This window comes from Chelatococcus composti (genome assembly GCF_014201415.1).
Lineage (GTDB): Bacteria > Pseudomonadota > Alphaproteobacteria > Rhizobiales > Beijerinckiaceae > Chelatococcus_A > Chelatococcus_A composti.
This window is the reverse complement of sequence record NZ_JACHEH010000003.1, coordinates 503,276-544,972: the sequence shown is the minus strand read 5'-3', so window position 1 is coordinate 544,972 and position 41,697 is coordinate 503,276. Positions and strand designations below refer to the sequence as shown.

Below are 41,697 nucleotides of genomic sequence, written 5' to 3'. Positions count from 1 at the left end.
GACTTTCCATCAGGTTGAGCTTGAACAACCCGACCCTACCGGAAAAACACTGGTGACCGACGCTATCCTGCTACACCACGCCCCGGGACATCATCCGAGGTGGCCGCCACGACAACGCTCCGGCCCGCATGTAAACACAAGGTTATCATTATTTTAATATACACACGGAAAACCGGACGGAACCCAGATAATCCTTCATGTACACTACATGTCAATATGCACTAACGCACATAAGCATATTTTATCTATAAATATACACGCTGATACATATATTTAACGTCCGCATCTTGGTATCCTTCAGACGCATTCCTGCTCCGGCGGGCGCAGAAAAATGGCCGCTGCAGCGGCGCATCGCCCGCCCCTTCGGTGCCTGTCGGCAACTGCGCGAGAATGGCGGACGAGGCCTTCCATCGGGCGGAGAAGGCCCCTATATTCTGGGTGCCGCCGCAAGGCGGCTATGGCGATAAATGGCCATCGCAATAAACCCATCGGACCCGGGGGCGGTACCCGGCGCCTCCACCAAAACGCGGGCGGGCCTCGCGTTTCGGCGGGGGCGAAATAGGATCGACGAGGGTGTAAAGGATGCGCTTTCGCCCGGCATGGTTCCGCCGTTATCGGGCCGAACTTATAGTTGCCAACGACAACTATGCTCCGGTCGCCGCGGCTGCGTAATGCAGCTTAGGCAACCGATCCAAAGTCCTGCCGGTTAGCCCCGGCAGGCGGGGTTCGGAGGCACCTGGCAACAGAAGCCTCCACTTTCTCGTCAATCGCCGGCTAGAAGGCATCGCTCCAGAACACATGGCGAAGGATCTCATCCGCTACGACCTGCTCGTCCAGGAGGCGCTCAGGGGCGTCGTGCGCAAACTGCTGGCCGATGCCGAGCGCGACGGCCTGCCCGGCGATCACTATTTCTATATCTCCTTCCGCACCGACCATCCGGGCGTGCGTCTGTCGAGCCGCCAGCGGGAACGCTACCCGCACGAGATGACGATCGTGCTCCAGCACCAGTTCTGGGATCTCTCCGTGACGGAGCAGGCCTTCGAAGTCGGCCTGTCCTTCCAGGGCGTGCCCGAGAAGCTGCTGATCCCCTTCGATGCGGTGGTCGGCTTCTACGACCCGTCCGTCCAGTTCGGTCTCAAGTTCGGCCAGGATGGCGAGGCTGGCGAGGCGGAAGCCGCCACGGGCGCCTCCTCTGCTGCCGAGGCGCACGAGACCCATCACGAGCCTGCCGAGGCGGCGGCCCCGGCGACCAGGATGGAGGCTCCGGCTGGGGAGGAGCCCGCTGCAAAGGAGCCGGTTGCGGCCTCTGCCCCGTCTGCCGAGGAGCGCCGGCCCGACAACCGTGCGGACAGCAAGGGCGCCCAGGTGGTCAGCCTCGACGCCTTCCGCAAGAAGACCTGACACAGGACTTTCCCGCCGCCCGCTCTCGTCGGTTCGCGGCGACTCGGCCTGTGCCGGTTGGCTCTCGAGATGAAAGGGACTGCCATGTCCGATGCATCCGGAACGACGACCGAGGCCGAGAGCGGAAACGTCCGGCAGGAGCAGGACAGCTTCGGCCCCATTGACGTGCCCGCGGACCGGTACTGGGGTGCCCAGACCCAGCGCTCACGCCAGAACTTCCGCATCGGCGGCGAGCGCATGCCGGTACCACTCATCCGCGCGCTCGCCCTCATCAAGCGTGTCGCTGCCGAGGTCAACAGGGAGCTCGGCCTGCTCGAGCCGCGCCTCGCCGAGGCCATCATCACCGCCGCCGACGAGATCCTCGCGGGCAAACACGACGGGGAGTTCCCCCTCGTCGTCTGGCAGACCGGCTCCGGCACCCAGACGAACATGAACGTCAACGAGGTGATCGCGGGCCGGGCCAACGAGATCCTCGGCGCGGGGCGCGGCGGCAAGAGCCCCGTCCACCCCAACGATCACGTCAATCTCGGCCAGTCGTCCAACGACACCTTCCCGACGGCCATCCACATCGCCGCCGCCACCGAGATCGAGCGCCACCTGCTGCCCGCCCTCGGCCACCTCGGCGCGGCCATCGACGCCAAGGCCCGGGAGTTCGCCGGAATCATCAAGATCGGCCGGACCCACCTTCAGGATGCGACGCCCGTTACCCTCGGCCAGGAATTCTCCGGCTATGCGGCGCAGATCGCGCTCGCCACGGACCAGATCCGTGCGGCCCTGCCGGGCCTTCTCGCGCTCGCCCAGGGAGGCACGGCCGTCGGCACCGGCCTCAATGCCCATCGTGAGTTCGCCACCCGTTTCGCGGCGCGCGTCGCCGAGCGGACGGGGCTCGCCTTCACCTCGGCGCCCAACAAGTTCGCCGCCCTCGCCGGCCATGAGGCCGCCGTCTTCGCGCACGGCGCCCTGGCCAGCACAGCGACAGCCCTGTTCAAGATCGCCAACGACATCCGCCTGCTCGGCTCGGGCCCGCGCTCGGGCCTTGGCGAGCTGTCGCTGCCCGAGAACGAGCCCGGTTCCTCCATCATGCCCGGCAAGGTCAACCCCACCCAGGCCGAGGCGATGACCATGGTCTGCGCCCAGGTGCTCGGCAACAACACCACCGTCACCTTCGCCGCGAGCCAGGGGCACTTCGAGCTCAACGTCTTCAAGCCGGTCATCGCCCACGCGCTGCTGCAGTCCATCCGCCTTCTGGGCGATGCGGCGAGGAGCTTCGCCGACAACTGCGTCGCCGGCATCAAGGCCAACGAGGCACGCATCGGCGAGCTGATGAGCCGCTCGCTGATGCTGGTCACGGCGCTCGCGCCGCACATCGGCTACGACAATGCAGCGAAGATCGCCAAGGCAGCCCACCACAACGGCACGACGCTGCGGGAGGAAGCCATCGCCTCCGGCCTCGTCAGCGCCGAGGACTTCGACCGCTGGGTCGATCCGGCTGGCATGCTCGGCCCGCGCTGAGGAGAACCGTATGGCCGACATCGTGAACCTGCGCATGGCCCGCAAGGCCAGGGCCCGCAAGCTCAAGGAGGCCGAGGCCGAGGCCAACCGCGCCCGCTTCGGCCGGCCGAAGGCCGAGCGTCTCAAGATGGAGCGCGAGCTGGAGCGGGCCGCCCGCATCCATGAGGGCCATCGCCGCGAGACGCCCGGCGAGGAAGCATGACGCCACCCGGCCGCGCCGGCATCGTCAAGCGATCGCTGGTCATCGCCGGCCACAGGACGAGCGTGTCGCTGGAGGAGCCCTTCTGGGAGGCGCTCAAGGAGATGGCCGCGGCGCGCGGCATCTCCATCGCCAGGGCCGTGGCGGCGATCGACGAAACGCGCGGCGAGCAGAACCTGTCCTCGGCCATCCGGGTCGCCGTGCTCGCCTACGTGCGCTCGGCCCCGCGCGGCTGAACGTCAGCGGATCGTCGGCCGGATGTCGAGAGGCGGGCCTGCGGGCGGGCGGGACGAGGGCCTCGCCGCTCCGGAGTCCTGTCCGCCACCCGTCGGCGACATCGACGGCCGCTGCGCACCATTGGGCACAAGCTCCGGCAGGTGGTGGATGGCTGGGAGCTGAAGCGGCCTCGGAGCGAGCCCCTCCTGCGACTGCGGCAGCAGCCGGGACGGCGTGTCGGCCGGCGCCGGCAACGGCCCCTGCTGCCCGCTGTCCTCACGCAGCAGCTCCTCGAGCCGCCTGCGATCCTCCTGGCGTTGCAGCTCCTGCTGCCGCCTCGCCTCCTCCTCGCGCCGCCGCGCTTCCTCGGCCGCGCGACGCTCCGCCTCACGGGCGCGCTGCTCCCGCTCCGCCCGGAGGCGCCGATTATGGAAAGCGCGCTCGCGTGCATCCGCCTCCATCGCCTCGATGCGCTCCAGCTCGCGCACAATGCCGATGGCGGCGAGACCGTTGGCGAGACCGCCCGCGTCGAGGCTGCGCGCCGGCGCGTCGAGCGGACCTGACCAGATGACCGTGGCCTGCGGCGGCGGGCCGGACCAGCCCTTCGGCGATGTCGCGGTGACGACCGTCGCCCTGAGGTCGATGGCGAGGCTGCGCAGATCGAGCGTGCCGGAGAGCGATCCTTCCGCCGTACCCGGCTGCGCCGGCAGCGTCAGCGGACCGAAGCGCAGGATGCCGCCTGCAAGGCTGGCCGGACCGGCAATCTGCGGCACCGGCCATGCCCCCTTGTCCAGTTCCGCCGCGAGAGCGGCCGTCACCGCCGGCAGGTCCGGCCGCAGCGTCTCGGCGGCGAGCGCCTGCGAAACCATGCGCGCGAGGGCGGAAGGATCGAGCCCCGGCAGCGACGTGTTCGCCACCGACACGGTTGCGCCGCCGGCGAGGTTGGCCATCAGCTGCGCCGGGCTCTCGCCCGCCGTGCCAACCTCGAAGTCGCCGCTCAGCGTGCCGGTGAGGGCGCCTCCGGCAAGGCTCGACAGGGGGATGGCTGTGAACCTGCCGCGCGCCGAGAGCACGGCGAGTGACCCTTCGCGGCGGATCGAGAGGTTGCCCTCGATCCGGCCACCGGAGAGTTCACCGGCGAGCTCGTCGATGGCGAGGCCAGCCGGCTGCAACGACAGCCGCAGCGCCGCGTCGCTCAGGGCAAGCCGGGGCGAAAGGCTCAGGCTATCAACGGACAGCGTCAGGACGCCATCGACGGGAGGAGCGGCGGCGGCAAAACGCTCACCGGACCAGGCCCGCCCTTCCGGCGCGATCGGCAGAGGCCCGAGGGCGAGCGCGGCCACATCGGCGAGCGCCAGCCGCTCGAAGCGGATGGCGCCCTCAACGCGCCCGTCCTCCCCGAAGGTCAGGCGGCCCTGCAGCGGCATACCGCCGGCCGTCGCGGAGAGATTGACCAACGACAGCCCATGGCTGCCGAACGTCGCATCCGCCTGAAGCTCGAGGGGCAGCGCCCCACCGCCTGGCAGCGGCCTCGTCATCACCTCCGCGAGGCGGCCGAGGTCGCCCGCCGTCATCGTCACCCGGCCCGCGAAGAGCGGCCGCGCCTCGGAAAAGCTGAAGGTTCCCTCGCCGCTCAGGCTGGCGCCGGCCGCTGCCAGCGAGAAACGTCCGGCCATGTCGTCGAGCGAGGGCCCGCGAGCCCGCAGCGACAGCCGTCCCCCCTCGCCATCCGGCAGCGGCAGAACGTCGAAGCCGAGCTGGCCGAGCAGCTGCGCTCCGTCGCCAGCCGTCAGGCTGACGTCGAGCTCCGCCCCCACGCCGGCGGCAGGCGGCAGTGACAGGCCCATCTCGACGGCGGTCTGACCAATCTTGCCGCTCGCCTTGACAAAGAGCGGCGCCCCGGCATCCACGCGCCCTGCCTCGAGCGTGAGATGGAGCGCACCGCCATCGGCGACAGCGCGGGTCAGCGCCGCCCCGGCGCGCGCCGGCAGGAAGCGCGCCGCAAGCTGCGCGAGCGGCTGCGGGTGCTCGGCGTCGATGGTCGCCCCAAGGCGTCCGCCCGCGGCATCGATGCGCCCCTGCGCCTCGATCTGCGCCCCGCCGAAGCCCGAGGCGTTGAGATATTCGACGACGATGCCCTGCGACCCGGCCTCCACCAGCGCGCTGAGCCGGCCGAGCGCGTCACCACCGGCCTGGCCGATGCGGAGGTCGCGCGCATCGAGCGACAGGCCGATGTCGGCGCCGGAGGCGAGCGCCAGCAGCCCGTCGAGGCGCGGCAGATCCGTGATGTCGACGCCGCGGGCGTTCACCTCCGCCTCGTAGCGCGGGCGCCCGCCGTTGCCGTCGGCGGGCAGGAAGCGGATCGCGCCACCGACCTCGGATTCGCCCGCCTTCACGGTGATGTTGCGCGCGGCGATGCTGCCGTGATCGAGGGCCAGCTCCGCACTTGCGGCGAGCCCAGGCAGACCCGCCAGGGCCTCGGCGAAGGATTGCGGCACGCCCATGCGGACCAGGGCGCGCGCCAGCACGAGCGGCTGGCCGATGTTGAGCGAGACCGAGCCGGTCCCGGCGAGATCGTCCCGGCGCTCACCGGAGGGAACGAGCCCCTCGCCTCGCCCTGCGATGCGCGTCTCTCCCGGCAGGCCGAGGTCGAAGCGGGACAGGGCGAGCACGTCCCCATCCCGGTGCAGCGCGGCCGTCAGCGGGCCGAACTCCTCCCCCTCCACGACCAGGGTCTCGAGCGAGAGGTCGAGGCCCATCGGCAGCCGGTCAAGCAAGGCCGATGCCCGCAGCCCGAAGGCGGCCTCGCCTACCCGCTCGCGCAGCCCGTCGAGGTCGACGCGCCGGCCGCCAAGACTCGCCTGCAAGGACGGGCGGCCGGCGAGCGTCAGTGTCGCCGTGCCCGTCAGCGCAAGATCCTTGCCGCCTTCCCCGTGCGTCAGGTCGAGCCCGAGATCGCGCACCGTAAGGCTGCGGACATCGCCCTCGACGGTGCCGGCAAGGGCCAGCTGGCGCGGCTCAGGGCCTGCGCCGGGTAACGGCTCGGTGTAGCGCACCGCGGCCGCGAGACGGGGCAGCAACCCTCGGCCGGGTTCGTTGGTGAGTTTCAACGCGCCGTCGATGTCGAGATGGCTTTCTCCCGCATGGCCGAGAACGGCCTTGAGCCGCATGTCGCCGCCGGCCTCGCGCACCCCGGTCGCGATGCGCAGCGGCACGCCCTGCGCTTCGCCCTCGATGCGCCAGGGCCCGGCGAGACTCGCCGCCACGACCTCGGCCTCGATGCCGCCGATGCGCGCGATCTCGCTGCCGGCCGCATCCTCCACGCGGATCTCGCCGCGCGAGATGCCAAGACGTTCGATGGCGATCTCCACGTTGGCCGCGGAAATGGAACGCGGGCGCGGTACGGCGAGCGCCCCGTCCTCGCCGACCCGCACCGTGAGCACGGGCGCATCCAGCGCGGCCTCGATCACGCGCACCTCGCCCTTGACGAGCGGCATGGGCGCGACCTCGACCGAGACGCTCCGGGCAGTGAGGCGTGCCCCGCCGCTCTCGCCCAGACTCACGTCGCTCAGCATGATCTCCGGCGTCGGCAACAGGCGCAGCTCGATGGCCCCGCCCGTATGCACAGGAAGGCCCAGCGCCTCGCCGAGCACGCTCTCCACCTGGCCGCGGCGCGCCTCCCAGTCGATGAAATAGGGCACCGCGAGAGCCGCGCTCAACACGAGGATGATGAGGATGGCAATGACCGTCAGGAAGTCGCGCACGCTCGTTCGGCTCGGCTGATCGAGATTTCACCTCACTCTAACGGAATTGACGGCACGGCTGTGGCGAGCCCTGCGTCGCCAACCGTGGCTCGGCCCTTCATCTCTGGCACGACAGCTTGACAAGCTCAATGGACGGTGCGCTCCCCAGCAACTCGGTGAGCGCCTTCCGGCAGCCACCGCTGGGCCGCCTCCCTCCCCACGACGGCTTTGCGCGTTCAGACAGGCCCAGGTGCAAAGGCGCGGGGCAGGCCGCCGTCGCGGAGAACTTGATCTGGCCGCGGGTGATGGCCGGCGTAAGATGCCGCCTCATGTCCTCGAGGCACAGGGTGCGACAACGCGGTGAACGCGGCCCGGGGATCCGGCGACGCCGAGAGCCTGCTGCTTCCAGGAACCCGCGGCATCTGAAACGGTCTTGCTCGAAGGAGGCCGACGGGAATGCACGCCGCCTTGGCCCAACCGGACGGCCCGTGAACATTGCCGAACGCGGAGCCCTCCATTCGCGATCGTCCGGCGCATGGGCGGAGACACCGCTCGCGTCTCCGCCCGCCATTCTCAAGGAAGCGGCGGCAGCAGCTTGCCCGGATTCATGATCTTGAGCGGGTCGAGGGCGGCCTTGAGGGTGTGCATCAGCGAGATTGCCGGTGCACCGTGCTCGTCGAGAAGATAGGCGATCTTCTTCTGGCCCACGCCGTGCTCGCCGGTGCAGGTTCCGCCCATGGAGATGGCGCGGCGCACGAGCCTGTCGATGAAGCCCTTCACCCGCTCCACCTCCTCCCTGTTGTCGAGGTCGAGGAGAGGCTGGCAGTGGAAGTTGCCGTCGCCCACGTGGCCGGCGATCGGCGCGATGAGGCCGCTCGCCTCGATGTCCCGCTTGGTTTCGTCCACGCATTCGGCGAGGCGCGAGATCGGCACGCAAACATCCGTGGCGACGGAGCGGGCGCCGGGCCGCAGGGCCAGCGCCGCCCAGTACGCATCATGCCGCGCCTGCCACAGGCGGGAGCGGTCCTCCGGCTGGGTCGCCCACTGGAAGTCCCCGCCCCCGAACTCCGCCGCGATCTCGCCGAAGCGCTCCGCCTGTTCCTTCACGCTCGCCTCCGTGCCGTGGAACTCCACGAACAGCATCGGCGTCTCCGGCAGGCCGAGCTTGGCGTGCAGGTTGACGCCGCGGATCATCACCTCGTCGAGAAGCTCGATGCGCGCCACCGGCAGCCCCATCTGGATGGTGGCGATGACGGCGTCGCAGGCCGCCTTCACGGAGGGGAACGGGCAGACCCCGGCCGACATCGCCTCGGGAATGCCGGCGAGCCGCAGCGTCAGCTCGGTAATGACGCCGAGCGTTCCCTCCGACCCCACGAAGAGCCGCGTGAGGTCGTACCCCGCCGAGGTCTTGCGGGCGCGGGTCGACGTCTTCACGATCTCGCCCGCCGGCGTGACCACCTTCAGCGCCAGCACGTTGTCCTTCATCGTGCCGTAGCGGACGGCGTTGGTGCCGGAGGCCCGCGTCGCCGCCATGCCGCCGAGGGAGGCATCCGCCCCCGGATCGATGGGAAAGAACAGCCCCTGGTCGCGCAGGTGCTCGTTGAGTTCCTTGCGCGTGACGCCCGCCTCCACCGTACAGTCGAGGTCTTCGGCGTGGACGGCGATGATGCGCTTCATACGGCTCATGTCGATCGACACGCCACCGTAGGGCGCGTTGACGTGACCCTCGAGCGAGGTGCCCGTGCCGAAGGGGATGACGGGCATGCGATGGGCGGCACAGATGCGCACGATCTCCGCCACTTCCTCACTGCTCTCCGGGAAGACCACCGCATCCGGCGGCTGGTTCGGAATCCAGGTGAGGGTGTGGCCATGCTGCTCGCGCACGGCCTTGCTCGTGACGAGGCGATTGCCGAAACGCTGGGTGAGAGCGGCAACGACGGCCGCCACGGTCGTCCCGTCGGGCCTTGCCGGCCGTTCTGCGGCGGTGGTCATGCGCGAATCCTCGGGCTGTTGATCAGAAGGTGGAGCGCATCTTCTATGCCCGCGCGCGGCGCACAAGTGCGCATTCGTCGCAAGGCGACGCGTTTCATTAGGTTTGCATTCAGACTGGAATGCTTAAACTTGGCGCAGGGGCGAGTTGCGGCCCCGGCCAGCACGATCCGGAGAGGTTCCTTGCGTAACCCGGCAGAAGCACCGGCCCTGTTCTTTGCCCCCTTCGTCTCCTCGATCATGCGGGCGGAGGCGCACTGGATCGACTACAACGGCCACCTGAACGCCGCCTACTACAACGTCTTCTTCGACCGGGCGGTGGACGAGGCCTTTGGCCTCGTCGGTCTCGGCCCCGACTATGTGGAGGAGCGCAAGGCCTCCTTCTTCGTGGTGGAGAGCCACATCCGCTACCGGCGCGAGTTGCGCGAGAACGACCCGGTTCGCGTAACGCTGCAGCTCCTTGCCTTCGACGACAAGCGCATCCACTATTTCATGGAACTGCACCACGCCGCCGAGGGCTGGCTCGCGGCCTCGTGCGAAAACTTGTCGCTGCATGTCGACATGACCACGCGCAAGGTGGCGCCCTTCCCGCCCGACATCCTGGCGAACCTCGCCGTCATGCGCGCGGCGCATGCCCGCCTTCCGCATCCGCAGGATGCCGGCAAGGCCATCGCCATGCCTCGCCGTGGCGAGGACGAGCCTGAACCACAGCTCGCCGCCGGCACGCGCCACTGACAACACTCAGCAGCGCGGGCAGTCGAAGGTTCTCAACGGCTGCTGGAAGCGGTCGAGCTGCTGCTGCTGGCGCAGCTGGTTGAACTCGAACTGCTGCTGCAGCCGGTCCTGCGAGCGTTGCAGCTCGCGCGAGATGGCCCTGTCGGACTGGCGGTACTGTCGCTCGACACGATTGAGCGCCCCTTCCTGGCCATAGGCCGGCAGCGGGCCGGCCAGCGCAGCTGCCAGTGCTGCGAGGGCGCCAAGGGCCGGCACATGCAAGACCATCGTGCGGGGCATCCTGTCCATTCCTCCCGTCATGTCCCCTATATAGGGGCTGCATGCCGCCCCTCCTAGGCCGGCGAGCGTCCTGACACTCGACGCCGTTCGCCTTTTGGTCCATGGTCCGACCGATGACTCGCGTACCCACACAGGGCCCTGCGTCAGGCCCCGACGATCTCGCCCACACGCCCCGTCCCGGCTCCCTCGCCGCGCGTGCGCGTGCGGCTGCGGCACCGGCCCCCTATCTGGCCGGCCTCAACGACGAACAGCGCCGGGCCGTCGAGGCAACGGAGGGCCCCGTCCTCGTACTCGCGGGTGCCGGAACGGGTAAGACGCGCGTCCTGACGACGCGCATCGCCCATCTCATCGCCACGGGGCTCGCGCGCCCGTCCGGCATCCTCGCTGTGACCTTCACCAACAAGGCCGCGCGCGAGATGAAGGAGCGCGTCGCCCATCTCGTCGGCCCGGCGGCGGAAGGCATGCCCTGGCTCGGCACCTTCCACGCCATCGGCACGAAGATCCTGCGCCGCCATGCCGAGCTTGTGGGGCTCAGGTCCGACTTCACCATCCTCGACGTCGACGACCAGATCCGCCTGCTGAAGCAGGTGCTTCAGGCAGAAGGCATTGATGACAAGCGCTGGCCGGCGCGCCAGCTCGCCGGCCTCATCGACGGCTGGAAAAACCGCGCCCTGACGCCCCAGAAGGTGCCACACGGCGAGGCCGCCGCCTTCGCCCATGGCCGCGGGGCGGAGCTCTATGCGCTCTACCAGGAGCGGCTGAAGATCCTCAACGCCGCCGACTTCGGTGACCTGCTGCTGGAATCGATCCGTCTCTTCCAGGAACACCCGGACGTCCTCGCCGACTACCAGCAGCGATTCCGCTACATTCTCGTCGACGAGTACCAGGACACCAACGTCGCCCAGTACCTGTGGCTGCGCCTCGTCGCCCAGGCGCACCGCAACCTCTGTTGCGTCGGCGATGACGACCAGTCCATCTACGGCTGGCGTGGCGCGGAGGTGGACAACATCCTGCGCTTCGAGCACGACTTCCCCGGCGCCACCGTCGTCCGGCTCGAGCGCAACTATCGGTCCACCGGCCACATCCTCGCCGCGGCGTCCCACCTCATCGCCCACAACGAGGGCCGTCTCGGCAAGACTCTGCGCACCGAGGACGTGCCCGGCGAGAAGGTGACCATCACCGGCGCCTGGGACTCGGAGGAGGAGGCCCGCCTCATCGGCGAGGAGATCGAGGCGCTGCACCGGAAGGGGCACCCGCTCTCCGAGATGGCCGTGCTGGTGCGCATCTCGGCCCAGATGCGCGAGATCGAGGACCGTTTCGTCCAGCTCGGCCTGCCCTATCGCGTCATCGGCGGCCCGCGCTTCTACGAGCGGCTGGAGATCCGCGACGCCCTCGCCTATCTGCGCTGCGTGGTGCAGCCGGCGGACGATCTCGCCTTCGAGCGCATCTTCAACACGCCCAAGCGCGGTCTCGGCGACGCAACGCTCCAGGTGCTGCACGCCCACGCGCGGGCAGCGCGCATCCCGCTCATGGAGGCGGCGCGCTTCATCGTCGAGACGGAGGAGCTGAAGCCGAAGGCGCGCAAGACGCTGCGCGATCTCCTCGCCAGCTTCGCGCGCTGGTCGCAGAGCCTGGAGACCATGCCCCACACCGAGCTGGCCGAGATGGTGCTGGAGGAGTCCGGCTATACCGAGATGTGGCAGAAGGACCGCTCGGCGGAGGCGGCCGGGCGGCTGGAGAACCTCAAGGAACTCATCCGCTCGCTCGAGGAATTCCCGGACCTGCCGAGCTTCCTCGAGCATGTCTCACTCGTCATGGACGCGGTCGAGAACGACACCGATGACCGCGTCAGTATCATGACACTGCACGCTGCCAAGGGGCTCGAGTTCGACACCGTCTTCCTGCCCGGCTGGGAGGAAGGGCTGTTTCCCAACCAGCGCGCCCTCGACGAGAACGGCCGCGCCGGCCTCGAGGAGGAGCGGCGTCTCGCCCATGTCGGCCTCACACGGGCCCGGCGGCGAGCCAAGCTCTACTTCGCCTCCAACCGCCGCATCCACGGCCTGTGGAGCTCCACCATTCCGAGCCGTTTCATCGACGAGCTGCCGGAGGAGAACGTCGAGATCACAGAGGCGCCCGTCGCCTACACCTATGGCAGCTACGGCCAGAGCCGCTTCGACATGGCCGAGCCCTTCCGCTCGTCCTATGCGACGCCCGGCTGGCAGCGTGCGCAGGCCAACAGCGCCGGCTGGGCCAGCGGGCGCGGCGCGGGCAACTTCGCCGCGGGCCGCGTCTCCGGTGCCCGGCGCGGCGGTCCGCTGATGATCGAGGGCGAACTCGTCGCCAAGTCCACCGGAACGACCTCGTCCTTCAGCGCGGGCGACCGTGTGTTCCATCTCAAGTTCGGGCCCGGCACCGTCGCGGCTGTGGACGGCAACAAGCTCACGGTCGATTTCGACAAGGCCGGCCGCAAAATGGTGCTCGACAGTTTCGTCGAACGCGGCAGCTGAAGGGGACATCAGCCATGAGCTTCTTGAAGGGACTTCTGGGTGGGCTCTTCGGTGGCGGGCGCCAGGCCCCGGCCGAGGATGCGCCGGCGGGCGAAGCCGTGGAATACAAGGGTTTCCGCATCCGCCCGGCCCCCTATCCCGCCGGCAACCAGTTCCAGACCGCCGGCATCATCGAGAAGGATATCGACGGCGAGACGAAGCAGTACCGCTTCGTGCGCGCGGAGACCCACGCCAGCCGCAGCGATGCGGAGAACTTCGCGCTCACCAAGGGCCGGCAGATCATCGACGAGCAGGGCGAGCGCCTCTTCAGGGATTGAGATCGTTCGCATCACTTTTGTTCAAGACCGGCCGCGGACGCTTTCGCGTATGATGCCGGTATGGACACGGTGACTCAGGAACAGGCTGTCGCGGCAACGCCTCTCGCACGGGACGAGCGGGCGCGCTTCTTCGCAGCCGCGCCCTTCGGCGGCCTCGAATGCCTGACCGCCACGTTCCGCTCGCACCGCTACGCCCCCCACGCGCACGAGACCTATGCCGTCGGCGCCGTCCTCGCCGGTTGCGAGACCTTCTCGAGCCGCAGGGGCCGCGGCTATGCGGGGCCGGGCGAGCTGGTCTTCATGAACCCGCACGAGGTGCATGACGGCGCCCCCTATGACGGCGGCTACGCCTACCGCATGAGCTACCCGTCGATCGAGACGCTGAGCACCATCGCTGTGGAGGTGAGCGGTCGCTCCAACCTCGGCACGCCCTACTTCCCGGAGCCGGTGGTGCGGGACCCGGCCGGCTTCTCCCTCTTCGTGGAGGCGCACCTTGCGCTGCAGGAGGGGGACGACGCGCTCAAGGGCGCCGAGCTCCTCTATCGCTTCCTGTCCCTTGCCGTCGTGCGCCACGCCCGCCTGCCTGCGCACGAGCCCGGGCGGGAACACGGCCCCGTCGCGCGCGTCAGGACGCTCCTTGCCGAGCGATTCGCCGAGCCCCTCACCCTGGAGGAACTGGCGGCGGAAGCCGGCCTGTCGCGCCACCATCTCATCCGCGCCTTCGCGCGCGAGACGGGGATGACGCCGCACGCCTTCCTCGTCAACCGCCGCATCAACGCCGCAGAGGCGCTGCTGCGCACCGGCCTGTCGCCCGCCGAGGTGGCGCAGGCGACCGGCTTCGCCGACCAGAGCCATCTCACCCGCGCCTTCAAGGCACGCCGCGGCGTCACGCCCGGCGCCTACCGAATGGCCTTTGCCCGATGAACAAGCCCCTGGCGCCCTCCGCGCCGCTCGACATGCCGCGCGAACGCGCGGCCGGCGTGCGCGACATCATGCCGGTGATGGTGGCGGCCGCACCCATCGGCCTCCTGTTCGGCGCCCTGTGCGCCGGCAAGGGGCTGAGCCCGGCCGAGGCCTGCCTCATGTCCGTTCTCGTCTTCGCCGGCGGAGCCCAGTTCGCCGCGCTCGAGCTGTGGACCTGGCCGGTCCCTGTCGCAACGCTCGTCTTCTCGACACTGCTCATCAACGCCCGTCACATCCTGATGGGCGCCTCGCTGGCGCCCAAGATGCGCAGCTTCTCCCTCGGCCAGAAGCTCGCGGGCTTCTACTTCCTCACCGACGAATCCTGGGCGCTCGCCGAGCGCCGGGCGAAGGAGCAGCCGCTCACTCCCGCCTACTGGTTCGCCGTCGCCGGGCTCTTGCCCCTGTCCTGGGTCGGCTCGACGGTGGCGGGGGCCATCCTCGGCTCGTTCCTCGGCGATCCCTCGCGCATCGGTGCCGATTTCGCCTTCACGGCGCTCTTCATCGGCCTCGTCGCCGGCTTCTGGAATGGCCGCGTCAGTGCCGCCGCCATCGGCGCGAGCGCGGCCGCCTCGGCCGCCATCTATCTCGCCTTCGGCCCGCCATGGCACGTGGCGGCCGGCGCGCTGTCGGGCATCGCCGCCGCCTATGTCGCCGCCCCCGCCGGTACCAACGCCGCGGAGGCCGCATGAGCATCGACCCGACGACGCTCGCCGCCATCCTGGCCATGGCGGCCGTTACCTACCTCACGCGCATCGCGGGCATCTTCCTCGTCGGGCGGCTTGCCCTCTCCGGCCGCGCCAAGGCCGCCTTCGACGCCATCCCGCCGGCGGTGCTGGTGTCCGTCATCGCGCCGACCGCGCTCGCCACCGGCTGGCCGGAGACGCTCGCCGCCTTCGCGGCGGCCGCGGTCGCGACGCGCCTGCCGCTCCTCGCCACCATGGCCGTCGGCGTCGCGAGCGTGGTCCTGCTGCGGATGCTGGCCGGCTAGGCCGGCATCCGGCTCTATCGACTTACTGCCCGACGGGCCGCGTCGCCTGCTCCAGCCAGACCCGGTCGGCTCCCTCCAGCGCCGGCATCAGCTCCTCGCGCACGCGGGCGTGGTATGCATCGAGCCAGGCGCGCTCCTCCTGCGTCAGCAGCGACGGCTCCACCAGCGCAAGGTCGATCGGCGCCAGTGTCAGCGTCTCGAAGCCGAGCATGGGCCGGTCTGCGCCGGGGATGTCGCGCTCCTCGACGAGAACGAGATTCTCGATGCGGATGCCGTACTCCCCTTCCTTGTAGTAGCCCGGCTCGTTGGAAAGGATGACACCAGGCTCCAGCGGCGTCGTGCCCAGCTTGGAGATGCGATGCGGCCCCTCGTGTACCGAGAGGAAGGCACCGACGCCGTGCCCCGTGCCATGGTCGAAGTCGAGCCCCGCCTCCCACAACGGCCGGCGGGCGAAGCTGTCGAGCTGCGCGCCGCTGGTGCCGCGGGGGAAGACGGCGGTGGCAATGGCAATGTGCCCCTTGAGCACGCGCGTAAAGCGGTCCCGCATCTCCGCCGTGGGCGTGCCGACAGCGATCGTGCGCGTGATGTCCGTCGTGCCGTCCTCGTACTGCGCGCCGGAGTCGACGAGGAAGATGCCCTCGCCAATGCGCCGGTTGCTCGCCGTCGTGACGTGGTAGTGCGGCAGGGCGGCGTTCGGCCCGGCGCCGGCGATGGTGTCGAAGGAAATGTCGACGAGCGCATTCGTCTCGGCGCGGAAGTTCTCCAGCGCGACCGCAGCGTCGATCTCGGTAAGGCGGCCGCCAGGCGCCTCGCGGGCAAACCAGGCGAGAAAGCGGGCCACCGCTACGGCGTCACGGCGCTGCGCGGCGCGGGCGCCTGCCTTCTCCGCCTCGTTCTTGACCGCCTTCATGAGGCTGACGGGGTCGTCGCCGACGTCGGCCGTGCCGCCCGCCGCGGTCACGATCTCGCGCAGGGCGGCCGCCGCCGTCGCCGCATCGAGCCGCACGCGCCGGCCGCCGGCCGCCGCGGCGGCCACCGCGGCGGGGAAGGCCTCCGGCCCGGCGATGTCGGCGAGCGGCTCCAGCGCTTCGCGCAGGTCCGCGCCGATCTTCACCTCATCCATGAAGATCGTCGCCCTGCCCTCGCGCGGCACGAGGGCATAGCCTAGCGCCAGCGGCGTATGGGTGAGGTCCGCCCCCCGCAGGTTGAAGAGCCAGGCGAGATTGTGCGGATCGCTGACGACAAGGAGATCACTGCGCGCCTTCGCGAGCTTCTCGCGCAGCTGGGTCAGCTTGTCGGCGGCGGAGACCCCGGCGAAGGCGAGCGGATAGGGCCGTGCCGGCGCGCGCGGCGGCGCAGGGCGGTCGCTCCAGACAGCATCGACGGGATTGTCGGCCACGGGCACGAGCGTGCCGCCCGCCTCCTCCGCCGCCCTGGCGAGTCTGTCCACCGCCGCGGGCGTGTGCAGCCACGGGTCGTAGCCAAGCTTCGCCCCTGCCGTCAGGTTCTCGCCGATCCAGGCCGAAGGCGGCGTGTCGTTGCTGGCAACCGGCGTGAAGAGGGCAGTGTCGACCTGCTCGCGCACCTGCAGCGTGTAGCGCCCGTCGACGAAGATCGCCGCCTTGTCCAGCAGCACCACGGCCGTGCCTGCCGAGCCGCCGAAGCCGGTGAGCCATGCGAGCCGCTCGGCATGGGGCGGCACATACTCGCCCTGGTGTTCGTCGGCCCGCGGCACGATGAAGCCGTCCAGGCCACGGCGGCGCAATTCATTTCGCAGCGCAGCAAGACGCGGTGCGCAGGCCGCCGGGTCGCGTATGTTGTCGAAAACCTGGAAGCGGCTCTGGCTCATCAACTCCCGACCCCTTCATGCAAATGTTTCATGCGCAACCGGATTTTCTGGCGAGATTGCCTAATGCGCAGGCATGGTCGCACAATTGGCATGCACCCCATGCCGGACCGTCCGGCAATCGGTGAATAGGGTCGCGCAACACGCATAGGTCATATGCGCTGACCTATCTTTTTCGCACCTGCAGCATTTCCTATATTGCGATCATAACGACGAGAGGAAGCGTTCCGGGCTGTCCTCCAACGTTCGGAGATGGACCCATGGCCTACGTTAGCACCGATATCGCCTATGTAACGCCCAGGAAGACGGGTGTCTTCAAGCGCATCCTCAACGCTGTCATGGAGGCGCGTATGCGCGCCGCAGACCGTGAAATCCGCCGCCTTGAGGCGATCTATGGTCCGCTGTCCCTCCGGGACGCGGGTCTCGACAAGGTCAGCCTCGGCAATTCCGGTACGCTGCCCTTCGCCCGCTGAACGGGTGAGCGCACGACCGGCTCGTCTCATACGGAAAGGTACCCGCCATGTTCATCGTGACCATTCTCAGGGCTATCGGCCGTTTTACGGTCACGATGGCCGAAGCCGTCGCTGAGGCGCAGGCCATGCGCCGGCAGATGCGCCGCCGCTACCCGGCCATCGACTACTGACAAGCGGCATTCACGAAATCCGGCGGGGGGCTGCCCCTCCCCGCCGCAGAACCAGCGTCGCCCAGCCTTCGCGCTCGGCACGCCTGACAAGCGCCAGCCCCTGTGCGGCGTAGGCGCTGATCACACCCGGCACATCGCGGATCAGCAGCCCGGAGAGCACCAGGATGCCCTTCGGGGCGAGCACGTTGCAGAGCGAAGGCGCCAGCAGCCTGAGCGGCCGGGCCAGGATGTTCGCAAAGACGAGATCGTAGTAGCCGGGGCGGGCGGCAAGACGATGCCGCACGCCCGGCGCTGCGTAGAGCCGCACGTGGTCGCGGGCGCCGTTCAGTCTCGCGTTGGCGCGCGCGACCGCGACGGCCACCGGATCGATATCCCCCGCCACGACGGGCCTGTGCAGCGCGCGCGCCGCGGCAATGGCGAGAATGCCGGTGCCCGTTCCGACATCAAGGACATGGCGCGGGCGGCTCCGCTTCAGTTCCTTCACGAGTTCGAGAAGGCAGCCCAGCGTCGTGCCGTGATGGCCGGTGCCGAAGGCCAGCGCCGCGTCGATCTCGATGGCGATGTCGTTCGCCCGCACCACATGCCGGTCGTGGCTGCCGTGGACGAGAAAACGCCCGGCTCGCACCGGCTTCAGGCCCTCCAGGCTCGCCTTCACCCAGTCCTTCATCTCGATCGGCGCGAACACCGCGGCATCGACGACGTCGCCCACCACGGGGCGCAGCAGGCCGAGCAGCGCCGCCTCATCCGGTCGGTCCGAGAAATAGACCTCCAGATGCCAGCGCCCGTCCGGCGCCTCGAAGGCGGCGACCGCCGTCTCGGCAGGGTCGAAGAACTCCCCGAGCAACTCGACCATGGCCTGGGCGGACTTCTCGTCCGTTACAAGGCGCATGGAACAGGTGGGCTTGTGCGGCGGCAGGCCTTCGAGCATGGGACACTTTCCGATCGAGAGAAGCGTGTGTCTTAGACCCTGCCGCCGCCGGAGGAAAGGGCGGTCGGCTCACGCTCCCACGAGCTTGAACCACGCATCCTCGTCGATCACCTCGATGCCGAGCTCCTGCGCCTTGGCCAGTTTGGAGCCGGCGCCGGGCCCGGCCACCACCAGATCCGTCTTCTTCGACACGGAGCCCGCCACCTTGGCGCCGTAACGCTCGGCCATGGCCTTTGCCTCGTCACGCGACATGCGCACCAGCGTGCCGGTGAAGACCACGGTCTTGCCGGCGACGGGGCTGTCGACCATCGTCGGGCGCTCCATCTCCAGCGGCGTCACCTGCTTCAGGAGTTCGTCGAGCGTCGTCTCGTTGTGCGGCTCGGCGAAGAACTGCACCAGCGCCTCGGCCACCACCTCGCCGATGCCGTCGATGGCGGTGAGCTCCGCCCAGGCCTCGGACGTGCGGTCGCGCGCCGCGATCATGGCCGTGCGCAGCGCCTCGAACGTGCCGTAGTGGCGAGCGAGGAGCTTCGCCGTCGTCTCGCCCACGTGGCGGATGCCGAGGGCGAAGATGAAGCGGTTGAGTGGCACCTGCCGGCGCGCCTCGATGGCAGCGAAGAGGTTGCGCACGCTCGTCTCGCCGAAGCCCTCGCGGTCCTTCAGCTTCTTCAGGCTCGTCGCATCACGCTCCGCCAGGGTGAAGATGTCCTGCGGACCATGCACGAGCCCCTCGCGGAAGAAGAGCTCAACCTGCTTGTCGCCCAGCCCGTCGATGTCGAAGGCGTTGCGCGAGACGAAATGCTTCAGCCGCTCCATGGCCTGCGCCGGGCAGGTGAGCCCGCCCGTGCAGCGCCGTACCGCGTCCTCGCGCCCCGTGCGCGGGTTGACCTCGCGCACCGCATGGCTGCCGCAGGCCGGGCAGGTGGTGGGGAAACGGTAGGGCTCGCTGTCCGGCGGACGCTTGTCCAGAACGACGCCGAGCACCTGGGGAATGACGTCGCCCGCGCGCTGGATCTCCACCGTGTCGCCGATACGGATGTCGACGCCGCCGCGGATTGGCTGGCCGTCGCCGCCGATGCCGCGGATGTAGTCCTCGTTGTGCAACGTTGCGTTGGAGACGACGACGCCGCCCACCGTGACGGGCTTCAGCTTCGCCACCGGGGTCAGCGCCCCCGTCCGCCCCACCTGGATCTCGATGTCGAGCAATTCCGTCATCGCCCGTTCGGCGGGGAACTTGTGGGCCGTGGCCCAGCGCGGCGAGCGGGAGACGAAGCCGAGGCGTTCCTGCAGAGCCAGGCTGTCCACCTTGTAGACGACGCCGTCAATGTCATAGCCGAGGTTCGCCCGGTCAGCCTCGATGGCGTGGTAGTGCGCGAGCAACTCCTCGACGCTCTGGCAGCGCTTCATCAGCGGGTTGACGGGAAAACCCCAGCGCCCCATCGCCTCGACGACCCCCATCTGCGTGTCGGCCGGCAGGGCCGACACGTCGCCCCAGGCATAAGCGAAGAAGGCGAGCGGCCGCTGTGCGGTGACGGCGGGATCGAGCTGGCGCAGCGAGCCAGCCGCAGCGTTGCGCGGATTGGCGAAGAGCGGCTTGCCCGCCTCCGCCTGGCGCTGGTTGATCGCCGCGAAGTCCGCATGGCGCATGTAGACCTCACCGCGCACCTCGAACACCTCGGGCATGTCCGGCGCGTCGATCTCCTTCGGGATGGCGTCGACCACGCGGGCATTGGCGGTCACGTCCTCCCCCTCCTCCCCGTCGCCGCGCGTGGCAGCCGTCACGAGGCGCCCCTTCTCGTAGCGCAGGCTGATAGACAGGCCGTCAATCTTCGGCTCTGCCGTGATGACGAGCGGCGCCTCGGCAGCAAGACCGAGGAAGCGGCGGATGCGCTGCACAAACTCCGCCACGTCCTCGTCGGTGAAGACGTTGGAGAGCGACAGCATGGGCACGCGGTGGCGCACCTTGGCGAACTTCTCGCTCGGCCGCGTGCCGACCTTCTTCGTCAGGCTGTCCTCGGTGACGAGCTCAGGAAAACGCGCCTCCAGCGCCTCGTAGCGGCGGCGCAGGGCATCATACTCCGCATCGGAGATGATCGGTGCATCCTCGCCGTAATAGCGGCGGTCGTGCTCCGCGATCTCGGCGGCCAGCGCCGCGTGCTCACGCTTCGCTTCCCGCGGCGTCAGCACCTCGACGGCGACGTTGCGCAGGGGAGCACCCGCTGTGGTGGACGAGGATCGTTCGGACATGGCGTCGCGCTCATGGATTCGGGGAGCGCAGACTATATGACAAAGTCGGGCGTCTTCACCCACCCCCGTGCGCTCAGCCTTCCGCCTCCAGCAGCCGCGCGGCGGCGGCGCGCGCCTCGTCCGTGATGGTCGCGCCGGCCAGCATGCGTGCGATCTCCTCCTGGCGCATACGCTCGGCAAGAGGCGTCACGCGCGTCGCCACCTTGTCGGCGCTTGCCGCCTCCTTGGCGATGAGGAGATGGTTGGCAGCGCGGGCGGCGACCTGCGGCGCGTGGGTGACGGCGATGACCTGCACCCGCGCGGCAAGACGCTTCAGGCGCTGGCCGATGGCATCGGCCACCGCGCCGCCCACACCCGAGTCAATCTCGTCGAAGATCAGCGTCGGTGCCGAGCCCTTGTCCGCCAGCACCACCTTGAGCGCCAGCATGAAGCGCGACAGCTCACCACCGGAAGCAACCTTCATCAGCGGCCCAGGCCGCGTGCCGGGGTTGGTCTGCACCCAGAACTCCACACGGTCGAAGCCTTCTGCGGCCTCGACACTGTCGTCGCTCTCGACGCGCGCGATGAAGCGGGCCCGCTCCAGCTTGAGCGGCGGCAGCTCGGCGTTGACAGCGGCCTCGAGGCGGGCCGCAGCCTCGGCACGGCCGGCGCTGAGACGCGCCGCCGCCTCGCGGTAGGCGGCGCTCGCCTCCTCCACCGCCGTGGCGAGGCGGCCCAGCTCCTCCTCGCCCGCGTCGATGGCGGCGAGATCGGCAAGGAAGCGCTCGCGCAGCGGCGCGAGCTCGTCCACCGGCACATCATACTTGCGCGCCGCGGCCCGCAGGGCGAACAGCCTCTCCTCCACCTGCTCCAGCTCGCGCGGGTCGAAGGCGGCGGCGCGCAGCGCCTCCTCGAGCACAGATCGCGCCTCGTCGAGCGCGACGAGCGCGGCATCGAGGGCCGCGACACTGGGCTCGACCAGGCTCGGCGCCTGCTGGGCCCGCCGCTCGAGCCGCCGCACCGCCGCCGAGAGGACGGGCACGGGCGAGGCATTGCCGGCCACAGCGTCGAACGCCTCCTTGAGGTCACTCGCCACCTTCTCTGCCTGCATCATGAGCTGGCGACGCTCGGCGAGCGCCTCCTCCTCGCCGGCTTGCGGGCTGAGCCCTTCCAGCTCCTCGGCAGCGTGGCGCAGGAAATCCGCTTCCCTGCGCGCGGTCTCGACACGGGCGCGATGGCGCACGAGCGCCGCCCGCGCCTCGCGCAGGCGCGCATAGGCCGCCTCCGTCGCCGCAGCCTCCTGCTGCAGCTCGCCGAAGACATCGAGGATGTGGCGGTGCGTGGCCGCATCGATAAGCGCCCGGTCGTCGTGCTGGCCGTGGATCTCCACGAGTGCGGAGCCGATCGACTTCAGCGCCTGCACGGAAACCGGCTGGTCATTGACGAAGGCGCGTGTGCGCCCGTCGGCATGCTGGATGCGGCGCAGGATCAGGGCGCCATCGTCGGCGATATCGAGGCTGCGAGCCGTCTGCCAGGCGGGATGCTCCGGCGGCACCTCGAAGACGGCCGTCACCTGCCCCTGCGCCTCACCGTGGCGCACAAGACTGCCGTCGCCGCGCCCGCCCAAGGCGAGCGCGAAGGCGTCGAGCAGGATGGACTTGCCGGCGCCGGTTTCACCGGTGAGGACGCTGAGGCCCCGATCGAAGGCAAGATCGAGCCGATCGATCAGGACAATGTCGCGGATGGCGAGCTGGACGAGCATGCCGCCCGCGCCGCGATCAGCCGCCGAGCCCCACGGTCCGCGAGAAGCCGCGGAACGCCCGGCTGATCCACGAGCCGGTGTCCTCGCGCGGCTCGTGGCCGCCGCTCTGCAGCAGCTTGTAGGCGTCCTTGTACCAGGGACTGTCCGGGAAGTTGTGGCCGAGCACGGCGGCCGCCGTCTGCGCCTCGCTGACGACGCCGAGGGCGAGATAGGCCTCCGTCAGGCGCTCCAGCGCCTCCTCCACGTGCCGCGTCGTCTGGTACTTGCTGACGACGTCGCGGAAACGGTTGATGGCGCCGGTGTAGTTGCGCCGCTCCAGGTAGAAGCGGCCGATCTCCATCTCCTTGCCGGCGAGCTGGTCCCGCAACACCTGCAGCTTGAACCTGGCGTCCTCGGCGTACTCGGAGCGCGGATAACGCTCGACGAGCTCCTGGAAGGCGGCGAGCGCCTTCTCGGTGCGCTCCTGGTCGCGCGTCACGTCCGGCACTTCGCGGTAGTAGGACATGGCGAGCAGATACTGCGCATAGGCAGCATCCTCGCCATTGGGATAGAGCGTCAGATAGCGCCGGGCGTCGTTGATCGATTCGCTGAACTCCCCGCCCTCGTAGGAGGCGTAGGTCTTCATGATCAGCGCCTTGCGCGCCCACTCGCTGCGCGGGTAGGTCTTGTCGATCTGGTCGAATTTCTTCGACGCTTCCGGATAGTCGTTCTTGGCCAGCAGCGCGAGGCCTTCGTTGTAGAGGTTCGCCGCCGGCACGTCCGGAACAAGCTCGGGCTTGTACTCGTCGTCCTTCCCGAAGGGATTGAGCGAGGATAGCGTGTCGCACGCCGTCAGAGAGAGGCCCAGCGCCGCGCATGCGAGCAGCCTGCCGATCGGCAGCCGCGCGCCGGTCCGGGCGGTCTTGGACGAAAATGCAGAGCGCATTACCTCACCTTCCTCCACTGCGGCCCCAAGGCCACGGCTCGCCGTCGTCGGACGGTTGGGCTGTTTAACCCAAAGCCACCGGTTCCGCCAAGGTCTGGAAAAGTTTTGTGAGCCGATTTCGACGCCGGACACCTGCGCGGCCGAAAACGGCGTTTCGATGGCGCGGCGAAACGGATGGCCGGGGCGTCAGTGAATATCAGGCGCGTATGCCGGAACTGCGATGCCCGAGGCGATCTCCGCATGGCGCGGCTCGCGGCGCGGCTCGCTCTCGACGATCGCGTAATTCGCGCGGTCCGCGAAGAGCGCGTCGAGTACCATGAAGTTCAGGCGGTGCCCACCGCAATAGGAGCGATAGCTGCCAATCAGCGGCAGGCCGGAGAGCGCGAGGTCGCCGATCGCGTCCAGCAGCTTGTGGCGCACGAACTCGTCAGGGTGGCGCAGCCCCTCCTCGTTGAGGATGCGGTCCTCGCCGATCGCCACGGTGTTCTCGAGCGAGGCGCCGAGCGCGAAGCCCGCCTTCCACAGCCGCTCCACGTCGCGCATAAAGCCGAAGGTGCGGGCGCTGGCGATCTCGCGGCGATAGACCGCAGCCGACAGGTCGACGATCTTGCGCTGGCGGCCGATCACCGGCGTGTCAAAGTCGATTTCGACATCGAGACGGAAACCCTTGTCGCGCGGCGTGAGCTCGGCGAAGGCCCTGCCCTGCTGAACGCGCACCGGGCGCAGCACCTTCACGTAGCGGCGCGGCGCGGGCTGCGAGACGATGCCGACACGATCAAAGGCTTCCACGAAAAGGGCAGCGCTGCCGTCGAGGATCGGAACCTCAGGACCGTCGACCTCGATCAGCACATTGTCGATCCCGAGGCCGGCGAGCGCGGACATCAGATGCTCGATGGTGGCCACCGCGCCGGACTCGCTCTCGCCGATGCGGGTGCAGAGCTCCGTCGCGCTCACGGCGACATGGCGCGCCTCGATGAGACGCTCGCGCCCGTTGGCGAGCCCGGTCCGCAGAAAGACGATGCCGTGGTTGACCTCGGCCGGATGGATGGTGAGCCGGACCGGTTTGCCGGAATGAACGCCGTTGCCCGCCAGGGTCACGGTATCGCGGAGCGTCGTCTGGCTGCTGGCTTTCATTCTCTCGGTCCTGTCGCCCTCTGCGGGCAGATCTGCTCAAGACAGACACGAGCCTGGGGCTCGTGCGAGGCACGCGATCCGTTACATCGCCGTCACGAATCCCGTGCGAGTTGCGTGGACCATAGACGTGCCGCCCCGAGCGGCCAAATCACGCTTTCTTACTGTCTGTTACACTTATCGTCAGGTCGCCACCATACCGCTAAATGTTTGAAAAACATTAACGAATGAAACCCCGGAAGCGACTGCTCCCGGGGTTCGCGTCATGGCGTGGAAAAGGTGCTCAGTTGGCCTGGCGGCGCAGGAAGGCCGGAATCTCGAGCTGGTCGTCGTCGATCGTCCGGTTCTGCGCCGGCGCCCGGCCGTGCGGATCGAGCGCGCCCTGGGCCGGCCGATAGCCCTGCGCCTGCGGGCGCTTGGCATATTCGGCGTGCACCGGCGAGGGCGCGGGCTGCGGCGCCTGCTGGCGCACCGGCTGCGGCGCCGGCGCCTGGGCGGGCTGGTGGTGGTGGTCGTCACGGCGGCCGAGACCGACCGAGGCAAGCCGCTGCAGCAGCGACATGCGCTTGTGGTCACCGCCCTGCTCCTGATGCTCCTGACGCGCGGCGCGGATCTGGTTCTGCACCGGCAGCGGCAGCTCATCGACGCGCGGCATGCGCGTGGGGCGCACCACGGCCCGCTCGGGCTGCGGCGGGATGAAATGGTCCTGCATCACCGGCTCCGGCTCCTCCTGCATGACCGGGGCCGGGGCCACGGCCGCCGCCGCCATTGCCGCACGCGGCGCAGCGGCCGGGGCGATCATGACGTCGCTGCGCACCTGCTCGGCGCGGGGCGCGGCCGCAGCGACCGGAGCCGCGACCGGAGCCGGCGCCGGCTCGGCAACCGGCTGGACGAACTCGACAGCCGGAGCCTGGGGAGCGGCGACCGGCTCGACCGCAGCCGGGGCAACGACCGGCTCGGCAGCCGGCGCAGGCTCGGGCGCGACGGGCGCGGCGGCGACGCGCGGCGCCGTCTCCACGACCACCGGACGCGGCGCGGCGGCCGCATGGGCGGCGCGCTGGCGGGCCTCCGAGCGCAGGCGCTCGGCGACTTCGGCGATGCGCTGCTCGGTGAGCGACAGGTCCTGCGCGTTGTGAACCATCTCGTGGTCGATGCCGGTGGCGACGACGGAGACGCGGATCGTGCCCTCGAGGCTCTCGTCGAAGGTGGCGCCGAGGATGATGTTAGCCTCGGCATCGACCTCCTCGCGGATGCGCGTGGCGGCTTCGTCCACCTCGTAGAGCGTCAGGTCCGGGCCGCCCGTGATGGAGATCAGCAGGCCGCGCGCACCCTTCATCGACACGTCGTCAAGGAGCGGGTTGGCGATGGCAGCCTCCGCCGCCGTGATGGCGCGCCCTTCGCCCGAGGCTTCGCCCGTCCCCATCATCGCCTTGCCCATGCCGCGCATGATGGCGCGCACGTCGGCGAAGTCGAGGTTGATGAGGCCTTCCTTCACCATCAGATCGGTGATGCAGGCGACACCGGAGTAGAGCACCTGGTCCGCCATGGCGAACGCATCGGCGAAGGTGGTCTTCTCGTTGGCGACGCGGAAGAGGTTCTGATTCGGGATGACGATGAGGGTGTCGACCGCCTGCTGCAGCTCGGCGATGCCGGCTTCAGCCACCCGCATGCGGCGCTGGCCCTCGAAGTGGAAGGGCTTGGTCACGACGCCGACAGTCAGGATGCCCATGTCGCGCGCGGCGCGGGCGATGACCGGGGCGGCGCCCGTGCCGGTGCCGCCGCCCATGCCGGCAGTGATAAACACCATGTGCGCGCCAGACAGCTGGTCGCGGATCTCGTCGATCACCTCCTCGGCAGCCGCGCGGCCGACCTCGGGCTGCGACCCGGCGCCGAGACCTTCCGTCACCTGCAGGCCCATCTGCACGATGCGCTGGGCACGGGAGCTCGAGAGCGCCTGGGCGTCGGTGTTGGCGCAGACGAACTCGACGCCCATCAGCCCCGACTCGATCATGTTGTTCACGGCATTGCCGCCGGCGCCGCCGACGCCGAACACCGTGATGTGGGGCTTAAGTTCCCGGATATCCGGGGCTTGCAGATTGATCGCCATGGTCGTGGCCTCTTCTTCTCAAACGGCGCCCGGCTGCGCGCCCCTCTTACTCCGGTTCCAGACTGTTGCGGCCGCCGCGCCGCTCTAGTCTTAGAAGCTCTCCCTGAACCAACGTCCCATGCGGGACAGATAACCATCCGTGCCTGTCGCGAGCATGGTACGAGCAGCCTTGGGCTCGAAATGCTCGATGTGGGCGATCTGCGGATACACCAGCAGACCGACCGCCGCCGCAAAGGCGGGGCCCTTCGCGGCCTCGGGCAACCCCTTGATGCCGAGAGGGCGGCCGATACGCACCTGGGCCGAGCCCTTCGGGCCGGCCAGGATGCGCCTGGCAACTTCCGGCAGGCCCGTCAGCTGTGAAGCCCCGCCGGTCAGGATAACGCGCCGCCCGTCGGCCGGGGCGTACCCCGCCGCCTTCAGCCGGTCGCGCACCAGCTCGAGAATCTCTTCGACACGCGGGCGGATGATCCGCACCAGATGCGACTTCGGCATATGGTTCGGCACGTCCCGCTCAGTCTCATCGACGAGCGGCACGGCAATAATCTCGCGCTCGTCCGACGCGGAAGGCAGAGCAGCGCCGTAGAGCGTCTTGAGCCGTTCCGCCGCGGCGATGTGCGTCGACAGCCCCCGCGCGATGTCCATGGTGACATGGTGGCCGCCGACCGCAACGGCGTCGGCATGGACGAGATGGCCGGCGAAGAAGGCGCCGAAGCTCGTCGTGCCGCCGCCGAGATCGATTACAAGGCCACCCATCTCGGCCTCGTCGTCGACGAGCGTGGCGATGCCGGCCGCATAGGGGCTCGCCACGATGGCCTCGACATTGAGATGGCAGCGCTCGACCGCCAGCATCAGGTTGCGCGCGGCCGAGGCATCACTCGTCACGACGTTGAGGTCGACGCCGAGGTTGTCGCCGATCATGCCCACCGGGTCGAGGACGCCCTTCTGCCCATCGAGCGCATAGGCCGTCGGCAGGGCGTGCAGCACCACGCGCCCAGGCTTCAGGCTGTGCGCACTCGCGGCATCGAGCACGCGGTGCACGTCCGCATTCGTCACCGTGCCACGGGTAGCCACGTTGGCCGTGAAGCTCTGCGACGCGAGCCGCCCGCCCGTGAGGTTCACGATGACCGACTGGACCTCGACCTTCGCCATCCGCTCGGCGGCATCGACGGCCTGGCGGATCGCCTGCTCGGCCGCCTCCAGATCGACGACGATGCCGCCCTTGAGACCGAGCGAACGCTGATGGCCGATGCCGAGCACGCGCACCTGGTGCGTCCGGCGGCGCAGTACGTCGCTCTCGCTCACGGGGATGAGCTGCGCGATGAGGCAGACGACCTTGCTGGTGCCGACGTCGAGCACCGACAGGAGGGTGCTCTTGCGCGCCGGGAGGGGCTTGAGGCGCGGCGTCAAGCCGTTGCGCAAGGAGCTCATATGTCCGCCTCCTTGGCGCTGGCGACGGGCTTCTTCTTCGCCGCCTCTGCGCGCGCGGCCGCTGCCTCGGCGCCCAGACGCATCACGACCCGGTCAGACTGGCGCATGTCGATGACGAGGATGTCCCGCTCCAGGATGCGCTCGCTCTCCTCGAGTTCGGCGAGCCGGGCGACGGCCGCTGTCGGGTTCGATTCCGGCAGGCGCACCTCGAGGCCGTTGTCGAGAATGAGGTTCCAGCGCCGGCCGGCGATGAGCGAGCCGGCCTTGACTCGCTCGCGCAGCGAGCCTGCGGCGTCCAGCAGCTCGAGATAGTCCGCCGAGCGCTCGTTGGCACGGTCGCCGACGACGAGGGGCAGGCGTGCGTAGCGCGCATCGTTGAGGAAGTCGATGACCGTCCCGTCGGCAGCGACGACGAAAACCTCGCCGTTACGCTGCCACAGCGCGAAGGGCTCGCGCTCGGTGATGGTGATGGCGAGCTCGTTCGGATAGAGCTTGCGCACCGACGCCTCGCGGATCATCGGCACGGCCTCAAGGTTGCGGCGCACCTCGGCCGGGTCAATGAACAGCACGGAGCGATTGGGCGAGATGCCGGCGGCCTCCAGAATCTCCGCCGGCCGCAGTTCCGCCAGGCCGGAGATGACGACCTGCTTGATACCGAAGCCGAAGGCACGAGCGACGGCATCGCTCAAGGTGCCGTTCTCGGCCCTGAAGCGGTCGACATGCCCGCCGGCGAAGGCACCGTAGAGACCGACAGAGGCGAAGAGAGCGAGAGTGAGCGCGCTACCGAGACCGCGAGGCAGCCGCCGGCGGCCGCCGACGCGCACATAGCCGCGCCGGCGCAACGCACGGAACAGCCGCAGGCGCGGCCATTCCGGCGCGGCGAACAGCATGCCGGCGGGCATGGTCACCGCGGCCGAGACCGCCCCGCGCGGGCTTCTCGTTCCTACCGGTCGCAGGAGGCGTCCTCCACCATCCATCGCATAAGCTCGCCGAATGAATACCCCGCATGCGCGGCCAGTTCGGGCACCAGGCTGGTCTCGGTCATGCCTGGCTGCGTGTTGACCTCGAGACAGACGATCCTGCCAGTGCCGTCTGGCCGGTCGTCGTACCGGAAGTCGGCGCGGGAGACGCCACGACAGCCGAGTGCTTGGTGCGCCGTTAACGCCAACTCTTGGATCTGATGGTAAATATTTGGTTTAATTTTTGCGGGGAGGATGTGGATCGAGCCGCCTTTCGCATATTTGGCGTCGTAGTCGTAGAAGCCCCCTGTGGCTGGCTGAATGTCAATGACGCCCAAGGCTTTGTCGCCCATCACGGCACAGGTGAGCTCCCGCCCGGCGATATACTCCTCGGCCAGCAGCCAGTCGGAATGGGGCCAGTCGGGCCGCATTAACTCTTGGGGCGGATGCGAACGATCCTCGCGCACGATGATGACGCCGACCGAGGAGCCCTCGTTGACCGGCTTCAGCACGTAGGGCGGCGGCAGCACGTGGCGCTCGGCCGCCTCGCGCCGGTGTACCACGATGCCGTGTGCCACAGGCACTCCGGCCGCCGCCATCACCACCTTCGCCTTGGCCTTGTCCATGGCGAGCGCCGAGGCGAGCACGCCGGAATGGGTGTAGGGCAGGCGCATCGTCTCCAGGATGCCCTGGATGGTGCCGTCCTCGCCCGGGCTGCCGTGCAGCGCGTTGAACACCACATCCGGCCGCACGCGCTCCAGCACCGCGGCGATGTCACGACCCACGTCGATGCGCGTCACGCGGTAGCCTTCCGCCTCCAGCGCATCGGCACAGGCCTTGCCCGAGGCCAGGGAGACCTCACGCTCGGCGGACAAACCGCCCATCAGCACCGCAACGTGTTTGGTCATCGTTCGCATCCTTGTCCATCGAGGTGCCGCACCGGCCGCCGCAAGAGCAACCGGGCCGGGGGACGGCGAAGCCTCAGGCCACGCCCACCCGCTTGATCTCCCAGGCGAGCGTCACGCCGGAGTGTTCCTTGACACGCCGGCGCACCTCCTCGCCGAGGTTCTCGATCTCTGCCGCCGTGGCGCCGCCGAGATTGACGAGAAAGTTGCAGTGCATCTCGGACACCTGCGCCTGGCCGATCCGGAGCCCCCGGCAGCCGGCGGCATCGACGAGCTGCCAGGCCTTGGCGCCATCCGGGTTCTTGAAGGTGGAACCGCCGGTGCGTGTATTGACCGGCTGCGTCGCCGCCCGCGCCTCGGTGATCTCGTTCATCCGCGCGAGGATCTCGGCCGGATCTCCGGGCCGGCCCTCGAACAGCGCTTCCACGAAGATGAGATCCTCCGGTGCGCCGCAATGGCGATAGGAGAACCTCATGTCCTCGCGGGAGAGCACGTGCCGGTGGCCCCTGCGATCGAGCGCCCGCGCCTCCACCAGCACGTCCTTAACCTCGCCGCCGTAGGCGCCGCCGTTCATGCGCAGGGCGCCGCCGATGGCGCCGGGGATGCCGCGCAGGAAGGTGAGCCCGTCGATGCCCGCCTCGGCGGCGGCGCGCGCCACCTTTACGTCGGGCGCACCAGCGCCGGCCCGCACGCGGCAGCCCTCCTCCACGCTCACCTCGGCAAAGGCCTTGCCGAGCCGCAGGACGACGCCCGGCACGCCGCCGTCACGTACGAGGAGGTTGGAGCCGAGCCCGATGACGGTGAGCGGCACACGCTCCGGCAGGTTGGCGAGGAAGAGCGCCAGGTCGTCCTCGTCCGCCGGCGCGAACAGCACCTGCGCCGGCCCGCCGGTGCGGAACCAGGTCAGCGGCGCAAGCGGGGCATTGGCCACGAGCGTCCCTCGCAGGCCCGGCATCGCGGCAGCAAGCTCGGCGGTGATGTCGGGAAAGCTCATGGCATCGCCTCATGCTGGCCGGGGCGCGAGCGCCGCGTCACGCCCCCTCCCCCGCCTCCAGTTCGCCGGGCAGGGCATAGGCCCAGTTGGTGATCGTGCCCGCGCCGAGGCAAACCACATAGTCACCGGGGCGCGCCAGGCGACGCACGATGCCGGCGAGCGCCTGCGGTCCCTCGAGGGCGATCACCTGCCGGTGGCCGCGCGCCTTGAGACCGGCGACGAGATCGTCACGCTCCGCGCCGGGAATGGGTTGCTCTCCCGCCGGATAGACGGGCGCGACGATCACGGCGTCCGCATCGTTGAAGCAGGTGCAGAAGTCGTTGAAGAGGGCCTTCAGCCGTGTGTAGCGGTGCGGCTGCATCACCGCGATCACCTGCCCCTTCGTCGAGGCACGGGCAGCCCGCAGGACAGCCGCGATCTCCACCGGATGGTGGCCGTAGTCGTCGAAGATGGTGACGCCGTTCCACTCCCCCGTGCGGGTAAAGCGCCGCTTGACGCCGCCGAAGCCGGCAAGCGCGGTGCGGATCGCATCCGGGCTCATGCCGAGCTCGTGCGCCACCGCGATGGCCGCGGTCGCGTTTAGCGCATTGTGGTGGCCAGGCATGGGCATGAGGAGATCGGGGATGACCGTCTCCACTCCCGTCTTGCGGTCGCGGATCAGCACCTTGAACCGGCTCTTGCCGCCGTTCAGATCGACGTCGATGAGCCGCACGTCCGCCTGCGGGTTCTCGCCATAGGTGATGACGCGCCGGTCCTCGATCTGGCCGACGAGATCCTGCACCGTCGGGTGGTCGATGCACATCACCGCGAAGCCATAAAATGGCAGGTTCTCGACGAAGGAGCGGAAGGCCGCCTTGATGGCGTCGAAGGTCTTGAAGTGGTCGAGGTGCTCGGGGTCGATGTTGGTGACGATCGCCACATCCGCCGGCAGCTTGAGGAAGGTGCCGTCTGATTCATCGGCCTCCACCACCATCCAGTCGCCGGCCCCGAGGCGGGCGTTGGTGCCGTAGGCGTTGATGATGCCGCCATTGATGACGGTGGGGTCGAAGCCGCCGGCATCGAGCAGCGTCGCGACGAGCGATGTGGTCGTGGTCTTGCCGTGCGTGCCGGCAATGGCGACGCAGGTCTTCAGCCGCATCAGCTCGGCCAGCATCTCGGCCCGGCGCACCACCGGCAGGCGCTTCTCCCGCGCGGCGACGAGCTCGGGATTGTCCCGCTTGATCGCGGTGGAGACCACGACGACCTCCGCGTCGCCCAGGTTCTCCGCGGCGTGGCCGATCGACACGGACGCCCCCTTGTCGCGCAGGCGTTTGACGTTGGCATTGTCGTTCGCATCCGACCCCTGGACGGTGTAGCCGAGGTTGAGGAGCACCTCGGCGATGCCCGACATGCCAATGCCGCCGATGCCGATGAAGTGGATGGGGCCGAGCTCGCGCGGCAGCTTCATGTCGTCGTCTCCGTTTGCGGGGCTTCTTGTTGGGCGAACTTGCCGATGCGGATGACAAGCGCGGCAAGACGCTCCGCTGCGTCGGTGATGCCTGCGCTCTTGGCCGCTTCGGCCGCCCGCGTCAATGCCTCGGGGGCGTCGAGGCGCGCCGCGATCTCGGCCGCGAGGCGGGCGGGCGTGAAATCCGTCTGGGAGATGACCACGGCCGCGCCGATGGCCCCGAGGCTCGCGGCATTCGCCGCCTGGTCCTGGTCGAGGGCGCCGGGTAGCGGCACGAGTATGGATGGGCGGCCGATGACGGAAAGCTCGGCCACCGTGGAGGCGCCGGCGCGGGAGACGACGAGCTGCGCCGCGGCCATACGACGCGGCAGGTCGTTGAAGAACGGCTCCACCTCGCACGAAACACCGAGCCGCGCATAGATGCTGCGCACCCGCTCAAGATCCTCCGGGCGGGCCTGCTGCACAATGTGCAGGCGCGCGCGCCGCATCTCGTCGAGCTGCTCGATGGCGACAGGCACCACATCACTCATCACCCGCGCGCCCTGGCTGCCGCCGAAGACGAGAAGCGAGAGGCGCTCGCCGCGCGCGAGCGGCCGGAAGGGGACGGCCGCGGCCTTGAGCACGCTGGGGCGTACCGGGTTGCCGGTGTGCGTGGTCTTGCCGCGCGCGACCTCGCTCAGCCCCCTCACCTCGACGAAGCCCGTGGCGATGGCCGTGACGCGGCTCATGAGGAAACGGTTGGCGCGGCCGACGACGGCGTTCTGCTCGTGGATGATGCTCGGCACGCCGACCATGGTGGCGGCGAGCACGGGCGGCACGGTGGGATAGCCGCCGAAGCCGACGACCACGGCCGGCCGGCGCTCGCGCATCAGGCTCCGCGCCCGCCAGATGCCGCGCGCCAGCGTCACAAAGGACTGCGCGGCTGCAAGGGGCGAGCGCCTCGACGGTGTCGCCGAGGGGATCACGAACCGTTCGGCGGCCGGAAAATGGTGCGCATAGGCGGCCGCCCGTTCGTCGGTTGCGAGCGCCACCGCAATGCCATGCCGGCCGAGCGCCGCCGCCAGCGCCTCGGCCGGGAAGAGATGGCCTCCCGTGCCGCCGGCGGCCAGGAGGACGAAGCGATCCCTGTTCATCGCACCTCGCCCCAGCGCGGTGTGGCGTCGAAGATCTCCGCCCGCGGCCTGCGGCGCGTCAAAGCGATGAGGAAGCCCATGCCGATGGCGAGCGAGAACAGCGAGGAGCCGCCGTAGGAGATGAAGGGCAGCGTCATGCCCTTGGCCGGCAGGAGGTGCACGTTCACCATCATGTTGATCGAAGCCTGAATGCCGAAGAGCGTCGCAAGGCCCGTCACCGCCAGGCGGCAGAAGGGATCATCGTTGCGCCGGGCGAGAATGAGACTGCGGATGACGATGAAGGCAAACAGCAGCACGATGGCGATGCACACGACAATGCCGAACTCCTCCGCCGTGGCGGCAAAGATGAAGTCGGTGTGCGCGTCGGGAAGGATGCGCTTGACCGTGCCCTCGCCGGGTCCCTTGCCGAGCCAGCCTCCCTGGGCGAAGGACTCCATGGCCATGTCGACCTGGAAGGTATCGCCCACGTCGTCGTTGAAGAAGCGCTCGATGCGGGCGCGCACGTGGGGGATGAACTCGTAGGCGGCGACGAGACCGGCCAGGCCCATGCCGCCGATGCCGGCGACCCAGAAGATGTGCAGCCCCGCCGCGAAGAAAACGGTGGCCCACACCACCGTCACCAGCATGGTCTGGCCGATGTCCGGCTGCAGGATCAGCGGCACGATCGTCAGCGGCAGCAACAGGACGGCCAGGATGGTGCCCGGCATGTCCCGGCGCCGCCCGCCCTCCGCGAACAGCCAGGCGACGAGGACGACGAATGCCGGCTTCACGAACTCAGACGGCTGCACGGTGATGCCGGCCAGCGAGATCCAGCGGCGCGAGCCCTTGACCTCCGGACCGACATAGAGCGCCGCCACGATGAGCGCCATGCCGGCCAGGAAGACGATCAGCGCCATGCGCCGCACCTGGCGCGGCGACAGCAGCGACGTGCCGACGAGCAGGAGGATGGCCGGCACCAGATAGAGCACCTGCCGGTTGACGAAGTGGAAGGTGGGCAGCCCGAGCCGCTCGGCGACGGGAGGCGCGCCGCCCATGAGAAAGACGAGACCGGCCACCATGAGCACGCCGAGCGCGCCGAGGGTGTAGCGGTCGACCGTCCACCACCAGTCTGCGAGCACCGTCCGTTCTGCGCGCGAGACCATCGCTCACTCCTTCCCGAAAGGCACGAGGCCGGGCAGGCCGAGGACGAGGTCGCGGAACCGGTCGCCGCGAACCTCGAAGTTGCGGAACTGGTCATACGAGGCACAGGCGGGCGACAGCAGCACCACAGGCTCGGCATGCGCCGATGCAGCTGCCTCCTCCGCCGCCCGCGCCACCGCGACCTCCAGCGTGCCGCACTGCTCGTAGGGCACCTTGCCCTCGAGCGTTGCGGCAAATTCATCGCTGGAGGCGCCGATCAGATAGGCCCTGGCGATGCGCGGGAAGAACGGAGCGAGCGGCGCGATGCCACCCTCCTTCGCCTTGCCGCCGACGATCCAGTGGATGCCGCCGTCGAAGGCGGAGAGCGCCTTCTCGGTCGCGTCAGCGTTGGTCGCCTTGGAATCATTGACGAACAGCACCTTGCCGGCCCGCCCGACCTGCTCCATGCGGTGGGCGAGACCGGGGAAACTCGCCAGCCCGGTGCGGATGACCCCGAGATCCACCCCCGTCGCCATCGCCGCGGCAACAGCGGCAGCCGCATTCTGGGCGTTGTGCGCCCCGCGCAGCGAGCCGATGCCGGAGAGGTCGATGCGCGCCTCAACGGCGGTGGAGCCATCCGGCCCCGCCGCCCGCAAGGTGATGCAGTGCGGCTCCCACGACCAGCCCTCCTCCAGAATGCGCTCGACGGAGATGGTCTGGAGCGGCCGGGCGAGTGCCACCCTCCGGCATGCAATGGCCCGGCAGAAGTCGTCGTCCACGCCGATCACGGCGAGGGCGGAGGCAGAGATCAGCCGCTCCTTGATGGCGGCATAGTTCGCCATCGTGCCGTGGCGGTCGAGATGGTCCGGCGTGATGTTGAGAAGAATGCCGACGCTCGGCGCCAGCGAAGGCGCAAGGTCAATCTGGAAGGACGAGCACTCGATCACATAGGCGCGGCCGGCAGAGAAAGGCTCGAGGGCGAGCACCGGCGTGCCGATGTTGCCTCCGGTCTGCACGTCGAGCCCCCCGACCTTGAGAAGGTGTGCGGTGAGCGCGGTGGTCGTCGACTTGCCGTTGGTGCCGGTGACAGCGATGAACGGCACGTCCGGCATCAGCTTCGCCCGCTCGCGGCAGAACAGCTCGACGTCGCCGATGATCTCGACCTCGGCTGCACGGGCGAGTGGCACCGTCCAGTGCGGCTCGGGATGGGTCAGCGGCACGCCTGGCGAGAGCACGAGCGCATCGACCTCGTCCCAGGCGATGCCGCGCAGGTCCTCGACGGTGATGCCCCGCGCCGTGGCGGCGACGCGCGCCGTTTCCCCGTCATCGTAGGCCACGACCTCGGCCCCGCCCGCCACCAGGGCCTCGGCCGTGGCGAGGCCCGAGCCGCCGAGCCCGAAGAGGGCGACGCGCTTGCCGGCAAAGGAGGTGACGGGGATCATCGCCTCACCTCAGCTTGAGCGTCGACAGGCCGACGAGCGCGAGCACCACCGAGATGATCCAGAAGCGGATCACCACCTGCGGTTCCGTCCAGCCGAGCTGCTCGAAGTGATGGTGGATCGGCGCCATCTTGAAGACGCGCTTGCCCGTGAGCTTGAAGGAGGCGACCTGGATGATGACCGAAAGCGCCTCGACGACGAAAAGGCCGCCGACGATGGCGAGCACGATCTCGTGCTTGGTCGCCACCGCGATGGTGCCGAGCAGGCCGCCGAGGGCGAGCGAGCCCGTGTCGCCCATGAAGATCTGTGCCGGGGGTGCGTTGAACCACAGGAAGCCGATGCCCGCCCCGATCACGGCGCCACAGATGACAGCGAGCTCGCCCGTGCCCGGCACGAAGTTAATCTGCAGGTAGTTGGAGAAGATGGCGTTGCCGACGAGATAGGCGATGAAGCCGAAGGTCGCCGCCGCGATCATCACGGGCACGATGGCAAGGCCATCGAGCCCGTCCGTCAGGTTCACCGCATTGCCGGCGGCGACGATGACGAAGACGCCGAAGGCGATGAAGAACCAGCCGAGGTCGATCAGCAGATCCTTGAAGAAGGGAATGGCGACGGAGGTGGCCAGCAGATCGCGCGTCGGCGGCAGGTCCGCCCGCGCGACGAGGACGATGGCAATGCAGGCGATGCCGGCGATCAGCGCCTCGATGGCGAGACGCGAGCGGCCGGAGAATCCCTTGTGCGACTGCTTCGTGACCTTGAGATAGTCGTCGTAGAAGCCGATGGCGCCGAAGCCGAGCGTCACCAGAAACACGATCCACACATAGGGATTGGCGAGATTGGCCCACAGCAGGGTCGAGACGACGAGCCCGGAGAGGATCATCAGCCCGCCCATGGTGGGCGTGCCCTTCTTGGTCAGCAGGTGCGACTGGGGCCCGTCCTCACGGATCGGCTGGCCCTTGCCCTGCTTGATGCGCAGCGCGGCGATGATGGCAGGGCCGAACATGAAGACGAAGAACAGCGCAGTCGCCGTCGCGGCGCCCGTGCGGAAGGTGATGTACCGGAAAACGTTGAGTCCCGGGATGATGTCGCTGAATTCGGCGAGCCAGACGAACATGCCCTTCTTTACTCCGCTTACATGTCCGCTTCGGCATGCGCCGCTTCACGGGGGTAGCGTTCCTTGAGGGTGGTGACGATGCGCGAGACGTAGGTGCTCTTGGAGCCCTTGACCATCACGACGTCTCCGCCACGCAACTCGCCGAAGAGTTCCGGCTCGAGCTCCGCGGGGGTCTGCGCATAGCGCCCCCTCATCTCCGGCGGAAGAGCCTGCCACAGGTTTTTCATCAGTGGCCCGCAGGCGAAGACGAGATTGACGCCGCTCTCGGCCACGAACTCGCCGAGCGCGCGGTGCAGGGCCGGTCCGTCAGGGCCGAGCTCCAGCATGTCGGCGAGAACGGCGATGCGGCGGCCGCGCAGCCCCACATCCGCCTCGCACAGCGTGTTGATGGCCGCGCGCATGGAGGCGGGGTTGGCGTTGAAGCTCTCGTCGACGAGCGTGATCGTGCCGCCCGGCCCCTTCATCAGCGTGCGCTCGCCGCGCCCGGCGATTGGCGCAAGGTCGCCGAGGCCGAGCCCGGCCAGGGCGATGTCGGCGCCGAGTGCCTTGACCGCCGCCATGACAGCGAGGCTGTTGAGCGCCACGTGGCGCCCCGGGCTGCCGAGCCGGTAGGTGATGGCCTCGCCGAAGACGCGAGCCTCGACGATGGTCATGTCGGACTTGAGGATGATCCGCTCGGCGCGCACGTCCGCCTCCTCATGTTCGCCGAAGGAGACGAGGCTACCGGCAGAAGAGGCCGCCGCGTGCAGCTTCAACCGCTCGAAATGGGGATTATCGCGGTTGATGATGGCCGCGCCGCCCGGCTCGATGGCGGAGAAAATCTCGCCCTTGGCGTCGGCGATGGCCTCGACCGAGGGGAAGAATTCGAGGTGCACGGGCTCGACGGTGGTGACGATGGCGGCATGCGGCCGCACCAGCTCCACCAGCGCGGCGATCTCGCCCGGCGCGCTCATGCCGATCTCGAAGATGCCGAAGTCGCTGTCGCGCGGCATGCGCATCAGCGTCAGCGGCACGCCCCAGTGGTTGTTGTAGGAGGCAACCGCGGCGTGCGTCCTGCCCTGCTTGCCGAGGGCGAGGCGCAGGGCCTCCTTGGTGCCCGTCTTGCCGACGGATCCGGTAACGGCGACGATCCGTGCCTTCGTGCGTGCCCGCGCCGCGCGCGCGGCAGCACGCATCGCCTCGAGTACGTCCGGCGCCACAAGCAGAGGGCCCAGATGCGACAGGGCCTCAAAATGCGCCTCGTCGACGAGCGCCGCCGCCGCGCCCTTGGCCAGCGCATCGGCCACGAACTCGTGGCCGTCACGCTTGCCGGCGAGCGCGCAGAACAGATCACCCGGCGCGATCGTGCGCGTGTCGATCGAGACGCCGGAGATGGTGTCGGGCAGGCCGCCGTGGGCGCGTGCGCCGAGAGCACCGAGGATTTCGAGGCCTGTCCAGAGGGCGTCGTTCATTGTTCTACATCTGCAACGGCCGCGAGCACGGCCTCGTGATCGGAAAAGGGTATGGTCGTTGAGCCGACGATCTGGCCCGTTTCATGACCTTTGCCGGCGACGACGAGAACATCCCCAGGCTCGAGCTCCCGGACAGCGGTGCGGATTGCCTCCGCGCGGTCGCCGATCTCGCGCGCACCGGGCGCTGCGGCGAGGATGGCAGCGCGGATCGCGGCGGGATCCTCCGAGCGCGGATTGTCGTCCGTGACGATGACGACATCGGCCTTCTCGCTGGCGATGGCGCCCATCATCGGTCGCTTGCCCGGATCGCGGTCGCCCCCCGCGCCGAAGACGACGACCAGCCGCCCGGTGGCATAGGGTCGCAGCGCATCGAGCACATGGGCGAGCGCATCGGGCTTGTGTGCGTAGTCCACCACGACGAGCGCGCCGTTGACCTCTGCCACCCGCTCGAGGCGCCCCCTGACGCCGGCGAGACCGGCGAGGCCGCGCACGATGTCCTGCATGGCGCAGCCGGCAGCGAGCGCGAGCCCGGCCGCAACAACCGCGTTCGCGGCCTGGAAGTCACCGGCGAGCGGCAGCAGCACCTCGTGCATCATGCCCCCGTGCGCCAGCCTGAGCCGCTGCGAGAAGCCCTCGCGCGCGGCCTCCGCAATGGCGATGTCGCGGCCCGTGCGGCCGACGCTGACGACCTTCAGGCCCCGTGCTGCGGCAACGCTCTCGACCCGCGCAGCCTCCGGCGCATCGGCATTGACGACGGCCGTCGCGCCCTCGGGCAGCAGGCGCTGGAACAGCCGCAGCTTGGCCGTGAGATAGGCCTCGACGGTGGGGTGGTAGTCGAGGTGGTCGCGGCCGAGGTTGGTGAAGGCCGCTGCGGCAAGGCGCACGCCATCAAGCCGCCGCTGGTCGAGCCCGTGCGAGGACGCTTCCATGGCCAGGTGCGTCACGCCCTCGCCGGCGAGCCTGTCGAGCGTCCTGTGCAGGGCGAGCGGATCGGGCGTCGTCAGCGAGCCGTAATGGGCGCCGGAAGGCGCCACGACGCCGATGGTGCCGAGGCTCGCCGCCTGATGGCCGCAGGCGGCGAAAAGCTGCCGCGTGAACTCGGCCACCGAGCTCTTGCCGCTCGTGCCGGTCACGGCGACAACCGTGCCGGGCTGTCGGGGAAAGACCCGAGCGGCGGCGAGCGCGAGCGCCCGGCGCGCATCGATGACGGAGCCGAAGACCACCCCCGACGGGAGGTCCGCCGGCCGGCCACCTTCCGCAACCACGGCGACGGCGCCGCGCGCGATCGCATCGGCGATGTAGTGTCGGCCGTCCTCCCGCGCGCCGGCAAGCGCGACGAAGACGTCGCCCGGCTGCACCCTGCGGGAATCGAAGGCGAGCCCCCGCACGCGCACAGATGCATGCAGCGTCGCGGCGAAAGCATCCGGCAGAATGTCGCCGAGGGCGAAACCGTCGATGTGTGCGGTGTCCGTCATTGGATACCCCAGGCGCCGGCCTGCGCCATGGCCGGGAATGGCCGGTACGGCTTCTCAAAGCGCGGCGGAAGCCCGAGCAGCGGCGCCACGCGCTCGATCACCTTGCCGGTGGTCACGCCCGCGTTCCAGGCGGCGGTGGAGTAGCCGTAGGTTTCCGGCAGGCCCTTGGGCTCGTCGTACAGCACCACGAAAAGATACTTCGGGTCGTCCGCCGGGGCGATGGCCATGAAGGTCGTGAAGTTCTTGGTGCGGTCGTAGCGACCGTTGATGACCTTCTCGGCCGTGCCGGTCTTGCCGCCCACGTAATAGCCGGGCACCGCCGCCTTGCGGGCGGAGCCGCGCTCGGCATTGAGGCGCATGATGTAGCGCATGGCCTCGCTCGTCTTGGGGCTCACGACCCGGCGGGCGATGGCCTTCGCCTCCTCCTCGGTGCGTTTCAGAAAGGTGGGCGTGATGAAATAGCCGCCGTTGACCAAGGCCGCCGTGCCTGCAGCGGCCTGGATCGGCGCCACGGCGAGACCGTGGCCGTAGGAGATGGTGATGGTGTTGAGCTCGCCCCAGCGCGGGGGAATGATCGGATCCGCACTCTCCGGCAGCTCCGTGCGCAGACGATCGAGCTGGCCGAACTTCTTGAGCGTCGCCTTGTGCCCCTCCACACCCACGGTCAGGGCCATCTTGGCCGTGCCGATGTTGGACGAGTGGATGAAAATCTCCGGCACCGTGAGGATACGGTTCTGCCCGTGATAGTCGCGGATTGTGAAGCGGCCGTACCGCATGACGCCGCGGGCGTCGAAGGTGGAGTTGATGTTGACCTTGCCGGAGTCGAGCGCCATCGCCGTGGTGATGGCCTTGAAGGTCGACCCCATCTCGTACACGCCGACGTTGATGCGGTTGATCCGCTCGGGATCGAGCGCCTCGACGGGGTTGTTCGGGTCGAAGTCCGGCAGCGAGGCGAGCGCGATGACCTCGCCCGTCTTGACGTCAAGGATGAGCCCGGCAGTGGCCTTGGCCTTGTACTTCTCCATGCCCTTGATGAGCTCGTCCCGCAGCGCGTGCGTGGCGCGCAGGTCGATGGAGAGCTTGATGGGCTCGAGGTCGGTCGCCTGGGTGGCGAAGCCCGCCCCCGCCAGCGCCCTCAGGCCGAGCCCGTCGATGTATTTCTCGATGCCAGCGATGCCCTCGTTGTCAACGTTGGCAAAGCCGAGCACGTGCGAGGCGATCGGGCCGTTGGGATAGACACGCTTGTTCTCGGTGAGGAAGCCGATGCCAGGGATGCCGAGACGATGCACCTCCGCCTGCTGGCGCGGCGTGATCTCGCGTTTGACCCAGACGAAGCCGCGCTTGGTGCCGAGCTTCTCGCGCAGCTCGCGCGCGTTGAGGTCCGGCAGAACCGCCGTCAGCAGCTCGGTCGCTTCGTCCTTGTCGATGATGTTGCGCGGCTCGGCATAGACCGACACGGTCTTGACGTCCGTCGCCAGCAGGATGCCGTTGCGGTCAACGATATCGGGACGCACGATGGAGATCTCGGCCGAGGCCCGGCGCAGGTCGCCCGGATCGTCGGGGGTCACCGCCAGCATGACGAGACGCCCGGCGATGACGACGAAGAGGCACGAAAAGCCGAGGGCCACCACCCCGACGCGCGCCTGAGACTTCTCCGCCCTCAGGCTGAAGACGCCGGAAAGAAAGCGGCGCAGGCGTGCGGCCCGCGTCTGCGGGGCGGGCGTCTCGTCGGGGGTCTGCGGCAGGACGGTCGGATCCGTGTCGTGCATGGCTCCATCACCGGCTGGGGGTCGAGGGCGTGCGCGCATCGGCGTCG

Annotated in this window: 35 protein-coding genes and 1 other RNA gene (1 of these 36 running past the window's edge); 13 read left to right on the top strand and 23 right to left on the bottom strand. The window is 69.1% G+C overall.

Annotated features, from left to right (window positions below):
- The first annotated feature begins 401 nt into the window (after window positions 1-401).
- From ssrA to HNQ73_RS08725, 5 genes are all read left to right on the top strand, one after another.
- Window positions 402-757, top strand: a transfer-messenger RNA (tmRNA) gene (gene ssrA / locus HNQ73_RS08745).
- Window positions 758-798: 41 nt separating this feature from the next.
- Window positions 799-1,401 carry an SspB family protein gene (locus tag HNQ73_RS08740; RefSeq protein ID WP_183334261.1) on the top strand — a complete coding sequence of 201 codons (603 nt, stop codon included), beginning with the start codon at window positions 799-801 and terminating at the stop codon, window positions 1,399-1,401.
- Window positions 1,402-1,485: 84 nt separating this feature from the next.
- Complete coding sequence (fumC, locus tag HNQ73_RS08735; RefSeq protein WP_183334259.1) at window positions 1,486-2,913, top strand: class II fumarate hydratase; 1,428 nt, start codon at window positions 1,486-1,488, stop codon at window positions 2,911-2,913.
- A gap of 10 nt (window positions 2,914-2,923) precedes the next feature.
- Window positions 2,924-3,115, top strand: a complete 192-nt coding sequence (locus HNQ73_RS08730) for a DUF4169 family protein (RefSeq protein ID WP_183334257.1) — start codon at window positions 2,924-2,926, stop codon at window positions 3,113-3,115.
- Window positions 3,112-3,348: a ribbon-helix-helix domain-containing protein gene (locus HNQ73_RS08725; protein WP_183334255.1), complete on the top strand. Its 237-nt coding sequence runs from the start codon at window positions 3,112-3,114 to the stop codon at window positions 3,346-3,348. Before HNQ73_RS08730 ends, HNQ73_RS08725 begins: the two co-directional genes overlap by 4 nt.
- A 3-nt stretch (window positions 3,349-3,351) precedes the next feature.
- On the opposite strand, the gene HNQ73_RS08720 is transcribed toward HNQ73_RS08725, so the two are convergent.
- The gene (locus HNQ73_RS08720) at window positions 3,352-7,092 is read right to left on the bottom strand and encodes an AsmA family protein (protein ID WP_183334253.1); all 3,741 of its coding nucleotides are present in this window, start codon (window positions 7,090-7,092) and stop codon (window positions 3,352-3,354) included.
- 552 nt (window positions 7,093-7,644) lie between these two features.
- Window positions 7,645-9,063 carry an FAD-binding oxidoreductase gene (locus HNQ73_RS08715; protein ID WP_183334251.1) on the bottom strand — a complete coding sequence of 473 codons (1,419 nt, stop codon included), beginning with the start codon at window positions 9,061-9,063 and terminating at the stop codon, window positions 7,645-7,647.
- Between the two features lie 180 nt (window positions 9,064-9,243).
- On the opposite strand from HNQ73_RS08715, the gene HNQ73_RS08710 reads away from it, so the two are divergent.
- Complete coding sequence (locus HNQ73_RS08710) at window positions 9,244-9,795, top strand: thioesterase family protein (RefSeq protein ID WP_244649951.1); 552 nt, start codon at window positions 9,244-9,246, stop codon at window positions 9,793-9,795.
- A 6-nt stretch (window positions 9,796-9,801) separates the two neighbouring features.
- On the opposite strand, the gene HNQ73_RS08705 is transcribed toward HNQ73_RS08710, so the two are convergent.
- On the bottom strand, window positions 9,802-10,062 hold the full coding sequence (locus HNQ73_RS08705) for a hypothetical protein (protein WP_183334249.1): 261 nt from the start codon (window positions 10,060-10,062) through the stop codon (window positions 9,802-9,804).
- 125 nt (window positions 10,063-10,187) lie between these two features.
- On the opposite strand from HNQ73_RS08705, the gene HNQ73_RS08700 reads away from it, so the two are divergent.
- The 5 genes from HNQ73_RS08700 to HNQ73_RS08680 are packed head-to-tail and all read left to right on the top strand — an operon-like array spanning window position 10,188 to window position 14,849.
- On the top strand, window positions 10,188-12,581 hold the full coding sequence (locus tag HNQ73_RS08700; protein ID WP_183334247.1) for an ATP-dependent helicase: 2,394 nt from the start codon (window positions 10,188-10,190) through the stop codon (window positions 12,579-12,581).
- A 14-nt stretch (window positions 12,582-12,595) separates the two neighbouring features.
- Window positions 12,596-12,898 (top strand): HlyU family transcriptional regulator, encoded by a 303-nt coding sequence (locus HNQ73_RS08695; protein ID WP_183334245.1) that lies wholly within the window; start codon window positions 12,596-12,598, stop codon window positions 12,896-12,898.
- A 60-nt stretch (window positions 12,899-12,958) separates the two neighbouring features.
- The gene (locus tag HNQ73_RS08690; protein WP_183334243.1) at window positions 12,959-13,822 is read left to right on the top strand and encodes an AraC family transcriptional regulator; all 864 of its coding nucleotides are present in this window, start codon (window positions 12,959-12,961) and stop codon (window positions 13,820-13,822) included.
- A complete protein-coding gene (locus HNQ73_RS08685) occupies window positions 13,819-14,550 on the top strand; it encodes an AzlC family ABC transporter permease (protein ID WP_183334241.1) in 732 nt (243 codons plus the stop codon). The genes HNQ73_RS08690 and HNQ73_RS08685 overlap by 4 nt, the downstream gene beginning before the upstream one ends.
- On the top strand, window positions 14,547-14,849 hold the full coding sequence (locus HNQ73_RS08680) for an AzlD family protein (protein ID WP_183334239.1): 303 nt from the start codon (window positions 14,547-14,549) through the stop codon (window positions 14,847-14,849). The genes HNQ73_RS08685 and HNQ73_RS08680 overlap by 4 nt, the downstream gene beginning before the upstream one ends.
- 22 nt (window positions 14,850-14,871) lie before the next feature.
- Here the strand turns inward: HNQ73_RS08680 and HNQ73_RS08675 are convergent, their stop codons facing one another.
- Window positions 14,872-16,698 carry an aminopeptidase P family protein gene (locus tag HNQ73_RS08675; protein WP_183334237.1) on the bottom strand — a complete coding sequence of 609 codons (1,827 nt, stop codon included), beginning with the start codon at window positions 16,696-16,698 and terminating at the stop codon, window positions 14,872-14,874.
- A gap of 257 nt (window positions 16,699-16,955) precedes the next feature.
- Here HNQ73_RS08675 and HNQ73_RS08670 point away from each other — a divergent pair, with 257 nt between their 5' ends.
- Entirely contained in the window at window positions 16,956-17,168 is a 213-nt protein-coding gene (locus HNQ73_RS08670) for a hypothetical protein (protein ID WP_183334235.1), read from the top strand.
- A gap of 47 nt (window positions 17,169-17,215) precedes the next feature.
- Window positions 17,216-17,338, top strand: coding sequence for a hypothetical protein (locus HNQ73_RS18075; protein WP_276513666.1), 123 nt, complete (start codon window positions 17,216-17,218; stop codon window positions 17,336-17,338).
- A 10-nt stretch (window positions 17,339-17,348) separates the two neighbouring features.
- Here the strand turns inward: HNQ73_RS18075 and HNQ73_RS08665 are convergent, their stop codons facing one another.
- The 19 genes from HNQ73_RS08665 to ftsL all read right to left on the bottom strand — a co-directional run.
- A complete protein-coding gene (locus HNQ73_RS08665; protein WP_183334233.1) occupies window positions 17,349-18,266 on the bottom strand; it encodes a 50S ribosomal protein L11 methyltransferase in 918 nt (305 codons plus the stop codon).
- Between the two features lie 69 nt (window positions 18,267-18,335).
- A complete protein-coding gene (gene ligA / locus HNQ73_RS08660; protein ID WP_183334231.1) occupies window positions 18,336-20,513 on the bottom strand; it encodes an NAD-dependent DNA ligase LigA in 2,178 nt (725 codons plus the stop codon).
- A 73-nt stretch (window positions 20,514-20,586) separates the two neighbouring features.
- Complete coding sequence (gene recN, locus HNQ73_RS08655) at window positions 20,587-22,254, bottom strand: DNA repair protein RecN (RefSeq protein WP_183334229.1); 1,668 nt, start codon at window positions 22,252-22,254, stop codon at window positions 20,587-20,589.
- 16 nt (window positions 22,255-22,270) lie between these two features.
- Entirely contained in the window at window positions 22,271-23,179 is a 909-nt protein-coding gene (locus HNQ73_RS08650; RefSeq protein ID WP_183334227.1) for an outer membrane protein assembly factor BamD, read from the bottom strand.
- A 186-nt stretch (window positions 23,180-23,365) separates the two neighbouring features.
- Complete coding sequence (lpxC, locus tag HNQ73_RS08645; RefSeq protein WP_183334225.1) at window positions 23,366-24,313, bottom strand: UDP-3-O-acyl-N-acetylglucosamine deacetylase; 948 nt, start codon at window positions 24,311-24,313, stop codon at window positions 23,366-23,368.
- A 280-nt stretch (window positions 24,314-24,593) separates the two neighbouring features.
- Entirely contained in the window at window positions 24,594-26,417 is a 1,824-nt protein-coding gene (ftsZ, locus tag HNQ73_RS08640) for a cell division protein FtsZ (RefSeq protein WP_183334223.1), read from the bottom strand.
- Window positions 26,418-26,507: 90 nt separating this feature from the next.
- Window positions 26,508-27,845, bottom strand: a complete 1,338-nt coding sequence (gene ftsA, locus HNQ73_RS08635) for a cell division protein FtsA (protein ID WP_183334221.1) — start codon at window positions 27,843-27,845, stop codon at window positions 26,508-26,510.
- The gene (locus tag HNQ73_RS08630) at window positions 27,842-28,747 is read right to left on the bottom strand and encodes a cell division protein FtsQ/DivIB (RefSeq protein ID WP_183334362.1); all 906 of its coding nucleotides are present in this window, start codon (window positions 28,745-28,747) and stop codon (window positions 27,842-27,844) included. The genes ftsA and HNQ73_RS08630 overlap by 4 nt, the downstream gene beginning before the upstream one ends.
- A gap of 41 nt (window positions 28,748-28,788) precedes the next feature.
- Window positions 28,789-29,712, bottom strand: coding sequence for a D-alanine--D-alanine ligase (locus tag HNQ73_RS08625; RefSeq protein ID WP_183334219.1), 924 nt, complete (start codon window positions 29,710-29,712; stop codon window positions 28,789-28,791).
- Window positions 29,713-29,785: 73 nt separating this feature from the next.
- On the bottom strand, window positions 29,786-30,703 hold the full coding sequence (murB, locus tag HNQ73_RS08620; protein WP_183334217.1) for a UDP-N-acetylmuramate dehydrogenase: 918 nt from the start codon (window positions 30,701-30,703) through the stop codon (window positions 29,786-29,788).
- A 37-nt stretch (window positions 30,704-30,740) separates the two neighbouring features.
- Window positions 30,741-32,150 (bottom strand): UDP-N-acetylmuramate--L-alanine ligase, encoded by a 1,410-nt coding sequence (gene murC / locus HNQ73_RS08615; protein WP_183334215.1) that lies wholly within the window; start codon window positions 32,148-32,150, stop codon window positions 30,741-30,743.
- A complete protein-coding gene (gene murG, locus HNQ73_RS08610; RefSeq protein ID WP_183334213.1) occupies window positions 32,147-33,283 on the bottom strand; it encodes an undecaprenyldiphospho-muramoylpentapeptide beta-N-acetylglucosaminyltransferase in 1,137 nt (378 codons plus the stop codon). The genes murC and murG overlap by 4 nt, the downstream gene beginning before the upstream one ends.
- Complete coding sequence (locus HNQ73_RS08605) at window positions 33,280-34,425, bottom strand: FtsW/RodA/SpoVE family cell cycle protein (RefSeq protein WP_183334211.1); 1,146 nt, start codon at window positions 34,423-34,425, stop codon at window positions 33,280-33,282. Before HNQ73_RS08605 ends, murG begins: the two co-directional genes overlap by 4 nt.
- 3 nt (window positions 34,426-34,428) lie before the next feature.
- Window positions 34,429-35,844, bottom strand: coding sequence for a UDP-N-acetylmuramoyl-L-alanine--D-glutamate ligase (gene murD, locus HNQ73_RS08600; RefSeq protein WP_183334209.1), 1,416 nt, complete (start codon window positions 35,842-35,844; stop codon window positions 34,429-34,431).
- A gap of 4 nt (window positions 35,845-35,848) precedes the next feature.
- The gene (mraY, locus tag HNQ73_RS08595; protein WP_183334207.1) at window positions 35,849-36,955 is read right to left on the bottom strand and encodes a phospho-N-acetylmuramoyl-pentapeptide-transferase; all 1,107 of its coding nucleotides are present in this window, start codon (window positions 36,953-36,955) and stop codon (window positions 35,849-35,851) included.
- A 17-nt stretch (window positions 36,956-36,972) separates the two neighbouring features.
- Window positions 36,973-38,406, bottom strand: coding sequence for a UDP-N-acetylmuramoylalanyl-D-glutamyl-2,6-diaminopimelate--D-alanyl-D-alanine ligase (locus HNQ73_RS08590; RefSeq protein ID WP_183334206.1), 1,434 nt, complete (start codon window positions 38,404-38,406; stop codon window positions 36,973-36,975).
- The gene (locus HNQ73_RS08585; RefSeq protein WP_183334204.1) at window positions 38,403-39,881 is read right to left on the bottom strand and encodes a UDP-N-acetylmuramoyl-L-alanyl-D-glutamate--2,6-diaminopimelate ligase; all 1,479 of its coding nucleotides are present in this window, start codon (window positions 39,879-39,881) and stop codon (window positions 38,403-38,405) included. The genes HNQ73_RS08590 and HNQ73_RS08585 overlap by 4 nt, the downstream gene beginning before the upstream one ends.
- Complete coding sequence (locus tag HNQ73_RS08580) at window positions 39,878-41,650, bottom strand: peptidoglycan D,D-transpeptidase FtsI family protein (protein ID WP_183334202.1); 1,773 nt, start codon at window positions 41,648-41,650, stop codon at window positions 39,878-39,880. The genes HNQ73_RS08585 and HNQ73_RS08580 overlap by 4 nt, the downstream gene beginning before the upstream one ends.
- A gap of 7 nt (window positions 41,651-41,657) precedes the next feature.
- A protein-coding gene (gene ftsL, locus HNQ73_RS08575; RefSeq protein ID WP_183334200.1) for a cell division protein FtsL crosses the window boundary here: on the bottom strand, window positions 41,658-41,697 show its final stretch. It continues 353 nt past the right edge of the window; 40 of the gene's 393 nt are visible here — the last part of the coding sequence; its start codon lies off the right edge, out of view; the stop codon is at window positions 41,658-41,660.

What these genes read in the sequence shown, in the direction of transcription:
- fumC (WP_183334259.1), top strand. Translation starts at nt 1,486, where the DNA reads ATGTCCGATGCATCCGGAACGACGACCGAGGCCGAGAGCGGAAACGTC.
- HNQ73_RS08695 (WP_183334245.1), top strand. Translation starts at nt 12,596, where the DNA reads ATGAGCTTCTTGAAGGGACTTCTGGGTGGGCTCTTCGGTGGCGGGCGC.
- HNQ73_RS08605 (WP_183334211.1), bottom strand. Translation starts at nt 34,425, where the DNA reads ATGGTCTCGCGCGCAGAACGGACGGTGCTCGCAGACTGGTGGTGGACG.
- HNQ73_RS08705 (WP_183334249.1), bottom strand. Translation starts at nt 10,062, where the DNA reads ATGGTCTTGCATGTGCCGGCCCTTGGCGCCCTCGCAGCACTGGCAGCT.
- murD (WP_183334209.1), bottom strand. Translation starts at nt 35,844, where the DNA reads ATGATCCCCGTCACCTCCTTTGCCGGCAAGCGCGTCGCCCTCTTCGGG.
- HNQ73_RS08715 (WP_183334251.1), bottom strand. Translation starts at nt 9,063, where the DNA reads ATGACCACCGCCGCAGAACGGCCGGCAAGGCCCGACGGGACGACCGTG.
- HNQ73_RS08690 (WP_183334243.1), top strand. Translation starts at nt 12,959, where the DNA reads ATGGACACGGTGACTCAGGAACAGGCTGTCGCGGCAACGCCTCTCGCA.
- lpxC (WP_183334225.1), bottom strand. Translation starts at nt 24,313, where the DNA reads ATGAAAGCCAGCAGCCAGACGACGCTCCGCGATACCGTGACCCTGGCG.
- HNQ73_RS08685 (WP_183334241.1), top strand. Translation starts at nt 13,819, where the DNA reads ATGAACAAGCCCCTGGCGCCCTCCGCGCCGCTCGACATGCCGCGCGAA.
- HNQ73_RS08630 (WP_183334362.1), bottom strand. Translation starts at nt 28,747, where the DNA reads ATGCCCGCCGGCATGCTGTTCGCCGCGCCGGAATGGCCGCGCCTGCGG.
- HNQ73_RS08675 (WP_183334237.1), bottom strand. Translation starts at nt 16,698, where the DNA reads ATGAGCCAGAGCCGCTTCCAGGTTTTCGACAACATACGCGACCCGGCG.
- HNQ73_RS08730 (WP_183334257.1), top strand. Translation starts at nt 2,924, where the DNA reads ATGGCCGACATCGTGAACCTGCGCATGGCCCGCAAGGCCAGGGCCCGC.
- murB (WP_183334217.1), bottom strand. Translation starts at nt 30,703, where the DNA reads ATGAGCTTTCCCGACATCACCGCCGAGCTTGCTGCCGCGATGCCGGGC.
- HNQ73_RS18075 (WP_276513666.1), top strand. Translation starts at nt 17,216, where the DNA reads ATGTTCATCGTGACCATTCTCAGGGCTATCGGCCGTTTTACGGTCACG.
- ligA (WP_183334231.1), bottom strand. Translation starts at nt 20,513, where the DNA reads ATGTCCGAACGATCCTCGTCCACCACAGCGGGTGCTCCCCTGCGCAAC.
- HNQ73_RS08585 (WP_183334204.1), bottom strand. Translation starts at nt 39,881, where the DNA reads ATGACGGACACCGCACACATCGACGGTTTCGCCCTCGGCGACATTCTG.
- HNQ73_RS08670 (WP_183334235.1), top strand. Translation starts at nt 16,956, where the DNA reads ATGGCCTACGTTAGCACCGATATCGCCTATGTAACGCCCAGGAAGACG.
- HNQ73_RS08680 (WP_183334239.1), top strand. Translation starts at nt 14,547, where the DNA reads ATGAGCATCGACCCGACGACGCTCGCCGCCATCCTGGCCATGGCGGCC.
- HNQ73_RS08725 (WP_183334255.1), top strand. Translation starts at nt 3,112, where the DNA reads ATGACGCCACCCGGCCGCGCCGGCATCGTCAAGCGATCGCTGGTCATC.
- HNQ73_RS08590 (WP_183334206.1), bottom strand. Translation starts at nt 38,406, where the DNA reads ATGAACGACGCCCTCTGGACAGGCCTCGAAATCCTCGGTGCTCTCGGC.
- HNQ73_RS08740 (WP_183334261.1), top strand. Translation starts at nt 799, where the DNA reads ATGGCGAAGGATCTCATCCGCTACGACCTGCTCGTCCAGGAGGCGCTC.
- HNQ73_RS08665 (WP_183334233.1), bottom strand. Translation starts at nt 18,266, where the DNA reads ATGCTCGAAGGCCTGCCGCCGCACAAGCCCACCTGTTCCATGCGCCTT.
- HNQ73_RS08625 (WP_183334219.1), bottom strand. Translation starts at nt 29,712, where the DNA reads ATGACCAAACACGTTGCGGTGCTGATGGGCGGTTTGTCCGCCGAGCGT.
- recN (WP_183334229.1), bottom strand. Translation starts at nt 22,254, where the DNA reads ATGCTCGTCCAGCTCGCCATCCGCGACATTGTCCTGATCGATCGGCTC.
- ftsZ (WP_183334223.1), bottom strand. Translation starts at nt 26,417, where the DNA reads ATGGCGATCAATCTGCAAGCCCCGGATATCCGGGAACTTAAGCCCCAC.
- HNQ73_RS08650 (WP_183334227.1), bottom strand. Translation starts at nt 23,179, where the DNA reads ATGCGCTCTGCATTTTCGTCCAAGACCGCCCGGACCGGCGCGCGGCTG.
- ftsA (WP_183334221.1), bottom strand. Translation starts at nt 27,845, where the DNA reads ATGAGCTCCTTGCGCAACGGCTTGACGCCGCGCCTCAAGCCCCTCCCG.
- HNQ73_RS08700 (WP_183334247.1), top strand. Translation starts at nt 10,188, where the DNA reads ATGACTCGCGTACCCACACAGGGCCCTGCGTCAGGCCCCGACGATCTC.
- murG (WP_183334213.1), bottom strand. Translation starts at nt 33,283, where the DNA reads ATGAACAGGGATCGCTTCGTCCTCCTGGCCGCCGGCGGCACGGGAGGC.
- mraY (WP_183334207.1), bottom strand. Translation starts at nt 36,955, where the DNA reads ATGTTCGTCTGGCTCGCCGAATTCAGCGACATCATCCCGGGACTCAAC.
- murC (WP_183334215.1), bottom strand. Translation starts at nt 32,150, where the DNA reads ATGAAGCTGCCGCGCGAGCTCGGCCCCATCCACTTCATCGGCATCGGC.
- HNQ73_RS08580 (WP_183334202.1), bottom strand. Translation starts at nt 41,650, where the DNA reads ATGCACGACACGGATCCGACCGTCCTGCCGCAGACCCCCGACGAGACG.